This window comes from Rhodococcus sp. HNM0563 (genome assembly GCF_012726195.1).
Classification (GTDB): domain Bacteria; phylum Actinomycetota; class Actinomycetes; order Mycobacteriales; family Mycobacteriaceae; genus Rhodococcus.
The window spans coordinates 512,303-569,973 of the sequence record NZ_JAASAF010000003.1; the positions used below are offsets into that span (position 1 = coordinate 512,303).

53 protein-coding genes and 1 tRNA gene (1 of these 54 cut by a window edge) are annotated in these 57,671 nt (G+C 66.1%); 19 read left to right on the top strand and 35 right to left on the bottom strand.

What is annotated here, in order from left to right; translation table 11 throughout:
* Positions 1-7 precede the first annotated feature (7 nt).
* The 3 genes from HCA61_RS09445 (at position 8) to HCA61_RS09455 (ending at position 2,109) form a co-directional block, all read left to right on the top strand.
* Entirely contained in the window at positions 8-589 is a 582-nt protein-coding gene (locus tag HCA61_RS09445; RefSeq protein ID WP_169687870.1) for a DUF4126 domain-containing protein, read from the top strand.
* A gap of 38 nt (positions 590-627) precedes the next feature.
* Positions 628-1,599 (top strand): alpha/beta hydrolase, encoded by a 972-nt coding sequence (locus HCA61_RS09450; RefSeq protein WP_169687871.1) that lies wholly within the window; start codon positions 628-630, stop codon positions 1,597-1,599.
* A gap of 273 nt (positions 1,600-1,872) precedes the next feature.
* A complete protein-coding gene (locus HCA61_RS09455) occupies positions 1,873-2,109 on the top strand; it encodes a hypothetical protein (protein ID WP_169687872.1) in 237 nt (78 codons plus the stop codon).
* Between the two features lie 55 nt (positions 2,110-2,164).
* Here HCA61_RS09455 and purH read toward each other — a convergent pair whose 3' ends face one another.
* The 4 genes from purH to HCA61_RS09475 are packed head-to-tail and all read right to left on the bottom strand — an operon-like array spanning position 2,165 to position 7,035.
* The gene (gene purH / locus HCA61_RS09460) at positions 2,165-3,736 is read right to left on the bottom strand and encodes a bifunctional phosphoribosylaminoimidazolecarboxamide formyltransferase/IMP cyclohydrolase (RefSeq protein WP_169687873.1); all 1,572 of its coding nucleotides are present in this window, start codon (positions 3,734-3,736) and stop codon (positions 2,165-2,167) included.
* Positions 3,723-4,370 (bottom strand): phosphoribosylglycinamide formyltransferase, encoded by a 648-nt coding sequence (purN, locus tag HCA61_RS09465; protein WP_240959118.1) that lies wholly within the window; start codon positions 4,368-4,370, stop codon positions 3,723-3,725. The genes purH and purN overlap by 14 nt, the downstream gene beginning before the upstream one ends.
* A gap of 54 nt (positions 4,371-4,424) precedes the next feature.
* Positions 4,425-6,002, bottom strand: coding sequence for a DUF6350 family protein (locus HCA61_RS09470; protein WP_169687874.1), 1,578 nt, complete (start codon positions 6,000-6,002; stop codon positions 4,425-4,427).
* Positions 6,003-6,051: 49 nt separating this feature from the next.
* Positions 6,052-7,035, bottom strand: a complete 984-nt coding sequence (locus HCA61_RS09475; RefSeq protein ID WP_169687875.1) for a DUF5336 domain-containing protein — start codon at positions 7,033-7,035, stop codon at positions 6,052-6,054.
* Positions 7,036-7,099: 64 nt separating this feature from the next.
* Here HCA61_RS09475 and HCA61_RS09480 point away from each other — a divergent pair, with 64 nt between their 5' ends.
* Complete coding sequence (locus tag HCA61_RS09480) at positions 7,100-7,720, top strand: YigZ family protein (protein ID WP_169687876.1); 621 nt, start codon at positions 7,100-7,102, stop codon at positions 7,718-7,720.
* Between the two features lie 91 nt (positions 7,721-7,811).
* Here the strand turns inward: HCA61_RS09480 and sucD are convergent, their stop codons facing one another.
* The gene (gene sucD, locus HCA61_RS09485) at positions 7,812-8,714 is read right to left on the bottom strand and encodes a succinate--CoA ligase subunit alpha (RefSeq protein ID WP_169687877.1); all 903 of its coding nucleotides are present in this window, start codon (positions 8,712-8,714) and stop codon (positions 7,812-7,814) included.
* 15 nt (positions 8,715-8,729) lie between these two features.
* Complete coding sequence (sucC, locus tag HCA61_RS09490; protein ID WP_169687878.1) at positions 8,730-9,899, bottom strand: ADP-forming succinate--CoA ligase subunit beta; 1,170 nt, start codon at positions 9,897-9,899, stop codon at positions 8,730-8,732.
* Positions 9,900-10,387: 488 nt separating this feature from the next.
* Here sucC and HCA61_RS09495 point away from each other — a divergent pair, with 488 nt between their 5' ends.
* Positions 10,388-11,344, top strand: a complete 957-nt coding sequence (locus HCA61_RS09495) for a M23 family metallopeptidase (protein ID WP_169687879.1) — start codon at positions 10,388-10,390, stop codon at positions 11,342-11,344.
* Between the two features lie 87 nt (positions 11,345-11,431).
* Here the strand turns inward: HCA61_RS09495 and pcrA are convergent, their stop codons facing one another.
* On the bottom strand, positions 11,432-13,798 hold the full coding sequence (gene pcrA / locus HCA61_RS09500) for a DNA helicase PcrA (RefSeq protein WP_169687880.1): 2,367 nt from the start codon (positions 13,796-13,798) through the stop codon (positions 11,432-11,434).
* A 209-nt stretch (positions 13,799-14,007) separates the two neighbouring features.
* On the opposite strand from pcrA, the gene HCA61_RS09505 reads away from it, so the two are divergent.
* Entirely contained in the window at positions 14,008-14,331 is a 324-nt protein-coding gene (locus tag HCA61_RS09505; RefSeq protein WP_169687881.1) for a chorismate mutase, read from the top strand.
* A 40-nt stretch (positions 14,332-14,371) separates the two neighbouring features.
* On the opposite strand, the gene HCA61_RS09510 is transcribed toward HCA61_RS09505, so the two are convergent.
* On the bottom strand, positions 14,372-15,823 hold the full coding sequence (locus tag HCA61_RS09510; protein WP_169687882.1) for an NAD-dependent succinate-semialdehyde dehydrogenase: 1,452 nt from the start codon (positions 15,821-15,823) through the stop codon (positions 14,372-14,374).
* Positions 15,824-15,898: 75 nt separating this feature from the next.
* Here HCA61_RS09510 and pgi point away from each other — a divergent pair, with 75 nt between their 5' ends.
* Positions 15,899-17,533, top strand: a complete 1,635-nt coding sequence (pgi, locus tag HCA61_RS09515; protein WP_169687883.1) for a glucose-6-phosphate isomerase — start codon at positions 15,899-15,901, stop codon at positions 17,531-17,533.
* Between the two features lie 6 nt (positions 17,534-17,539).
* Here pgi and HCA61_RS09520 read toward each other — a convergent pair whose 3' ends face one another.
* The 9 genes from HCA61_RS09520 to HCA61_RS09560 all read right to left on the bottom strand — a co-directional run bounded on the left by HCA61_RS09520 (position 17,540) and on the right by HCA61_RS09560 (position 26,544).
* Positions 17,540-18,328, bottom strand: coding sequence for an FAD:protein FMN transferase (locus HCA61_RS09520; protein WP_169687884.1), 789 nt, complete (start codon positions 18,326-18,328; stop codon positions 17,540-17,542).
* A 95-nt stretch (positions 18,329-18,423) separates the two neighbouring features.
* On the bottom strand, positions 18,424-20,046 hold the full coding sequence (locus HCA61_RS09525; RefSeq protein WP_169687885.1) for an acyl-CoA dehydrogenase family protein: 1,623 nt from the start codon (positions 20,044-20,046) through the stop codon (positions 18,424-18,426).
* Positions 20,043-20,669 carry a TetR/AcrR family transcriptional regulator gene (locus HCA61_RS09530; RefSeq protein WP_169687886.1) on the bottom strand — a complete coding sequence of 209 codons (627 nt, stop codon included), beginning with the start codon at positions 20,667-20,669 and terminating at the stop codon, positions 20,043-20,045. Before HCA61_RS09530 ends, HCA61_RS09525 begins: the two co-directional genes overlap by 4 nt.
* A gap of 73 nt (positions 20,670-20,742) precedes the next feature.
* A complete protein-coding gene (locus HCA61_RS09535; protein ID WP_169687887.1) occupies positions 20,743-21,261 on the bottom strand; it encodes a sigma-70 family RNA polymerase sigma factor in 519 nt (172 codons plus the stop codon).
* 52 nt (positions 21,262-21,313) lie between these two features.
* Positions 21,314-21,634 carry a hypothetical protein gene (locus HCA61_RS09540; RefSeq protein ID WP_169687888.1) on the bottom strand — a complete coding sequence of 107 codons (321 nt, stop codon included), beginning with the start codon at positions 21,632-21,634 and terminating at the stop codon, positions 21,314-21,316.
* 22 nt (positions 21,635-21,656) lie between these two features.
* The gene (locus tag HCA61_RS09545; protein WP_169687889.1) at positions 21,657-22,031 is read right to left on the bottom strand and encodes a hypothetical protein; all 375 of its coding nucleotides are present in this window, start codon (positions 22,029-22,031) and stop codon (positions 21,657-21,659) included.
* 96 nt (positions 22,032-22,127) lie between these two features.
* Positions 22,128-23,207, bottom strand: coding sequence for an Hsp70 family protein (locus HCA61_RS09550; RefSeq protein ID WP_169687890.1), 1,080 nt, complete (start codon positions 23,205-23,207; stop codon positions 22,128-22,130).
* A gap of 59 nt (positions 23,208-23,266) precedes the next feature.
* Positions 23,267-24,703 (bottom strand): GTPase, encoded by a 1,437-nt coding sequence (locus HCA61_RS09555; protein ID WP_169687891.1) that lies wholly within the window; start codon positions 24,701-24,703, stop codon positions 23,267-23,269.
* Positions 24,703-26,544, bottom strand: a complete 1,842-nt coding sequence (locus HCA61_RS09560; RefSeq protein ID WP_346777527.1) for a dynamin family protein — start codon at positions 26,542-26,544, stop codon at positions 24,703-24,705. The genes HCA61_RS09555 and HCA61_RS09560 overlap by 1 nt, the downstream gene beginning before the upstream one ends.
* A 119-nt stretch (positions 26,545-26,663) precedes the next feature.
* Here HCA61_RS09560 and HCA61_RS09565 point away from each other — a divergent pair, with 119 nt between their 5' ends.
* The gene (locus HCA61_RS09565; protein WP_169687893.1) at positions 26,664-28,178 is read left to right on the top strand and encodes a carboxylesterase/lipase family protein; all 1,515 of its coding nucleotides are present in this window, start codon (positions 26,664-26,666) and stop codon (positions 28,176-28,178) included.
* Between the two features lie 42 nt (positions 28,179-28,220).
* Here HCA61_RS09565 and HCA61_RS09570 read toward each other — a convergent pair whose 3' ends face one another.
* Genes HCA61_RS09570 through HCA61_RS09580 form a run of 3 tightly spaced genes read right to left on the bottom strand, consistent with a single transcriptional unit; the run spans position 28,221 to position 29,870 of the window.
* Complete coding sequence (locus HCA61_RS09570) at positions 28,221-28,547, bottom strand: cupin domain-containing protein (protein WP_169687894.1); 327 nt, start codon at positions 28,545-28,547, stop codon at positions 28,221-28,223.
* A 34-nt stretch (positions 28,548-28,581) separates the two neighbouring features.
* Positions 28,582-29,073, bottom strand: a complete 492-nt coding sequence (locus HCA61_RS09575; protein ID WP_169687895.1) for a dihydrofolate reductase — start codon at positions 29,071-29,073, stop codon at positions 28,582-28,584.
* Entirely contained in the window at positions 29,070-29,870 is an 801-nt protein-coding gene (locus HCA61_RS09580; protein ID WP_169687896.1) for a thymidylate synthase, read from the bottom strand. The genes HCA61_RS09575 and HCA61_RS09580 overlap by 4 nt, the downstream gene beginning before the upstream one ends.
* Before the next feature lie 88 nt (positions 29,871-29,958).
* Here HCA61_RS09580 and HCA61_RS09585 point away from each other — a divergent pair, with 88 nt between their 5' ends.
* Genes HCA61_RS09585 through HCA61_RS09600 form a run of 4 tightly spaced genes read left to right on the top strand, consistent with a single transcriptional unit; the run spans position 29,959 to position 34,244 of the window.
* Complete coding sequence (locus HCA61_RS09585) at positions 29,959-30,825, top strand: Fpg/Nei family DNA glycosylase (RefSeq protein WP_169687897.1); 867 nt, start codon at positions 29,959-29,961, stop codon at positions 30,823-30,825.
* 11 nt (positions 30,826-30,836) lie between these two features.
* The gene (locus tag HCA61_RS09590; protein WP_346777528.1) at positions 30,837-31,913 is read left to right on the top strand and encodes a tellurite resistance/C4-dicarboxylate transporter family protein; all 1,077 of its coding nucleotides are present in this window, start codon (positions 30,837-30,839) and stop codon (positions 31,911-31,913) included.
* 19 nt (positions 31,914-31,932) lie between these two features.
* Positions 31,933-32,577 carry an alpha/beta family hydrolase gene (locus HCA61_RS09595; protein ID WP_346777529.1) on the top strand — a complete coding sequence of 215 codons (645 nt, stop codon included), beginning with the start codon at positions 31,933-31,935 and terminating at the stop codon, positions 32,575-32,577.
* Positions 32,578-32,582: 5 nt separating this feature from the next.
* The gene (locus tag HCA61_RS09600) at positions 32,583-34,244 is read left to right on the top strand and encodes a GAF domain-containing protein (RefSeq protein ID WP_169688014.1); all 1,662 of its coding nucleotides are present in this window, start codon (positions 32,583-32,585) and stop codon (positions 34,242-34,244) included.
* Positions 34,245-34,266: 22 nt separating this feature from the next.
* On the opposite strand, the gene HCA61_RS09605 is transcribed toward HCA61_RS09600, so the two are convergent.
* Positions 34,267-34,914: a response regulator transcription factor gene (locus tag HCA61_RS09605; RefSeq protein ID WP_169687899.1), complete on the bottom strand. Its 648-nt coding sequence runs from the start codon at positions 34,912-34,914 to the stop codon at positions 34,267-34,269.
* A 187-nt stretch (positions 34,915-35,101) separates the two neighbouring features.
* Between HCA61_RS09605 and HCA61_RS09610 the strand changes: the two genes are divergently transcribed.
* Both HCA61_RS09610 and HCA61_RS09615 read left to right on the top strand, forming a co-directional pair.
* Entirely contained in the window at positions 35,102-36,025 is a 924-nt protein-coding gene (locus HCA61_RS09610) for a nitroreductase family protein (RefSeq protein WP_169687900.1), read from the top strand.
* 26 nt (positions 36,026-36,051) lie between these two features.
* On the top strand, positions 36,052-36,321 hold the full coding sequence (locus tag HCA61_RS09615; protein WP_169687901.1) for a hypothetical protein: 270 nt from the start codon (positions 36,052-36,054) through the stop codon (positions 36,319-36,321).
* A gap of 44 nt (positions 36,322-36,365) precedes the next feature.
* On the opposite strand, the gene HCA61_RS09620 is transcribed toward HCA61_RS09615, so the two are convergent.
* From HCA61_RS09620 to HCA61_RS09640, 5 genes are all read right to left on the bottom strand, one after another.
* On the bottom strand, positions 36,366-38,519 hold the full coding sequence (locus tag HCA61_RS09620; RefSeq protein WP_169687902.1) for a hypothetical protein: 2,154 nt from the start codon (positions 38,517-38,519) through the stop codon (positions 36,366-36,368).
* 184 nt (positions 38,520-38,703) lie between these two features.
* Positions 38,704-39,129 carry a hypothetical protein gene (locus tag HCA61_RS09625; RefSeq protein WP_169687903.1) on the bottom strand — a complete coding sequence of 142 codons (426 nt, stop codon included), beginning with the start codon at positions 39,127-39,129 and terminating at the stop codon, positions 38,704-38,706.
* 850 nt (positions 39,130-39,979) lie between these two features.
* Entirely contained in the window at positions 39,980-40,888 is a 909-nt protein-coding gene (locus HCA61_RS09630) for a universal stress protein (protein WP_169687904.1), read from the bottom strand.
* 45 nt (positions 40,889-40,933) lie between these two features.
* Positions 40,934-41,974 carry an LLM class F420-dependent oxidoreductase gene (locus tag HCA61_RS09635; protein ID WP_169687905.1) on the bottom strand — a complete coding sequence of 347 codons (1,041 nt, stop codon included), beginning with the start codon at positions 41,972-41,974 and terminating at the stop codon, positions 40,934-40,936.
* Between the two features lie 65 nt (positions 41,975-42,039).
* Positions 42,040-42,951, bottom strand: coding sequence for a universal stress protein (locus HCA61_RS09640; RefSeq protein ID WP_169687906.1), 912 nt, complete (start codon positions 42,949-42,951; stop codon positions 42,040-42,042).
* A gap of 145 nt (positions 42,952-43,096) precedes the next feature.
* Here HCA61_RS09640 and HCA61_RS09645 point away from each other — a divergent pair, with 145 nt between their 5' ends.
* The 3 genes from HCA61_RS09645 (at position 43,097) to HCA61_RS09655 (ending at position 47,167) form a co-directional block, all read left to right on the top strand.
* A complete protein-coding gene (locus tag HCA61_RS09645) occupies positions 43,097-43,537 on the top strand; it encodes an Rrf2 family transcriptional regulator (protein ID WP_169687907.1) in 441 nt (146 codons plus the stop codon).
* A gap of 18 nt (positions 43,538-43,555) precedes the next feature.
* The gene (locus tag HCA61_RS09650) at positions 43,556-44,782 is read left to right on the top strand and encodes a globin domain-containing protein (RefSeq protein ID WP_169687908.1); all 1,227 of its coding nucleotides are present in this window, start codon (positions 43,556-43,558) and stop codon (positions 44,780-44,782) included.
* A gap of 78 nt (positions 44,783-44,860) precedes the next feature.
* On the top strand, positions 44,861-47,167 hold the full coding sequence (locus HCA61_RS09655) for a M28 family peptidase (RefSeq protein ID WP_169687909.1): 2,307 nt from the start codon (positions 44,861-44,863) through the stop codon (positions 47,165-47,167).
* A gap of 78 nt (positions 47,168-47,245) precedes the next feature.
* Here HCA61_RS09655 and HCA61_RS09660 read toward each other — a convergent pair whose 3' ends face one another.
* Together HCA61_RS09660 and HCA61_RS09665 are read right to left on the bottom strand one after the other, a co-directional pair.
* Positions 47,246-48,757 (bottom strand): glutamate-cysteine ligase family protein, encoded by a 1,512-nt coding sequence (locus tag HCA61_RS09660; protein ID WP_169687910.1) that lies wholly within the window; start codon positions 48,755-48,757, stop codon positions 47,246-47,248.
* Positions 48,758-48,957: 200 nt separating this feature from the next.
* A complete protein-coding gene (locus HCA61_RS09665; protein ID WP_169687911.1) occupies positions 48,958-49,770 on the bottom strand; it encodes a M23 family metallopeptidase in 813 nt (270 codons plus the stop codon).
* A gap of 240 nt (positions 49,771-50,010) precedes the next feature.
* On the opposite strand from HCA61_RS09665, the gene HCA61_RS09670 reads away from it, so the two are divergent.
* Positions 50,011-50,083, top strand: a tRNA-Arg gene (locus tag HCA61_RS09670).
* Positions 50,084-50,114: 31 nt separating this feature from the next.
* On the opposite strand, the gene HCA61_RS09675 is transcribed toward HCA61_RS09670, so the two are convergent.
* Positions 50,115-51,008 (bottom strand): siderophore-interacting protein, encoded by an 894-nt coding sequence (locus HCA61_RS09675; RefSeq protein ID WP_169687912.1) that lies wholly within the window; start codon positions 51,006-51,008, stop codon positions 50,115-50,117.
* A gap of 193 nt (positions 51,009-51,201) precedes the next feature.
* On the opposite strand from HCA61_RS09675, the gene HCA61_RS09680 reads away from it, so the two are divergent.
* Positions 51,202-51,660, top strand: a complete 459-nt coding sequence (locus tag HCA61_RS09680) for a hypothetical protein (protein WP_169687913.1) — start codon at positions 51,202-51,204, stop codon at positions 51,658-51,660.
* Here HCA61_RS09680 and mddA read toward each other — a convergent pair.
* From mddA to HCA61_RS09710, 6 genes are all read right to left on the bottom strand, one after another.
* Positions 51,647-52,426 carry a methanethiol S-methyltransferase gene (mddA, locus tag HCA61_RS09685; protein WP_169687914.1) on the bottom strand — a complete coding sequence of 260 codons (780 nt, stop codon included), beginning with the start codon at positions 52,424-52,426 and terminating at the stop codon, positions 51,647-51,649. The two genes, HCA61_RS09680 and mddA, sit on opposite strands and share 14 nt — an antisense overlap.
* A 76-nt stretch (positions 52,427-52,502) precedes the next feature.
* Positions 52,503-52,832 (bottom strand): YnfA family protein, encoded by a 330-nt coding sequence (locus tag HCA61_RS09690; protein WP_169687915.1) that lies wholly within the window; start codon positions 52,830-52,832, stop codon positions 52,503-52,505.
* Positions 52,833-52,880: 48 nt separating this feature from the next.
* Positions 52,881-53,141 carry a LuxR C-terminal-related transcriptional regulator gene (locus tag HCA61_RS09695; RefSeq protein ID WP_169687916.1) on the bottom strand — a complete coding sequence of 87 codons (261 nt, stop codon included), beginning with the start codon at positions 53,139-53,141 and terminating at the stop codon, positions 52,881-52,883.
* Positions 53,142-53,283: 142 nt separating this feature from the next.
* Entirely contained in the window at positions 53,284-55,569 is a 2,286-nt protein-coding gene (locus tag HCA61_RS09700; protein WP_169687917.1) for an ATP-dependent DNA ligase, read from the bottom strand.
* A 52-nt stretch (positions 55,570-55,621) separates the two neighbouring features.
* On the bottom strand, positions 55,622-56,053 hold the full coding sequence (locus HCA61_RS09705) for an SRPBCC family protein (protein WP_169687918.1): 432 nt from the start codon (positions 56,051-56,053) through the stop codon (positions 55,622-55,624).
* A 90-nt stretch (positions 56,054-56,143) separates the two neighbouring features.
* Positions 56,144-57,671, bottom strand: the 3' portion of a protein-coding gene (locus HCA61_RS09710) for a cation acetate symporter (RefSeq protein WP_169687919.1). 107 nt of this gene lie beyond the right edge of the window; the window shows 1,528 of its 1,635 coding nt (coding positions 108-1,635); the start codon falls outside the window, past its right edge; its stop codon occupies positions 56,144-56,146.

A 57,671-nucleotide genomic window follows, 5' to 3' on the forward strand; every position in this document is an offset into this window, starting at 1 on the left:
GCCGCTCATGGACACCTGGCTCCTGGCGGTGCTGCTCGGACTCGGCCTTGCCGCCGCGACCGGGTTGCGCACATTCCTCCCGCTGCTGATGTTGAGCGCTGCGGTGCACTTCGAACTCTTCGGCATCGTCGTGGGCGACTCGATGTCGTGGGTCGGTTCTACCGCTGCACTGACGGCGCTCACGATCGCGACGGTCACAGAAGTGCTCGCCGATCTGATCCCGTTCGTCGACAATGCGTTGTCTCTGGCCGGTACGGTCACCCGCCCGATTGCGGGAGCACTCGTGGCATGGGCAGCGCTCAGCAACCTCGATCCGGCGTGGGCGGCGATCGCCGGGATCGTCGTCGGCGCGCCCACTGCGCTCGCGGTGAGCACGGCACAGACCGGAACGCGCGCCGTGAGTACCGCCACAACTGCGGGCGTCGGTAATCCGGTGTTGTCGGTAATCGACAGCGTGGCGTCGTTCGTGACGTCACTGATCTCGCTGGTCCTGCCGCTGCTGGTGATCCCTTTGTTGATCTTGTTCGGCTGGCTCGGATTCAAAGGATACGGCCGGATGCGACGCGCGCGGTCCGCCGGAACGGCCTGAGTGTCCACCAAGGGGTGCCCTTCTGATAGACAAATGACATGTCGGACACCGAGATCACCTTTTCCAGCGGCGATGTGACCCTGCACGGCAGCATGCGCATCCCCGTCTCGATCAAGGGAGCGGTGCCGGCGGTGCTGTTGCTCGCGGGCAGCGGCCCCACCGATCGCAACGGCGACAGTGCCCTGCTCCCGGGGAAGATCGGCACTCTCCGGCACCTCGCCGACGTCCTCGAAGACAACGGATTCGCAAGCTTGCGCTACGACAAGCTCGGCAGCGGCACCACGGGCCTCGGCCCCTACGACGTCGAGGACGTCGCCGATCTCGGGTTCTCGACATTCATCGATGCCGCTTCCGATGCCCTGGCTTTCCTCGCAGGACAACGCGGTGTGGATTCCTCGCGGATGTACGTCATCGGGCACAGCGAGGGAGCGCTGATCGCCCTGTCGCTCGCGCAGAACAACGCTCGCACCGACATCGACATCAAGGGCCTCGGCCTCCTCGAGCCGCTGGCCGTGCGCCTGCTCGACCTGCTCACCGCCCAAATCGATGCCCAGCTCGACGCGGTGGTGTCGGCGCGGCAGCTACCCGTTCAGGTCGCCGATCAACTGCGTCTCGCGCTGGCCGGTGCGGTCGAGTCGCTCCGCGCCGACGGCACCTTGAGCGACGACCTGCCCGAACCGCTCCGCAACGCCGGTCTCGTCTCGGCCAACGCGAAGGCCCTCGCAGAGGAGGACGCACTCGATCCCCGGATGCTCGCCGCGCAGATCGACGGCAATCTTCCCGTCCTCACGACCGTCTCCTCGAAAGACATCCAGGTCCGTATCGAGGATGTCGACGCACTCGATTCCGCGCTGGTGCACACGCGCTTGACGTCGCTGCGCATGCAGCGCACCAACCACGTTCTCAAGGACATCGGCGAGCAGCAGTCCACCGGCTCCGACTACGTCGCCGATCTGCCCTACTCCGAGGAATTCACCAGCGGTTTCGAGAAGTGGATCAAGTCGCTCTGACCAAAGCCCCCGGACCGCGCGGGGAATTTTGGATGTCGCTTACGCGTAATTCGTGTATGGTTTGCCGTTAACCCGATGGAACACACAAGAAAGGTACGGTCCGATGCAACGTCAGTATCAGTTCTGCAAGCGCCGCTCCGTACCGTTCGCCTACTTCCACTTCCACGTAGCCCCGCGGAAACCCCGAGAATAGAGTCCTCGACGACTCCGCTCTCGGCACCCGGGCACATCGCCCCGGGTGCCTTTTTCTTTCCCTTCCAACAGGAGAACACCATGAAATTCCGACTCAGCCCTACCGGCGAGATCCCGAAGACACTGCCCGACGATCTGACAGGCCACGCCATCACGATCGATCTCAGCCACGTCGATGCAGAAAAAGCTGCAGAAGCTGCCGATCTCATCCGCAAGCTGCTCGATCGCGGTGCCGCCCGCCTCGTCATCGCCGACGATCGCGGCGTCCTCGCCGCAGAAGCTCCCGCACAGCACACCGCCCACCCGCACGCTGCCTGAGACGGCAACTGCGAGTGGGCGGTAGCCCTGCGAGAACGACTCCGTCAACGCGACATCAGTGCGCGAAGTGGCGGGCGCCCGTCAAGTACAGGGTGATACCTGCTTCGCGAGCAGCCTCGATGACATCGTTGTCGCGCACCGAACCGCCCGGCTGCACCACAGCCTTGACGCCCGCCTCGGTCAGCACCTGAAGACCGTCCGCGAACGGGAAGAACGCGTCGGATGCTGCGACGGAACCGACGACACGGTCCCCGGCACGAGCCACCGCGAGGCGAGACGAATCGACCCGGTTGACCTGGCCCATTCCGACACCGACGGTCGCCCCGCCGGACACCAGCAGGATCGCGTTGGACTTGACGGCACGAACCGTGCGCCACGCGAATACGAGATCGCGCAGTGTCGCCTCGTCGGCCGGATCTCCGCACGCGAGCTGCCAGTTGGCCGGCGCATCTCCGTCAGCGGTGAGCGCGTCGCGCTCCTGCAGAAGCAAACCACCGGAGATCTGACGCATCTCGATCTGCGCGGTCTTCGGCGAATCCGCGCGCAGGATGCGGATGTTCTTCTTTCGGGAGAGCACCTCGACGGCACCGTCCGCGTAGGCGGGGGCGATGATCACCTCGGTGAAGATCTCGGCGACCTGCTCGGCCATCTTCACGCTCACCTCACGGTTCGCGGCGATCACGCCACCGTACGCCGACACCGGATCGCACTCGTGCGCATTGAGGTGGGCGGCGGCGATATCGTCGGCGATCGCGATGCCACACGGATTGGCATGCTTGATGATCGCGACGCACGGCTCGCTGTGGTCGTGCGCAGCGCGCCACGCAGCGTCGGCGTCCTGGTAGTTGTTGTACGACATTTCCTTGCCGTGGAACTGCTCGGCCTGCGCCAGACCCGGCTCGCCGTCCTCGGACACATACAGCGCAGCGGCCTGGTGCGGGTTCTCGCCGTAGCGCAAGACATTCGCGCGGACCCACGTCGCACCTGTCCACGCGGGGAACTGCGAGTCGCCCTCTGCGATGACCTCACCGTTCGCGTAGCCGGCGTTCATCCAGCTCGCAACCGCGACATCGTATGCAGCGGTGTGCTGGAAGGCTTGCGCCGCAAGACGCTTGCGCTGGGCCAGCGTGAACCCACCGCCCTTGACGGACTCGAGGACGTCACCGTAGCCGGCAGGATCGACGACCACCGCGACCGACGGGTGGTTCTTGGCAGCAGCACGCACCATGGACGGGCCGCCGATATCGATCTGCTCGACGCACTCGTCGGGGGTCGCGCCCGAGGCAACGGTCTGCGTGAACGGATACAGGTTGACGATCACCAGCTCGAACGCCTCGATCCCGAGATCGGCGATCTGGTCGAGGTGGTCCTGCTTGCGGGTGTCCGCGAGGATGCCTGCGTGTACGCGCGGGTGCAGCGTCTTGACGCGGCCTTCGAGGCATTCGGGGAACCCGGTGAGCTCCTCGACCCGGGTCACGGGCACGCCTGCACCGGCGATCGTCGCGGCGGTGGAGCCGGTGGACACCAGTTCGACGCCCGCGTCGTGCAGCCCACTCGCCAGCTCGACCAGTCCGCTCTTGTCGTAGACGCTGACCAGTGCGCGGCGCACAGTCTTACGTTCGGTCACTGGGGATCACGGCCTTTCGTCCATCGGATACAACTCCACGGGTCGCGACGGCGGCGACAACGTCGACCAGCAAGCGTCGTTCCACAACCTTGATGCGTTCGTGCAGGGCAGCCTCGTCGTCGTCGTCGAGGACCGGCACGGTTTCCTGCGCGAGAATCGGCCCGGTGTCGACGCCACCGTCGACGAGGTGCACGGTCGACCCCGAGACCTTCACGCCGTAGGCCAGCGCGTCGGGGACGGCGTGCGCACCGGGGAACGACGGCAGCAGAGCGGGATGCGTGTTGATGATGCGCCCACCGAATCGTTCGAGGAACGCGGCGCCGAGGATCTTCATGAAGCCCGCGGTGACGATGAGATCGGGTTCGTGTTTCGCGACGGCCTCGGTGAGGGCGCGATCCCACTCGCCGCGGTCGGCGTAGTCACGCAGGGTCGCTTTGAAGTGCGGGATGTCGGCAGCAGCGGCATGCTCTTGCGCGGCGCACTCGCGGTCTACTCCGACGGCAACGATCCGCGCGGGGTAGTCGGCGGTGAGAGTCGCGTCGATGAGCGAGCGCAGAAGACTTCCCGTGCCCGAAGCGAGGACGACGATCCGCGCGGGCGCGGTGGGCGGCAGCTGGTCACGCGAGGCAGTCAGCGCTCTACTCCTGGAACTCGAGGGGGCAGGCCGGAAAGGCGGCCGCCTCAGAGACTAGTCGCCGTCCTTCCCACGCTTTTCTTCGACCTCCTCGTGCCCGTCCGACTCGCCGTCCTCGAGGTCGACGACTTCTGCGTCGATGACGTTCGGGTCGTCGGAGTCCTCGGCTTCGCCGTCGGTATCCCGAGCTTCGAGGACTTCGTCTTCGGGGGCCTCGTCATCGGGGATCTCATCGTCGGTGGCCGGGTCCTGGGCATCTTCGGGATCGGCGGTCTCCTCGCCGTCATCCGCAGTATCCGAGCCGGGGCCCTCGATCGCCTTGACCTCGTCGTCCCAGTCGTCCCCGTCGTCGCCATCGAGGTCGTCGAACTCGCCTTCGTTGTCGTCGTACTCCTCCTCGGCGGCCTGCGCTGCCGCGAACTTGCCTTCGCGCCACATCAGCAACTGCGCGGTGATCAGCCCGAGCAGCCCGACCCACGCGAAGACCAGGACACCCGTGAGCCACCAATTGCTCCCCACGATCCCGAAGATCCCGAGCGGACCACCTGCCGCCCAGGTCAGCAGCGCGATCGCGACACCGGTCTGCGCGGCGGCCGCGAGAAGCGTCAGCGACGCGTCGGAGCTGCGCACCAGGAGGCCATCGGCCTGTGCCTGCAGGACACGGTGCGCGACGAACCGGCCCGCGAGAGCCCCGACGGTCGCGGGAACAGCAAGCATCACCGGCCAGAACGCGAGTGCAGGACCGGCGGGAATCGCGGCGAGGACGGGCAGTGCAGGCAAGTCGCCGCCGCTCGCCTCGAACAGGCTCAATCGGACGTCACCGAACTGCACGGTGCTACCGGCAAGGATCGACGAGGCACCCAAGAACACGTTGGGGAGGTAGAGAACCGACAGCACCGTCAGACCGAGGACACCGACGACACCCCCACCGCGCTCGAGGAGGTCGCCCATGGTGGTCCACGACAACGCCATGCCCACCAGCGTGAGGACACCGCCCATCGCGAACATGCTCAGGAGCGCTCGCACCGCCGGGCGCACCGACAGGACGAGCCACTCGGGGACTTCGTACCTCCCGCACACCACACGCCACGTCCGGGAACCGATCCCCAACACGGCGGCCAGGAGATACAGGCCGGTCACCCAGGCGAGGGCAGCGGCCGCGTTGGGGGTCGTCACCGGGAGCACGCCCGCGGCGTCCTGCATCACGACCAGGGCGATCACGGTCACGATCATCGGGCCCGCGAGCGTCGCGACGACGATCCGCGCCGCGTCCTGCAGCGTCAGATTCTGTTCGGTGTGGTCGATGATCGAATCCACGGCCGTGGCACTCGCCCGCGCCGCCTGCCACACGATCAGCCCTGTGGGCAGCAATGGGAGCACGCCGAGCGACGTGTCGTCGATCGTCAGGGTCACCTGGTGCAGCGCCAGCCACGTACCGGCGATCGCCGCGTAGATCCCGGTGAGATCGCTGTTCGCCACGACCATTGTGATCACCACGACGGTCGCGACGAAGGCGATCGTCACCGCAGGAACACGCGCCGCCGCTGCGATCAAGATCCGGAAGCGTTCCGAGTCGATCCCGTCGTCCTCGGAGGGTGTGTGCCGAACTGGCCTGCCTAGCGTCGAAGTCATCACCTCGATCGTTGCACCGCCTGTCGGCCAACGGCGTCAGGCGCGCCGATCACCGCTGGTCGTCGGGTGCTCGGAACACCTGAGTCGGCGCATCAGGGGTGTTCTCGGCCACAGGCGATGTACCGGACTCGGTATCGCGGGTCTGTTCGGGCCCGGTCTCCTGCGACCGGGTCGGGTCCTGCGACTGTCCGGCGCCGTGGGACTGTCCCGGATCGTGGGACTGCCCGGGATCGTGGGACTGCTCTGCCTCGCGCTGTGCCGCCACGTACGGCTGCAGGTACTCGCTGTAGGGGGCCTGCCCGGGTGTCTGTCCCGAAAAGGTGTCCTGCCGGCCCTGGTAATGCTGCATCCCCGGGTACTGGGCCTGGCCGGCCTGTTGCGCACCGAACTGTTGCTGGGCCGCGAACTGCTGAGCTCCGAACTGTTGAGTTCCAGTCCCCTGAGTCCCGATCCCCTGAGTTCCGATCCCCTGCGTGCCGAACCCCTGGGTGCCGTATCCCTGCCCGGGAGTTTGCGCGCCGAACTGGCCGGCCGGAGATTGCTGGGGTGCACCCTGCTGGAAGGGTTGCGGCTGGAAGCCCTGCCCGTACACGCCCTGCGGGGCGGATCGCTGCCCCGGCACCAGCACTCCGATACCGAAGAGCAGCGCGAACACCGCAAGCGCCGTCTGCAGGAGACCGAGGACGAGAATCGTCACGCCGCCCCAGGCGATGCCGGTGTCCTGAGGCAGGTGGAACAGCTGGAACAGCGACGTCACGAATCCGACCCCCGACGCGACGACCGCTGTAGCACGTAGATCCTGGCCGGGCAGCAAGGACAGCGCCGCGCAACCACCGCCGAACAGCAGAAACGCCAGCGGCACGACCGCAAACCCGAAGTCGAACGACGACAACGACACGAACGAGCCGAACGTGATCCTCACGTACGGGGCGAGTCCGACGATGAAATTCACGAGGCCGAGCACCGCCACGCCGATCGGTAACAGCAACGGCACAACCTTGCTCTGGACGGATGGGCCGCTGGGGTATGACATCGATCCTCCTGCAGTAGTCGGTCGCTGATCACCACCCTATGCACCCGACGCCAGAATGGTGGCCATGCCGCACACACTCGCGCTCGGATCCGACGTCGTCGTGGAAACGGAGGTGAAGCATTCGCGCTTCCTCGCCGCGCTACGGCGGGTCGACTCGACCGGCGACGCCGCCGGTTTCGTGGAGGAACAACGTCGTCTGTATCCGGATGCCCGTCACCACTGCTGGGCATTCGTCGTGGGCGACGACCAGGCCCAACGGGCGGAACGGTCGAGCGACGACGGCGAGCCCGGCGGCACAGCCGGCGTCCCGATGCTGCAGGTGCTGCACCACCGCGACCTCGTGAACATTGTCGTGGTGGTCACGCGCTGGTTCGGCGGTATCAAACTCGGCGCTGGAGGTCTGGTGCGCGCTTACTCCGGGGCGGTGTCGACGGCGCTGGACACCGCCGCGCTCGTCGAACGACAAAAACGTGAGCGGTTCACCTTCGATGTCGGGCATGCCGACGCCGGGCGACTCGAAGCAGAACTGCGGGGGCGCGGCGTGGCGGTGCTCGACGTCGTCTACACCGACCGGGTGGAGTTCACGGTGGCGGGCGATGCGGCCGAGCTCGAAGGCCTGGTGGCCTCGCTGACCTCGGGTGCAGGCGAGCTCGAACCGGCGGGCACCGAGTGGATCGACCGGTAGGAACGGCGAGTGGTCGAAACGAGCACGCGGCGCCCTCCCGGCCGTGTGGTCCGGGTGGGCGCCGCGGTGAATCTGCTCAGGCGCTACAAGCTCAGAGCGATGCGAGGATCTCGCGCGCGAGTGCAGCGGTCTCGGACGGCGTCTTGCCGACCTTGACGCCTGCAGCTTCGAGAGCGTCCTTCTTGGCCTGCGCCGTGCCCGACGAGCCGGAGACGATTGCGCCTGCGTGGCCCATCGTCTTGCCTTCGGGAGCGGTGAAGCCCGCAACGTAGCCGACGACCGGCTTCGTGACGTTGGCCTTGATGTAGTCGGCTGCGCGCTCTTCGGCGTCGCCACCGATCTCGCCGATCATCACGATGACCTTGGTCTGGGGATCCTTCTCGAACGCCTCGATGGCGTCGATGTGGGTGGTGCCGATGACCGGGTCGCCGCCGATGCCGATGGCGGTCGAGAAGCCGTACTCACGGAGCTCGAACATCATCTGGTAGGTCAGGGTGCCGGACTTCGAAACCAGGCCGACCGGGCCGCTGCCTGCGATGTTTGCCGGGGTGATGCCGACGAGCGCCTCACCGGGGGTGATGATGCCGGGGCAGTTGGGGCCGATGATCCGGGTCTTGTTGCCCTTCTCGACGTTGTAGGCCCACGCGTACGCGGAGTCCTGCACCGGGATGCCCTCGGTGATGACGACGAGCAGCGGGATCTCGGCGTCGATGGCCTCGACGATGGCGTCCTTGGAGAAGGCTGGGGGAACGAACGCGATCGAGACGTCCGCGCCGGTCTCCTTCATGGCCTCCGCGACGGTGCCGAAGACGGGCAGCTCGACGGCGTTGCCGTCCTTGTCCGTGTGCGAGACCGTGGTGCCTGCCTTGCGGGCGTTCACGCCACCGACGACCTGGGTGCCTGCCTTGAGCATCAACGCGGTGTGCTTGGTGCCCTCGCCGCCGGTGATGCCCTGGACGATGACCTTGGAATCCTTGGTCAGGAAGATTGCCATTGTTCTGTGTGTCCCTTACTTCGCGGCGAAGGCGAGCTCGGCAGCCTTGTCGGCAGCCTCGTCCATTGTTGCGACGACCGTGACCAGCGGGTGAGCGGCCTCGGCGAGGATGCGCCGACCCTCGTCGACGTTGTTGCCGTCCAGGCGCACGACGAGCGGCTTGTTGGCCTCGTCGCCCAGAGTCTTCAGCGCACCGACGATGCCGTTGGCGACCGCGTCACACGCGGTGATGCCACCGAAGACGTTCACGAACACGCTCTTGACCTGCGCGTCGTTCAGAATGACGTCGAGTCCGGCAGCCATGACTGCAGCGGAGGCACCGCCACCGATGTCGAGGAAGTTGGCCGGCTTGACATTGCCGTGCTTCTCGCCTGCGTAGGCGACGACGTCCAGGGTCGACATGACCAGGCCTGCGCCGTTGCCGATGATTCCGACCTCGCCGTCGAGCTTGACGTAGTTGAGGTCGTTCTCCTTGGCCTTGAGCTCGAGCGGATCCGTCGCGTCCTTGTCCTCGAACTCGGCGTGGCCGGGCTGACGGAAGTCGGCGTTCGCGTCCAGGGTGACCTTGCCGTCGAGGGCGAGGATCTGGTCGTCGGGCGTACGGACGAGGGGGTTGACCTCGACGAGGAGAGCGTCTTCCTTGATGAAGACCTCCCACAGCTTCTGGATGGTCACAGCCGCGGCGTCGAGGACCTCGGCGGGCAGGTGGCCCTTCTCTGCGATCTCGCGCGCGAATGCGAGGTCGACGCCCTTGACGGCGTCGACGGCGATCTTCGCCAGGCGGTCGGGCTTCGTGGCGGCGACCTCTTCGATCTCCATGCCACCCTCGACCGAGCACATCGCCAGGTAGGTGCGGTTGGTGCGGTCGAGCAGGAAGGAGATGTAGTACTCCTCCGCAATCTCGCTCGCCTCTGCAACCAGCAGCTTCTTGACGATATGACCCTTGATGTCGAGGCCGAGAATGTTCTCGGCGTGGGTCTGCGCGTCGTCTGCGGTCGCGGAGTACTTCACGCCGCCGGCCTTACCACGGCCACCGACCTTGACCTGCGCCTTGACCATCACGGGCTTGCCGATTTCCTCGGCGATCTCGCGGGCACCGGCGACGGTGTCGGTCACACGGCCGGCCGATGTCGGCACGTCATGCTTGGCGAAGAGTTCCTTCGCCTGGTATTCGAAGAGATCCATCTGCTCACCGTCTCGTCTGCGTTCTCGCCCGCTCGGGGGTATTGAGCGGGCCGATTTCGGACTCTAGTTTCTCGGACGACCTACGAAACGACTGCGCCCGCACTCTGTGGCACACATCACGGGTTCCGCAGGCCTCGCACTACCTCACGGGGGTTACCTCCGGGAAGGCAGTTGTACGACAACCGAGAGGACCACCCGAACCAGAATGACAGGTGGCCGAGACCGCATGGCGACCGGCACCCGGAGCGGGTTCAGGTGATCGCGCGCACAGGCCTGAAGGACACCCGGCGATCACGTTCGCGATCTCCGCACCCGCCGAAGGTTTGAATTCGTGACCTGGGGGGAATGACCGGATCCGCCCAGGTCCAACCTGTGATGCCGGTCACATAAGCGCCCGCTTCGGGCCTACGGCTTGCCACCTACGCGACCGTTTCGTTACCGTCACCTCCAGCTCGAGTAACGATGAGGTCACGACGAAGGAGGACGGCATGCGTCCAGGCAGCCAGATCACCGGCAGCCCCGCTCGCCGCTCCACCACCCCCGACGACGCCTGGGACCCCTGGAGTTCGTCGGATACCCAGCACTTCGTCGATACCGACTTCCGCAACACCGGTAAGGCACAACCCACCTACTACGGCAGCGAGCCGGTCGAGAACGTCAACTCCCCCGCGCCGCGTACGGGTGCCCACCGCATCCCCACTCCCCCTACCGCACTCAAGGGTCGCGCAGCGGTCTTCGCGGTCGCCGCCGGTGCCGTCGTCGCCGCAGGACAGGCCGCGACCAGCACTTCCGGTTCGAGCCCCGAGACCTCCGAGATCGCACTCGCCGCCGACACCTCGAACGCGAACACCCTCACCGCGACGGCCGTGCCGCAGGCAGCCCAGTTCGCCTCCGATTCCGCGAGCAACGGCGCAGCGCCGTCACAGGCACCCCAGGTTCTCAACATCGCAGATCCCAACGATCTGTCTCAGTTCTCCAACCTGCTCGCCAAGGGCCAGCGTTTCAGCGAGGAACGGGCAGCGCGCGAAGAAGCCGCCCGCCGTCCCCTGTTCGCCCTGCCTGCCATCGGCGCGTTCACCTCGAATTTCGGAGCTCGCTGGGGCACCCTGCACGCGGGTGTCGACATCGCAGGCCCGATCGGCACCCCGATCCTCGCGGTCGCCGACGGCGAGGTCATCGACTCCGGTCCGGCTTCGGGCTTCGGCATGTGGATCCGCCTGCTCCACGCGGACGGCACCGTCACCGTGTACGGGCATATCAACGACTCGCTCGTCACCGTCGGCCAGAAAGTCATGGCGGGCGATCAGATCGCCACCATGGGCAACCGCGGATTCTCCACCGGCCCCCACCTGCACTTCGAGGTTCACCTGAACGGCGTCGACAAGATCGACCCCATTCCGTGGCTCGCGACACGAGGCATCGCCCTCGGCCAGAACGTCGACTGAGCAGAGCACTCTCCGGCGCTTTCGGACTGCGCCACGGCGTCGCCACTCCGCGTGAGTACCCCGCCGGCCGCGGCGCCGCAATTTTTCTCAGAGCTTGGTCATCGGCACACCGCCGACCAGCATCAGCCGCACCTTACCTGCGCTTCCGAAATCGATGACCACCGTCGCGGTGGGCCCGGACCCCTTGGTTTCGAGCACCGTCCCCAGGCCGTACTTGTCGTGGGTAACGCGGTCGCCCACGGCAAGCACCAGATGATTGTTGCGCCCGCGTGCCGCTCCGAAACTCGGAGTCGCCGAACGTGATTCGCCGGCGGAGAAGCGAGACCCGGTGCCCGACCCGATGGACTGTCCACGCGCCGGACCCGGATCGGCCCGACGCCAATCGATGAGCTCCTGCGGAACCTCTTGCAAGAAACGCGATTCCGGGTTGGTGACCGGCTGCCCCCATGCCGAGCGCAGTATCGCGCGCGACAGGTAGAGGCGACGCCGCGCGCGGGTGATACCCACGTACGCGAGGCGTCGCTCCTCGGACAGTTCGGCCGGGTCGCCGAGCGCACGCATGTGCGGGAATTGGCCGTCTTCCCAGCCGGTTACGAACACCACTGGGAACTCCAGCCCCTTCGCGGTGTGCAGTGTCATGAGCGTGACGACGCCGGCGTCGTTGTCGGGAAGCTGATCTGCATCCGCGACCAGCGACACCTTCTCGAGGAATGCGGCCAGCGAGCCGGGCGCGGGTTCGCCCTCCTCGAGTTCAGGATCGACCACCCCGGCGGCGTTGCGGGCATCCGAGCTGAACTCCCTTGCCACGCTGACAAGTTCATGCATGTTGTCGAGGCGAGTGCCGTCCTGGGGATCATCGCTGGCGGTAAGTTCGGCGCGGTAACCGCTGCGTTCGATGATCGCCTCGACGACGTCGCCGATGTCGACCGCGTCATTTCCGTCGGCGTCGGTCTCGCTCAACATCGTTCGCAGGTCGTCGAGCATATCGACGAAGCCCGCAATTGCCTTCTGCGCGCGCGTGTTCAACAGCGCGACATTGCCCTCCGCGGCATCGAGCAGCGCCTGCCCGAAACTCACGCCGTACCGTTCTGCGTGCACGGCGACGCACGCCTCGGCACGATCGCCGATGCCGCGGCGCGGGGTGTTGAGGATACGGCGCAGGCTCACCGTGTCGTGGGGGTTGTCGAGCGCCTTGAGGTACGCGACCGCGTCGCGCACTTCCTTGCGCTCGTAGAACCGCACTCCCCCGACCACCTTGTAGGGCACACCGTGACGGATGAACACGTCTTCGAAAGGCCGGGAAGCATTGTTGGTGCGGTAGAACACGGCGATATCGGAGTACTTGACCTCGCCGGTGTCGACCAGCCGGTCGATCTCGGAGGCGACGAACCGGGCTTCGTCGTGCTCGTTGTCGGCCACGTAGCCGGTGATCGCCTCACCCGTTCCCGCGTCGGTCCACAGTCGCTTCTCCCGTCGGCCCGTGTTGCGGGAGATGACGGCGTTCGCGGCGGACAGGATGTTCTGTGTCGAGCGGTAGTTCTGCTCCAGAAGAATGGTGCGAGCCTGGGGATAGTCGCGCTCGAACTCCTCGATGTTGCGGATCGTCGCGCCTCGGAACGCGTAGATCGACTGATCGGCGTCGCCCACCACGCACAACTCGCTCGGTGCGACATCGCCCGGTTCGTCGGGGTCGCCGACCAAAGTACGCACGAGCACGTATTGCGCGTGGTTGGTGTCCTGGTATTCGTCTACGAGAACGTGACGGAAGCGACGGCGGTAATACTCGGTGACCTGCGGATGAGCTTGCAGAAGTGCGACCGTCTCACCGATGAGGTCGTCGAAGTCGAATGCGTTGGCCGCGCGCAACCGCCTCTGATACTGCGCGTACACACTCGCAACGATCTTCGGGAGCGGAGCGGGATCGGATCCTGCGGTCGCAGCGGCTTCCTCAGGACCTATCAGCTCGTTCTTCAGGTTCGAGATCTGGGTGGCGAGCAGCCTGGCGGAGTACTTCTTGGTGTCGAGCTCGAGATCCTTGGCGATCATCGTCAGCAGACGACGGGAATCGTCGGAGTCGTAGATCGTGAAGTTGGAGTTCATGCCGGTCAGCAACGCGGATTGCGCGCGCAGGATCCGCACGCAGCTCGAATGGAACGTCGAGACCCACATCGAATGCGCGCGCGGCCCGACGAGCCCCGCCACACGCTCGCGCATCTCGGCCGCGGCCTTGTTGGTGAAGGTGATGGCGAGCACCTGCCCGGGGGTGACACCGCGCTCGGCCAGCAGATATGCGATACGGCGGGTGAGCACAGCGGTTTTGCCCGAACCCGCTCCCGCGACGATGAGCAGCGGAGCCCCTTCGTGGGTGACCGCTTCCCGCTGTTGCGGGTTGAGGCCCTCGAGAAGGGCGTCGGAAGCGGGGAGCGAATGGGCGAGCGCTGCAGGAGTGTTCATCGTCTTCTAAAACTACCGGACGGGTCGGACATCGAATCCGACTTGGCCGCTCGGTGTACGGGTGGCAAACTGGACGCTATGTCATGTGTCCTTCGTTCGGCCGAGCTGCGCGCACACGGTCGGTTCCGCGTCTCGACCACCGACGTTTCCCGATCCGGGTAACAGACCCCGATTCTCGGACGATTTCAGAGCTGACTCGAGGAGACGACATGAGTACGAACATCGACGCTTCGCTGACCGGCGGTACCGCCACTCCGAACGGTGCCGCCGCCGACCCCGTGCCCACCTCCGAGGCCGAGATCGACAAGCTCCGCCAGGAGATCGACCGCCTCGACGCGGAGATTCTGGCCGCAGTCAAGCGTCGCGCCGAGGTGTCCCGTCTGATCGGTCGCACTCGCATGGCTTCCGGTGGCACCAGGCTCGTCCACAGCCGCGAGATGAAAGTACTCGAGCGTTTCAGCGAGCTGGGTCAGGAAGGCCACACGCTGGCGATGCTGCTGCTGCGCCTCGGCCGGGGACGCCTCGGCCACTAGCAGGCGCCCCGAGCCGTCGGTCACTTCAAGGCCCCGTCGGTCACTGCAGGGCGATGTACTTCGTGTCGAGGTACTCCTCGATCCCTTCACTGCCGCCTTCCCGACCGAGTCCTGAGTCCTTGACGCCACCGAACGGCGCCGCGACGTCGGAGACCACTCCCCGATTGACGCCCAGGATGCCCGACTCGATCGCATCCGACAGGCGCAACGCTCGGTCGAGGTCGTTGGTGAAGACGTACGCCGCCAATCCGTACTCCGTGGCGTTCGCCGCGGCGATCGCTTCGTCCTCGGTGTCGAATCCGCTGATCGCGGCGACCGGCCCGAACACTTCCTCGCGCAGGATGCGGGCGCGCTGCGGTACGTCGTCGATCACCGTCGCGGGATAGAACCAACCCGGACCGTCCGGCACCTGTCCGCCGAGGCGTATGCGCGCGCCGGCCGAGATGGCATCGTCGACGAGTTCGACGACGGTGTTCCGCTGGGCTTCGTTGATCAGGGGCCCGAGTGTCGTGTCCGGGTGGGTGCCCGGGCCCATGCGGTATGCCGACATCCGTTCGGCCAGCTTGGTGACGAATTCTTCCTTCACGGAGTTCGCGACGTGGAATCGGTTCGCTGCCGTGCAGGCCTCGCCGCCGTTGCGCAGTTTCGCGGCCACTGCGCCCTCGACGGCGGCGTCGAGGTCGGCGTCGTCGAACACCAGGAACGGCGCGTTGCCGCCGAGTTCGAGTGATGTGCGAAGCAGTGAGCGGCCTGCGGTTTCGGCGAGCGCGCGACCCACCCCGGTCGATCCGGTGAAGGTGAGCTTCCTCAGCCGTGTGTCTTCCAGGAGCGGCCCGGTGACGGCGCTCGCGTGGGATGTCGGGAGCACGGACAGCACGCCCTCGGGCAGTCCTGCTTCGGCGAAGATCTCTGCGAGCAGCAGCAGCGTCAGTGGGGTCTCGGAAGCGGGTTTGACGAGCATGGTGCATCCGGCAGCGAAGGCGGGACCGATCTTGCGGGTGCCCATCGCGAGTGGGAAGTTCCACGGGGTGATCGCGAGGCACGGACCCACCGGCTGCTTGGTGACGAGGATGCGTCCGGTCCCGGCCGGCGCCTGGGTGTAGCGGCCGGGGATGCGGACGGCTTCCTCGGAGAACCACCGCAGGAACTCGGCGCCGTAGGCGACTTCGGATCGGCTCTCGGGTAGTGCTTTGCCCATCTCGAGCGACATGAGGTGCGCGAAGTCGTCGGCGCGGGCGGTGACCTTCTCGAACGCACTCCGCAGGATCTCGCCGCGCTGCCGCGGAGGGGTCGCCGCCCAGTCGGGCCCTGCGGCCACCGCCGCATCGAGGGCTGCGGCGGCGTCGCCGGGCGAGGCATCCGCCACCCGGGTCAGTTCGTCTCCGGTGGCGGGGTCGCGGACGGCGAAGGTGTTGCCGCCCTCGGCGGGTATCCAACGGCCGCCGAGAAACAGGTCTGTGGGAACGGAACGGATCAACTCTGCGGTGTCCATTTCCTCATAATGCTTGATAGGACACGGCCCGTCAGCAACCCGGCAGTAACCGCTGGTGAGGGCTAGTCTTCTGACATGATCGACATCACCGCCACGGTCGAATGGCAGGAACTCGCTGCGCATCGGGCGGAGGTGGAGTCGATACACCTGCGGGACCTCTTCGAGCAGGACCCTCAGCGTGCCACGCGAATGTCCACCACCGCGGGCGATCTGTCGATCGACTACAGCAAGCACCGGATCACCGACCGGACCCTCGAGTTGTTGCTCGGGCTGGTGCGGGTAGCGCGGGTCGAAGACCGACGGGACGCGATGTTCGCCGGGGAGCGCATCAACGTCACCGAAGACCGCTCCGTCCTGCACACCGCCCTGCGACTCCCCCGCGATTCGTCGCTGGTCGTCGACGGTGAGGACGTGACCGCACAGGTCCACGAGGTACTGACCGCGATGGGTGAGTTCACCGATCGAGTGCGTTCGGGCGGGTGGCGTGGCGCGACGGGCGAAAAGATCGCGACGGTCGTCAACATCGGTATCGGCGGCTCCGACCTCGGGCCGGTGATGGTCACCCGCGCGATGCGCCACTACGCCGACGGCCCCGAGGTGCGGTTCGTGTCGAATGTGGACCCCGCTGATCTGACGGCGGTGCTCACCGGCCTCGATCCCGCATCGACGCTGTTCGTGGTGGCATCGAAGACCTTCTCGACACTCGAAACCCTGTCGAACGCCACGGCCGCGCGACGCTGGCTGGTCGCCGCGCTCGGAGACGAGGCGGTGGCGTCGCATTTCGTGGCCGTCTCGACGCATCGTGAACGGGTCGTCGAGTTCGGGATCGATCCCGCGAACATGTTCGGGTTCTGGGACTGGGTCGGGGGCCGATACTCGGTGGATTCGGCGATCGGGCTGTGCGTGATGTGCGCGATCGGCCGCGATCGGTTCGCTGAGTTCCTCGCCGGCTTCCACACGATGGACACTCATTTCCGCACGGCGCCGCCACAGGAGAACGCTCCGATCCTGCTCGGGATTCTGGGGGTGTGGTACACGAGTTTCCTCGGCGCCCAGTCGCGGGCCGTGCTTCCGTATGCCAATGACCTGGTGCGGTTTCCGGCATACCTACAGCAGCTGACGATGGAGTCGAACGGCAAGTCGGTGCGTATCGACGGGTCTGCCGTCGACTACGCGACCGGTGAGATCTTCTGGGGCGAACCGGGCACGAACGGGCAACACGCGTTCTATCAGCTACTTCATCAGGGCACCCACCTGGTGCCCGCCGACTTCATCGGGTTCGCGCGGGCACTGGTGGACCTCCCGGGCCGCGACGGCACCGGATCGATGCAGGCGACGCTGATGGCGAACATGCTTGCGCAATCGAAGGTGCTGGCGTTCGGGAAATCTGCCGAACAGATCCGCGCCGAAGGCACCGCGGACGAGCTGATAGCGCACAAGGTGATGCCCGGAAATCGGCCGTCCACGACGATCCTCGCACCGCAGTTGTCGCCGTCCACACTCGGCCAGCTCATCGCGCTGTACGAGCACCAGGTGTTCGTACAGGGGGTGGTGTGGGGTATCGATTCGTTCGACCAGTGGGGCGTCGAGTTGGGGAAGGTACAGGCCACGGCACTACAACCTGCGTTGGAGAGCGAAGACACGATCTCCGCGGGCGACGCGTCCACCGACGCCCTGATCCGGACGTATCACCGCATGCGGAAGAGCTGACCGAGCTCACGCCGCACGCGGATCCGACCACGTCGACGTCGTGTGGACCCGGCCTCTCGAATCGATGAGGCGGCCCGCCAGTTCGTACTGCTCGAGCCACGATATCGCCCCGATCCCCCGATGCAGGGCCGTCGCCGCGGCAGCATCGGCCCACACTGCGTCCGCTGCGATGACGGTGATCGTGCCCCATCGTTGCTCGCCGGCGGCCGACGTCCGCGAACTCATCGCGGCTCCCGTCGGCAGCTCGACGATGCCGTGGCCGGGCAGCGACACCTGCCACCCGCCGGCGGGGCAGTGCCCCGCGGTCGCGATCGTGGCGCCCATCTGCACCAGCACCCCGCATTCGAGCACGGTCGCGACCGACGTTGCTGCCCTGTCGGTGACGTCGGCGTGCGCGGTGGCGGTGATGTCGAGGCTCGCACCCCACGGTGCGAGCACGGTCTCGTCGTCGAGCTGCACGTCGAGATAGCGCGGGATCGGATGGATCGGAGGCACGGATTTCTCGTCGAGTATCGCGTCGTCGCCCGCGACAGGATCGACCGCGCCGTCGGTCATCCGCGCAGCCCACAGTGCAGACCTCAGGAGCGCCGCCAGCCTCGGGCTCACCCGCACCGGTGTGCCCTGCGCCAGGTTCACCGTATGAATCTCCGCGTCGCCGCGTCGGAGGTCGCATGCGGCCGCGGACTCTTCGATCACCGACCGCACGAGCTCTTCGGCTTCACCGAGTGCTGCGCATTCGGTCACCGCCACCGCGACGTCTTCCCCCCACCCCCGCCACTGTGTGCTGCTGATCATGACGGGCACCACCCGCAATCGTTTCTGGGACGTTGACCTCCAGTATGCCTTGAATATTCGCGCCGGTCAGGTGCCGAAACAGATCCCGGCCGTGGTCAGATTCGAGACAGAATGCCTTCGGTGTCGACCCCTGTGGGCAGAGTGCCCAGTGCGATTCCCCAATCGGAATCGAGCCGGCTCGCGCAGAACGCATCGGCCACCGCGGGGTGCCCGTGCCGCACCAGTTGAGCTGCCTGCAACACCAGCGCCATGAGTTCGACGATGCGTCGGGCCCGGTATTCGATGTTCTCGAAATCGGCGAGTTCTTTGCCGACGCGCGCGATCGCGTCGTCGAGCCGGCTGTCGGCGCCCTCGGCCAACCGGACTTCGGAGAAGAATGCTTCGACGCTGTCGGGTTGCTTGACCATCGCGCGGAGTGCGTCGAGGGCTGCGACGTTGCCCGAACCCTCCCAGATGGACATCAGCGGCGCCTCCCGGTAGAGCCGCGGCATGCCCGATTCCTCGGCGTAGCCGTTACCGCCGAGGCATTCGAGGGCTTCGGCGCTGTGCGCGGGGGCGCGCTTGCATACCCAGTACTTGGTGACCGCCAGCGCGATCCGGCGCAGCGCCGCTTCCTGTTCGTCACCACCCGCGCGGTCGGTCGCTCCGGCAAGCCGCATCATCATGGTGGTGGCCGCCTCGGATTCGACGACGAGATCGGCGAGGACGTTGCGCATGAGCGGCTGATCGATGAGCAACGCGCCGAACGCCTTACGATGACGGGCGTGGTGCACGGCGCGTAGCGTGGCCGCCCGCATTCCGGTCGACGAGCCGATGACGCAATCGAGCCTGGTCATGTTCACCATCTCGATGATCGTGTTGACGCCGCGACCCTCCGGCCCCACGAGCCACCCGATCGCGCCCTGGTATTCGATCTCGGACGACGCGTTGGACTTGTTGCCGAGCTTGTCCTTCAGGCGCTGGATATGGATGCGGTTGCGCGTGCCGTCGGGCAGCACCCGCGGCAGCAGAAAACACGACGAGCCGGTCTCCGTGTTGGCCAGGGTCAGGAACACGTCGGACATCGGAGCCGAGGTGAACCACTTGTGGCCGACGATCGTGTAGCTGCCGTCGGCGTTGGGTGTCGCCGTCGTGGTGTTGGCACGGACGTCGGAGCCGCCCTGTTTCTCGGTCATGGACATGCCTGCGATCAGGCCGCGCTTGGACGTCGGTTCGCGCAGGCCGAAGTCGTAGTGGGGTGCCGCGAGGAGCGGCTCGTAGATCGCTGCGAGCTCCGGGTTGTGCCGCAACGCGGGAATCGCGGCGTAGGTCATGGAGATCGGGCACATGTGCCCGGCGTCGGCCTGCCCCCACACATAGAATTTGGCGGCGCGGGCGACGTGCGCACCCGGGCGAGGATCCCTCCACGGTGCGCCGTGCAGGCCGTGCTCGACGGCGACGGTCATCAGGTCGTGCCAGTGCGGATGGAATTCGACTTCGTCGATCCGGTTTCCGTAGCGGTCGTGAGTATGCAGAACGGGCGGATACTCATTGGCGAGCCTGCCCCATTCCTGTGCCTCGACACCACCGGCGAGCACGCCGAGTTCACGGACCTCGTCTTCGGCCCAGGATGCGCCCTCGCGGCGCAGCCCTTCCAGCAGCGCTCGGTCGTCGGCGGCGTGAAAGGGCACGAGATCGGGTACCTGATTGAACACTTCGTGTGTGGCCGGGAATGTCATGACGGAACTCCTTCGTGCCGGTCCAGGGCCGGGTCGCATCCTGCCGCGCGCAGACCGAGGGTGACGAGATCGGGAATGGTGGTGGCGGCCGCCTCACCGACGCTGAGGGGGCCGGTGAGGACTTCACCGACGGCCCCGACGAGGGCTGCGGCCACGAGCCCGGGGTTCTGCGGGGGTAGTTCGCCGGTGGTGACACCGAGTCGGATCGCGTCGGCGAACGCGGCGGCGAACGCACGACGGAAGAGGAGTCGCTCGGCGTCGACAGCTGCGTCGACGGGTTCGGCGAGCAGGGCGTATGCCAGGGTGGGTTTCCGCAATGCGCGGGAGGCGAACGTCTCGATGACTCGCGCGATACGTTCGGCGGCCGTTCCGGTGGTGGCGACGGCGTTGACCGCGTCGACCTCGCGACCACACTGTTCGCGGAAGACGCGGACCATGAGATCGGATTTGTCCGTGAAATGCCGGTAGACGGTGCCGGTGGCGACTCCGGCTCGCTCGGCGACGGCCGCGATGGACAACCCCTGGTACCCGTGTTCGGTCAACAACGAAACCGCCGCGGACGCGATGGCGTCGCGTTGGGCGTCGAGTCGTTGCTGCACTGCTGGGGTACGCCGATAGGCCACACCAAGCATTGAACTTGGGTTCACCCCTTGAGTCAAGGCCCTCGAGTCAAGGAGCATCGCGCATCGGCGACGGTCATGCCGTGGGAGCGAGTGCCTCCACGAGTCGGGTGCGCGCACGGTTGATCCGGCTCTTGACGGTCTGCACCCCGATCCCCTGATGCTCAGCGATTTCGGCATAGCTGAGCTGCGCGTATTCACGGAGCACGACCGCGGCGCGGTATTCGTCCGGCAGGTCTGCGAGCGCGCGGCGCACCGCGTCGACGTCGACGACGCGGTCGGCCACCGGCGACTCGGAACTCACACCCAGATCGATCTCGTCGACCATCACCTCGCGGCGACGACGCACGGTCGCCAGAGCCGCGTTCGCCGCTATGCGATGCAGCCACGTGCTGAACTTGGCGGTGCCCCGGAACTTGTCGAGGTTCTGCCATGCCGCAGTCAATGCGTCCTGCAGCGCGTCTTCTGCGTCGTACCGGTTGCCGGTGATCTGGAGGCACACTGCCCAGGTGCGGGTTCGATAGGCACCCACCAGCTCACCGAACGCTGCGGTGTCGCCGGCTCGGCACTGCGCGATCAGCTCGTCGTCGTCCATACATACCCCCATGTCGTGGCGGTAGATTACCGCCCCCGACTTCGGCCGAGGATCACCATCCCAGGTCGAGCCCGTCGAGTCCACCGGAGACCGGCTCGTCCAGGTCGGTTCCGGAGTCGCTGTACACATCGGAGGTCTCGTCTTCCGGGCCGGAATCGGTGCCACCCAGAACGATGTCGTCATCGTCGAGAACGATGTCGTCGCCGGCCGCTACAGATGCGTCGTCGGGCACGAGCCCGGAGGGGGCGATCGCCGCATCGGGATCCACCGCCGCCCCCACCGCACCGTCCCACACGTCGTCGGGCACCGGCTCGAGGGCACTGTCAGGTGACAGTCCCAAAGCCTCCCACAGGGAAACATCCGAGTCGCTCATCGCGTCCCCTTCCCGGAGTCGGTCACATCAGGCCGGTCGAATCGGTGGACTCCGCCGATCCCGTGTCGGATTCGAGTGTGTATACCTCGTCGGCGTATCCGTCCTGGTCGTAGTCGACGCCCATCACGTCGGCCACACCATCGCCATCGACGTCGACCATCACGGTGTCGACGATACCGTCGCCGTCCATGTCGAAGTCACCTTCGTCGATCACTCCGTCCTCGTTGTGATCGAACAGTGCACCATCGATACGCCCGTCACCGTCGAGGTCGACGTACAGGGTGTCGGCAACTCCGTCGCCGTCACGGTCGACCGCGCCCTCGCCGAGTGCCGGGTTCGGGACCGGGCCCTGCTCCGAATTGGATCCCGGTCCGACACCGTAAGGATTCTCTGCCATCTAGTCCTCGATTCTCGCTGCTCATCTGCTTACGACAATGAGATGCAGCGACAACCACAAATGTTCCCGGCCGACGAACATCGGCCGAACCGGAAACTACGACCAGCCCCCGTCGACGACCGTCGACTCCGTGCTCACCGGGGCAGTCCCGTCCCCGCGAGCCGAGGAATTCTCCGGCAGCCCCCGCACAGCGGCAACCGCGACTCCCGCCACGATCAGGGCGCTTGCCACCACGATCCCCACGGGCCGGATCCAGCCGATCGCGCGGGCGCGCAGGCTCTGCCTGCTGTTCTCGGCCAAGATCAGCGCCCCCTCCGCCACCACGGCGGGATCGCTCGGTGCCGCGAGAGGGCCGAGGTGCGCCAGCCTGTTACGTAACAGGGGTATTCGCGCAGACCCTCCGGTCACGCACAGAACGTCGAGATCTCCCACTCCGAACCCGGCATCGGTCAGGGTGCCCCACATGGTCTCGACCACACGGTCGATGTGCGGTGTGATCGCAGCGTCGAACTCTTCGCGAGTCAGAGTCGCGGCGTGTTCGCTACCGTCGAGCGTCACAGCGATCGTGGCCGTTTGCTCGGATGTCAATGCTTCCTTCGCGCGTCGCGCCTGCTCGTCGAACTCCCGATGCACACCCAGCGACGCCTGCTGTAGTTGCGCGGCGAACCCCGGCTCGCGCGTGGTGAACACGCCTTCTGCCCACCTGCGTACGGCCGCGTCGAGGGTCCGGCCGCCGAGCGTGTCGTCGCCTCGGGCTGCCACCACCTCGAATCCCCCGGCCTCGGTCACGACAACCACGGCCGTATCCAGCGAGGTGCCACCGAAGTCGCAGACCGCGTACACCGACCCACCTCGTAGCGTCCGGCCCTGGGTGCAGTATTCGACGGTGGCCCGAGCCTCGGAGACCGTCATGATCGTGCGCGCATCGATGCCCGCTCGCGCCCCGGCGTCGGCGAGCGTCCGGATCTGCTGCTCCGACCAGGCGTCCGGATGCGTGAGAACCACGACTTTCGGACGTTGCCCGTGATGTGCGGCGAGGGTCCGCTCGTACACCACCTCGATGGGCCGGACCGCATCATCGACGACCATCGGCTCGACGGTACCGCGTATCGGATTGGTATGCGCAGCAACCGTATTCGACGCACCGAAGTCGATCGACAGCATCCAGCCGGACAACGAACCCCCTCTACGAACACACCGTTTCGTCCGACATCATGCCCCATCCGATTCCGAAATCAACTGTGGGTCCGCCAGATGGTGGTATAAGCCCGCGTGAGCACCGTCAGAGCTGCATCCTCGGCCGCGGTGGACGCGGTCAACGTGCGCTGCTGGACCGCTGCGAGCCGCTGCGCCGCTGCGTCACGGATGGCGCCCGCAGGCGCCGAGGCAGGCAGACGCAACCGCTCGGCGAACGTCCGGCCGCGCAGCAGGTCTACCAGTTCCGCAACCAGCGCCGCGGACGGATCTGCCCGCAACAGTGCCCGAAGCGCTCGCAACAACAACACCGGCGTCAGCGCCGGATCGTTCTCCAGCGCGTACGCGATCGACCGAATGTGATCGCGAGCGGGATGACTGTACGCGAGCGAATCGATCTCCCGCAGGATCCGGCCCGCACGTTGCAGCACCGCATATTCACGCAGGGACGTGTGCAGTACCTCGCGGAGACGACCGACACCGGATCGTTCGGACAGCCAGGTCCCCAACGCATGTGCACCCCCCGTCGCCACCTGACGTCCGTGCACGAGTCCGTACTCGCCCACCAGGTCGAGCAGTCGCTCGACGGTGGATGGGTCCACCGGCATGGGATCGCCCACGTCGATGATGTCGAACAGCTCCCGGCCGGGCGGCCCTGCCAGCGAACGCAACGCCCGCGCATCGGTCTCGGTGAGTCGGCCCGTATGGCTGGTCTCCGCAAGCAGACCCGCAACGGGGATCACCGAGCCGACCAGTCCGGGTAGTTGCGCCGCCAGCACGGCCGCGTGGTCCGCGGCGTGTGGGATCGGGTCACGTCGACCCAGCGCTCCCTCCCCGAAACCGTCAGCGCGAGAGAGCACACCGAGCGTCGTCAGCGGCGTGAACCCGAGCTGATGCAGGAAATCGACCTCGTCGGCACGCGGTGCGGAATCGAAGAGGAAGATCGCCGCATCTGCATCCACCGACGCCGTACGGGTCTGCTCGTATCCGTCGATCAGCGCACGCCGGGTCGTGGCGGCATTGTCGACCGTCAGCGTCGCGAGCCCCGGAGTGTCGATCAGCGTGATGTCCGACAACGACTGGGACGGGAGAAACCGCTGCACATAGGCGATTTCAGTGGGCGGGAAAGCGGGTTCGACCGTCCCCCCGAAACTCAACGGCTGCGGGACGACACTGCCGTCGAGTTTGACCACCTCGGCCCGCGACGGCGCGCCGTTGCTGTAGACGGTGACGACGTTGGTCGCCTCGAGAGCCGCGGTCTCGGCCAGCGGGGCACCGATCAATGCATTGACCAGTGTCGACTTACCGGCCTTGAGGCGACCGACGACGACGATCCGCGGCGGTGAGAAGAGGATCGCACCGATTCGCGACGCGTGCGACGGCAGATCGCCGCCCAAATTCGCCAGAGAGTGCAGTGCCGATTCGATCCGAGCGTGCACCGGATCGACGGCTCGCTGGGGGCTCCCGCCCTGAGGCATCAACTCTGCACTCCCGAAGTCTGTGGTCCTGCCAGCAGTTTCTCGATCGCCTCGATCCGGTTGAGCACGATCTTCCGGTTCTTCTTCAACCGCTCCAAGGTCTTCTCACGTGTCGCGGCATCGAGCCTGGCAGTTTCCTGCGCTTCCTTCAATTGACTCTGCAGATCCTCGATACGACTCTTCAGGTCGTCGCGGTGGCGCAGCACGATCTCCGGCCGCCCCACCGACAACGCCGACTCGAGCATGCGGGAGGTGCCTGTCCGGGTTGCGGCCAACGTCTCCCGCAACCAGTTGAGGAGGTTGGTCTTTCCAGTGCGCATCGCCTTGTAACCGAGGTTGACGGCCACCCACACCACCCCGGCCACGGCACCCACACCGATGACCGCGCCGAGCATCGACGTGCCGATCATGCCCATCGTCAGGACGCTCGGATCGAGCAGGCCCTGCCGTTTCGAACCGACCTCGGCCGAGCTGACGGTGCCGGTCTGCATGGCGGCCCACACAAGTTCGCGGATTTCCGACCACTGCGGTGAGTTCTGGCCGAACAGTTCCGCGACGATCACTTCGATGCGTTCGAGGAACACCTGCGCGGCCGATTCCATCGCAGCGAGCAGATCGGTCTGCATGTCGGCGGTGAAACTCTGTGCGCTACGCCGCATCACCTCGAGCGACGACTTGTTGACCCGGGTAGTCCACTGTTGCTTGATCCGGTCGAGTTCCTCATCGAGATGGGTGAGCGCGGCCTGGCGGGCCAGAGTCAGATCCCGGGCGAGGTATTGCTCCCACTGCTGCGACCTGTTCTTCAGATCCTGCAGGCGGTCGCGTTCGGCGGTGAGATCAGCGGTTGCAGTGGCGCTGTCCTCGATCACCGCGATGTCCGAAGCGACCCGTTCCTCGACGCGACGAAGCCCTTCGAGGAGGGTGCGGAGCGCGTCGGCCTGGGGAAGTTCTGCCCTCGCGTCGAGCAAGGCATCGATCTGTGCGCGCAGTTCGACGATCCCCGACGCCCGTTCGGCCCGATCTCGCGCGGGCCCGGGCGCCATCTGAGCGGCGAGTGCCGCACGCAGGCTCGACACGCCCAGCACCGGTATCTGCCGATTCAGGTGGCGTTCGATCAAGGCGCGGTTCTCGCCGACTATGGGGCGCCAGCGTCGCAGGTTCTTGTCGGTCTTGGTGACTACCACGACCACCGATTCGACGGACGCGGACGCATCGCGCAGGAAGGTCATCTCGGGTTCGGTCAGCGGGGTGGAGGCGTCGCAGACCATCACCAGCACCGACGCTTGTCGCGCCGACTGGGTTGCGAGCGCAGTGTGGGAGGCGACGAGCCCGCCGGAGCCCGGGGTGTCCACGACGACGGCTCCGCCGAGGACGGGCCGGTGGGTCGCGACGACCGCGCCGGTCGGCAGGTCCTCGATCGTGGGGTCGGATACACGCGCACCATTGCTGGTGATCCAGTCCGGAAGTTCGGCCCGCGAGATCGGCACACTTCGATCTGCGTAGAGAAGTTCAGCGGATCCCGGCGGGTACCGGTCGTCGGGCGGCACGAACCGCACCGCTGCGGACGTGGTGGTCTCGACGGCGGACGGTGACGCATCGAGTTCCCCGACGAGAGCGTTGACCAGCGCGCTCTTACCGCGCTGCACCTCTCCCACCACCACCACGGTGCGGCGCTGCACGGGTGCCTTCGATTTGGCCAAGGCGAGCTCGGCCGTGGCATTGCGTCCGTACGCGCGCAGCACCTTCACCGACGCCTCGACCAGTACATCTACGTCGACAACCTCGGGACGAGTCGTCTCTGCAGCGGATTGCGCGGGCTGCGTGGTCTGGGTTCCGGTCACCAGCACCTCCTCTCCTGCACCGGGTGCGACAGTATCGGACACCGGAAAACCGGGCGTTACCGGACATAGAGGCACGACGCTCATACTGGTGTGACGGGCCGTCACGTACAGTGCGCACCATGACGTCCGAGACACTCGTCACAATCCCGGACGGCGCGGTCCGCGGCATCCGCACCGGCGACCTCCTCGCCTGGCGGGGTATCCCCTACGCCGCGCCGCCGGTCGGCCCGTTGCGGTTGCGTGCGCCGCAGCCCGTCGAGCCGTGGTCGGGCGTCCTCGACGCGACTCGCTTCGGGAACGCCGCGAGTCAGCATCCGCGCGGCCTGGTCACCGGTGCAGGCACCCGGGTCGCCGCCGGCGAAGACTGTCTGACGCTCAACGTGCTCGCCCCGTCGGGCCGCGTCCACACGCCCCGGCCGGTGATGGTGTTCATCCACGGTGGCGCCTTCACCATGGGCACCAGCGCGTTGTCCGTGTACAGCGGCGATTCCCTCGTGCGCGACGGCGACATCGTGTACGTCTCACTCAACTATCGTCTCGGCGCGCTCGGCTATCTCGACTTCACCGAGTACTCCGACGCCTCTCGCCCCTTCGATTCCAATCTCGGTCTCCGCGACCAAGTGGCCGCGCTCGAATGGGTCCAACGCAACATCGCCGCGTTCGGTGGCGACCCGCAGAACGTGACCATCTTCGGTGAGTCCGCGGGCGGCACGTCGGTCACCACTTTGCTCGCGACCCCTGCCGCGCACGGACTGTTCGCCCGCGCGATCGCGCAGAGCCCCGCGCCGGGGCTGGTCAACACCGCCGATCGCACTCGCGAGTGGGGTCGGCGCTTCATCGAATTGCTCGGCGCCGACGCCGCCACCGCGGCGAAGGCACTGTCGGACGCATCCCCGGCAGAACTGGGGCGCGCCGGCTCACGCCTCGGGGCCTCGGTCATGCGTGCGACGCCGGGGTTGCACCCGTTCGGTCCGGTCGTCGACGGGAAGTACCTGCCGGTGGCACCACTCGAGGCGTACGAAGCGGGCACCGTGCACCCGGTCCCCTTGATCATCGGAACGAACGACCGCGAGGGCGCGCTCTTCCCGCGGTTCCTCGATGCACTCCCCACCGATCCGCAACGGATCGAGCGGATGTTCGCGGGCACCGACCCCGACGCCCACGATCGCATCACCGCGGTGTATCCCGGGTATCCCTCCGAACGTGCCGCCATCGACCTCGGCGGCGACACCACCTTCTGGTATCCGTCGGTGCAGATCGCGCAGGCCCATGCACGACACGCACCGACGTTCGCCTACCGCTACGACTTCGCTCCCCGCCTGCTTCGATGGACGGGTTTCGACGCCACGCACGCCGTCGAACTGCTCGCCGTATTCGGACAAGCCGACGAACTGCTGGGCAGGCTGCTCACCTCGGTGGGTGGCCGTCGTGATCTGCGGACGGTCTCCGCCGCAGTACAGCGCCAGTGGCTGCAGTTCGCGCGACACGGCGAACCGTTGCCGTCGTGGCCTCGTTACGACGAGACCGACCGCGCGACCGTGGTGTTCGACGTGCCGACCCGCGTGGAGCATGACCCTCGCAGTGAGCGCAGACTCGCGTGGGAAGGCTATCGCGGTTATTCCCCTGCGCTGTAGGCACTTCTGCGCTGTAGGCACTTCGCTCGTCTCGAGCGTGGCTCACATGGACACGGTGAGCAGGAACGCAACGTCTTCGAGCGCTTCGACGCTGTGCCGCTCCGGCGGGATGATCAGCAGATCCCCCGGCGAGCCCTTCCACGAATTCTCCCCTGCGATCAACTGCAACTGACCGGTGAGGATCTGCAGGGTCGCCTCGCCGGGACTGTCGTGCTCGCGCAGTTCCCGTCCGGCCTGAAGCGCGACGACGGTCTGCCGCAGGCTCCTTGCGTGTCCGCCGAACACGGTGTGCGAGCTGCGTCCGCTACTCGAGGTAGCGGCAAGTTTCAGTTGCTGTCGGGCCAGCGCGGTGAGCGAGAGCTTGTCCATGGTTCGCAGTATGGCGCACCGGAAGACGCGACACTCAGCTTCGGATGTACCTGATCCAGCGGAATCGCGTTCCGGAGGTGGACGTCGTCCATTCGCCGATGTCGGCGGGGGTCCACTCCGGTCCGATCGCCGGCGCGACCGCGTCGCCGTCGACTTCGAGATCGACCTCCGTGACGAGCAGATGCGTCGCGTGATCCATCGCCTGCGCGTAGATCTGACCGCCGCCCATCACGACGATCTCGCCGTCACCGGCCAGTTCCAGTGCGTCCTCGACACTCGACGCGGTGAGGGCACCGTCGACCGACCACTCGGGGTTGCGCGTGACCACCACATTGCGGCGGCCGGGCAATGGCCGGAACCGTTCCGGCAGCGAATCCCAGGTGAGCCGGCCCATCACGACGGGCTTGCCCATCGTCGCCTTCCTGAAGAACGCCATGTCCTCCGGTACGTGCCACGGGATGGCGCCGTCGCGGCCGATCACACCGCCGGGGGTCTGCGCCCAGATCAGCGTGACATGGTCGCTCACACCGCCACCGGCGCCTTGATCGCGGGGTGGTGCCGGTAGCCGACGATCTCGACGTCTTCGAAGCGGTAGTCGAAGATCGAATCGCGCGGTGCCAGCCTCAGCGTCGGGTACCCGTACGCCTCGCGGGTGAGCTGTTCGGTGACCTGCTCGATGTGGTTGTCGTAGATGTGGCAGTCGCCGCCGGTCCAGATGAACTCGCCGACGTCGAGTCCGGTCTGCTGCGCCACCATGTGGGTGAGCAGTGCATAGCTGGCGATGTTGAACGGCACACCGAGGAACATGTCGGCGCTGCGCTGGTACAGCTGACAGCTGAGCTTGCCATCGGCGACGTAGAACTGGAAGAACGCGTGGCACGGCATCAGCGCCATGTCGTCGAGATCCGCGACGTTCCACGCCGACACGATCATGCGACGCGAATCGGGGTTGTTCCGGATCGTGTCGATCACACCGGAGATCTGGTCGATGTGCCTGCCGTCGGGTGTCGGCCACGACCGCCACTGGACCCCGTAGACAGGCCCGAGCTCGCCCTCGTCGGTCGCCCATTCATCCCAGATGGTGACCCCGTGTTCCTGCAGCCACTTCACGTTCGAGTCGCCGCGCAAGAACCACAGCAACTCGTAGACGATCGATTTGAGGTGGACCTTCTTCGTCGTGATCAGCGGAAAGCCCTGCGCGAGATCGAAGCGCATCTGATGCCCGAACAGGCTGCGTGTGCCGGTGCCCGTGCGGTCGGACTTCGGCGTCCCGGTGTCCAGGACGAGGCGCAGCAGATCTTCATACTGAGTCGGGGCAGTCACGGTTGGCAGTCTAGGCGGCTGCGCCACCCGTGCGCGTTGCTGGTCGTCGGAGCCACCAAGACCGCGCACGAGCCGTAGCCTGAGAGGCATGCCGGAGCTCCCCGAAGTGGAAGCACTCGCCGTGTTCCTGCGTGAACACGCTGTCGGGTCCGTGGTCGGTCGCATCGACATCGCGGCACTCAGCGTGCTGCAGACCGCCGACCCCCCGATCACCGCGCTGCAAGGCCGCGACATCACCGGGGCCCGTCGCTTCGGCAAGTTCCTCGTCGTCGACTGCGGCGACCTGTCGCTGATCACGCACCTGTCACGCGCCGGATGGATGCGGTGGCTCGACGAGCCGTCGCAGACACCGCCGAAGCTCGGCAAGGGGCCGCTGGCGTTGCGCGTGCACCTGTTCCGCCCCGACGCCTCCACCCCCGCGTTCGATCTCACCGAGGCAGGCACCAAGAAACGCCTCGCGGTGTGGGTCGTCCGCGACCCCGCCCAGGTCCGGGGTATCGCACGACTCGGACCGGACGCCCTCGACGTGACCGCCGACGAGTTCGGCGAACTCCTCGGGGGCAGTACCGCGCGGCTGAAAACGCTCCTCGTCGACCAGTCGGTGCTCGCGGGGATCGGCAATGCATATTCCGACGAGATCCTGCATGTAGCCCGGTTGTCTCCGTTCGCCACCGCGTCGCGTCTCACCGACGAACAGGTCGCCGCGCTCTACGACGCTGTGCGCACGGTCCTCACCGACGCTGTCGACCGGTCGGTGGGTCAGGACGCCGCCCGCCTCAAAGGAGAGAAGCGCTCGGGTCTGCGTGTGCACGCCCGGGCGGGGTTGCCGTGCGCGGTGTGCGGCGACACCGTGCGCGAGGTGTCGTATTCCGAACGGTCCTTCCAGTACTGCCCTACGTGTCAGACCGGGGGGAAGGTCCTCGCTGATCGCAGGATGTCCAGGCTGCTGAAGTAAGGTTTGCCGACGTGGATCTCTCGACCCGGTCGAGCGCGGCGGTCCGGTCGCTCGCACCCGGCTACTTCGCACTCGTCATGTCCAGCGGCATCATCTCGATCGGACTCCACCTCAGAGGATTCGACGTCTTGTCGTTGACGTTGCTGATCATCGCGGCAGTGACGTACGTAGCGCTGGTCGTGCTCTCCACCTGGCGACTCGTGTCGTTCCGGAGTTCCCTGCGCTCGGACATGGCAGATTCCTCCCGCGCATTCGGGTTCTTCACCTTCATCGCAGGTAGCAACGTGCTGGGTGTGCGCCTGATATTGCAGGGCTGGCATTCGACCGCGGCGATCCTGCTCCTCGTGGCCGCTGTGACCTGGCTCGTCCTCGGATACGTCATTCCGTGGACCGCCGTCCTCGGCACCACGGAACGTCCAGTGCTCGCCAAGGCGAACGGCACCTGGTTCATTTGGGTGGTGGCGAGCGAATCGGTCGCCATCGCCGCCGCCGCATTGCAACCGGTCTACGCGGATCTGGACCGCCTGTTGGCCGCGGTCGCGGTGTTCGCGTGGGCGGTGGGCCTGTTCCTGTATGCCGCGGCCGGGATCTTCGTGGCCGCGCGGATGCTGCAATATCCGCTGCGACCCACCGACCTGACCGCACCGTACTGGGTGGCGATGGGGGCGTGCTCGATCACGGTCGTGGCCGGAGCGCAGATCGTCGAGATGGCCGATGCGCCCATGGTCGATGCCACCCGGGGCCTGATCGCGGGCCTTGCCGTGGTGATCTGGGCATTCGCCACGTGGTTGTTCCCGCCGCTGATCGCAGCGGGTTGGTGGCGGCACCGCGTCCACAAGGTGCCACTGAGGTACGACTCGTCGCTGTGGTCGATCGTGTTCCCACTCGGCATGTATGCCGTCGCGGGGATCTACCTCGGCCGTGCCGACGAATTGCCGCTCGTCGGCGCCGTCGGTGCGGCCGAACTGTGGGTCGCGATGGCGGCGTGGTTGCTCGTGTTCACGGCCATGCTGCGCCACCTGTGGACCACTCTCGCGCGCCCGCGCGGCATCCCCGCACCGGTTCCTTCCGATCGGAATGCGCCATGAGCCCGGTTACGGTGGTCTGGTGAGCGTCGAACTCCTTGACACCGGCACCGTGCACGGCTGCCTGCATCTCCCCGATGGGGAGCCGCGTGGCGCGATAGCTCTCACCCACGGCGCAGGCAGTAACCGCGACGCGAAGATCCTGCAGGTGATGTGCGACCGATTCGCCGAGCAGGGCCTCCTCGCGCTGCGCTACGACCTGCCGTTCCGGCGACGCAAACCGAAGGGTCCTCCACAACCGGCCCGCGCCGCGGAGGACCGGTCCGGCGTCGCCGACGCCGCCGCTGCGCTACGCGAACGGCACACCGGACCGATCTTGATCGGCGGTGTCTCCTATGGGGGCCGGCAGACATCCATGCTCCTGGCCGACCAACCCGAGGTCGCCGACGCACTCGTACTGTTGTCCTACCCGTTGCATCCCCCGGGCAAGCCCGAGAAAGCCCGAACCGAGCATCTACCCGGCATCACGGTGCCGACGGTGTTCGTGCACGGCGCCCGCGACCCGTTCGGCGCCCTCGACGAGATACGCGCCGCCGCAGCACTGGTGACCGGACCGACGGCGCTTCTCGAGGTGCCTGCCGCCGGTCACGATCTGAGCCGTGCGAAGACGGACCCGTCCGACGCGGCGGTCACCGCGGTACTCGACCTACTGAGAGACTCCCTGTGAATGACATGCCGGATGCGGTCACCGAAGCGCCGATCGACACCCTCCTGACCGAACTGCGTGACCGTCTCGACGACACCGCCACAGCACCGGAGATTCTGCGCAGCCTGCTCGAGGCGGTGCTCGTGGTCGGGTCGGGGCTCGAACTCGACTCCATGTTGCAACGCATCGTCCAGTCCGCGGTGTCGCTGCTCGATGCCCGGTACGGCGCACTCGGTGTGCGCGCCGCCGACGGTGGCCTGTCGGAGTTCGTCTACGAAGGCATCAGCACCGCGCAGCGCAGCAGAATGGGCCACCTGCCGGAGGGCCGCGGCATCCTCGGTTTGCTGATCAACGATCCTCGCCCGGTACGGCTGGCCGACCTGTCGAAGCATCCGGCGTCGATCGGGTTCCCGCCCAACCACCCACCGATGAAGTCCTTCCTGGGCACTCCGATCATGATCCGCGGCAAAGTGTTCGGCAGCATCTACCTGACCGAGAAGCTGGGCGAGCCGGAGTTCACCGAAGAAGATGCGGTGATCCTGAAAGTGCTGGCGACGTCCGCCGGTATAGCCGTCGACAACGCGCGGCTGTTCGAAGATTCACTGACCCGCGAACGGTGGCTCGCGGCAATGGCCTCGATCAACGCTCGGCTACTCGTGGGCGGCTCGGTCGACGAAACGCTCGGTCTACTCACCGGACAGGTCCGCGAACTGGCCCGCGGCGCAGGAGCTTTCGTCGTCCTCGTCGACGGCTCACGCGGAACCCTTCGCGCTGCGTCACCGACCGCACCCGCGGCCGACACGGTGCGCATCGACCTGACCGACACACCGGTGTTGCATGCACTCAAAACCCGGCAGGCGGTCCTCACTGATTCACTGGCCGGACTGCCGTCCGCCGGACACGGCAACGAGGGCAACGCGATCGTGTTCCCGCTGTCGGCGACCTCCACCATCACCGGCGTGCTGATCGTCACCCAGGAGGCCGGATCGGATCCGTGGGACGACGAAGAGATCGCACAACTGGACTCGATGGCGAATCTTGCAGCAGTGGCACTGGAATTCGCCGAGCAGCAACGCAAGAAGCGATTGCTCGACGTCCTCGCAGATCGCGACCGAATCGCGCAAGACCTACACGACAACGTGATTCAGCGACTCTTCGCCACCGGAATGAGCCTGCAGAGCGTCATGACCCCCGGCGCGGACCCCGGCCGGGTCACCGACGTGATCCACCACGCCGTCGAACAACTCGACCGGACGGTGCGCGAGATCCGCACGACCATCTTCGATCTGCATACGACGGGGGCTGCGGTCGGCACGAGCCTTCGCCGGAGGCTGCTCGACGTCGTCGGTGATCTCAGCATTCACTCGGCAGTTGCGCCCAATGTCCAATTCATCGGCCCGATAGACACTTTGGTGCCCGACCGCATCCACCCCCACGCCGAAGCCGTGCTGCGGGAGGGACTGAGCAATGCACTGCGACACTCCCAATCGGAGAACATCACGGTGTCGGTGACCGCCGACGACGACTTCCGGATCGAGATCGTCGACGATGGCACCGGCCTCCCCGACGCACCGCGGCGAAGCGGCCTGGCCAACCTCGAACGCCGGGCCACACAATGCGGCGGGAAGTGCATCATCGGACCCGGCGACGTCAGCGGAACGCGGGTGTTGTGGAGCGCGCCGCTCTGAATCGCACTGCACCCGAGCAGGTTCAGGACTTTCCCTGCTCCTTGCCCTTGCGCAATTCGGTTGCCAGGACCGCGGCCTGCGTGCGGCGCTGCATCCCGAGCTTCGCGAGCAACCGCGACACGTAGTTCTTCACCGTCTTCTCAGCGAGGAACAACCGTTCGGCGATCTCACGGTTCGTCATGCCTTCGCCGATCAGCTCGAAGACAGCCTTCTCCTGATCGGACAACTCCGCCAGCGGGTCGGCGTTCCGCGAAGCGCGAATCCGATTCATCAGCGCGGCGGTGGCGCGACTGTCGAGCAGAGAGCCGCCCTCCCCCACCGTTCGGACCGCCGATACGAGGTCGGTGCCGAGGATCTGCTTGAGCACGAATCCCGACGCACCGGCCATGATCGCGTCGAACAGCGCCTCGTCGTCGGAGTACGAGGTGAGCATCAATGCGCGTAGCTCGGGCATCCGGGTACGCAACTCCCGGCACAGTTCGACACCGTTGCCGTCGGGAAGGCGAACGTCCAGCACTGCGACGTCGGCGCCGCTCCCCGGGATCCGGGCCAGCGCCTCACCCACGGACGCGGCCTCACCCACGACAGTGAAGTCGGGGACGCTGCTGAGCAGATCCACCAGTCCACGCCTGACGATCTCGTGGTCGTCGACGAGAAATATGCGGGGCATCGCACGCACCTTTCGTTCAGCTCGATGGTGCCATGGTTGCAGCCTTCCACGACGGTGTTCTTCCCAGGGCCGTTCGACGTCACTTTCGGGACCTTCGCCCCGTGCATCGTCCCGCACTCGTGGGAGACGCTCGTAGTACACCGGGACATGTGTCGCGCTCGGTGACGACCGGATGAGGAGGGTAGCGATGACCGTCGACTCCGAAACCTGGTCGCAGAGTGACACTGAGATCATTGCGCGAGCCGTCATCGAAGCGCCGTCGGTGCACGACACCCAACCGTGGAACCTGACGCTTCCCGGCTCCGCCGCGGAGCTGGAGGAACGTCTCGAGTTCGCGGAGCCCGGTGCGGACCCCCTCCGGCCCGACCGGCTCATCTCGTGCGGCACCGCCGTGGCCCATCTCGAGCTCGCAATGCGCGTCCTCGGCAGGCAGGTCCGCACAGACCTCTGTCCCTTCCCCGATCGGCCGGCCATCATCGCGCGGATCGAGACGCTCCGGAGTGCCGTTCCGGACAGCTCCGACCTCCGGCTGTATGCGGCAATCTCCCGGCGCAAGAGTCACCGTGACGCTTTCGCCGACATCCCGGTGCCCGCCGAGACCATCGGCGACATCGTCGCCGCAGGCACCCAGGTACCCGGTGTCGGGATCCGCCTGTTGGCGTCCGATGAGGCCCCGGCTCTCGCCGACATGCTCACCTACTCGGCCGAGGCCAAGCGACGCAATCCCCACTATCAACGCGAGATGTTCTCGTGGACGTCGCATTGGCAGCCGGAAGGCAACGCCGAGGTCGTCGAGGACTGGGACGCCACGCTGGACGAGCACGGCGCCGCGGGCAAAGCCATGATCACCACCGAGGTGCCCGAGACGTCGGCCCTGGCAGCGGCAATCGATCGCGAAACCGTATTGCTGTTCAACGCCGCGTCCGCCGACCCGATCGACCTGGTCCGGATCGGGATGGCCACCGAACGCGCGTGGCTGGCGGCCGTCGACAGCCGGCTCTCGGCGTCGGTTCTCACTCATCCGCTCCGAATCGAAGACTCGGCCGAGCGACTCCGTGCACGATTGGGAATGGCCACACCGCCTCAGCTGATCATGCGGATCGGCTACTGACAGCCCGCGAGGAAGGATCCCCGAAGGTGACTCGAGAACTCACCGCCGTCGAACTCGAAGTGCCGTCGAACGCCGAGTTGTTCCAGACCGTACTGGACATGGCGCAGGCAGCGAAAGCCGGCAACACCTCGGGGTGGCTGGCTGCCCGCTACGGCGGTCTTCCACTCGAGGATCTCGCCTACACCTGTACAGAGATGCTGGGCATCCTCATCGAGAACAACGCGATCCGGGAGGGTGTGCACCCGGCCGACATGTGGCGACGCCTGCGCGCAGATGGCGTCGACGAGTTCGGCTGATCAGGCTGATCACACTGCCGCTTCACACTCACGTGGTCGGCGTTTCACGCTTCTCCCGGGCCGACCACCCGCATCCCCTCCGGTGGCACCTCCTGAACGATGAACTCGTCATCAGCATCGGCCACGATCGACACATAGAACACCGGCCGACCATCGATATGCACGTAGCAGCCGATATTGAAACCCACGAGACGTGGGATCCGCTCGAGGGTAGGTACGCCGCCGGTGATTTCGCTGTCGGGATGCAGCCGTGCCGCTTCGGCAAGAACAGCTCGCTGCACGACGTCTCGGTCGATCAGGTCGTCGTCATCGGTGAGCGTCGAGAACGAGACCGGTTCAGTGCAGACGAACGGCACCTCGAACCTCATCGGTTGCCGCACACCGTCCTGGGGTGCCGGGGGCACGTAGGGTGCGTTCGTGATCCGGTATGCCGCGATCGGGCGATGTGAGACGCGGTCGATCACGAATTTCCAGTAGCCGTTGTGCGTCGGCACGGTGCCGCGCAGTGCCGGCCCCCCAGCCGAAGTCGCCTCCAGAAACTCGTCGTACCCGAGAACTTCGGCGCGCTCTCCGTGTTCGGTGTCGCGGGTGTGAGCATGCACCTCCGCCAGGTCGGCTTCGAACAATGCCACCGGATAGCGGTATTTCCGACCGGCGATCTGGGCATGGAACTCGCGGAGCACGTCGGTTTCGAGATCGTCCGCAATCCACTGCGAGAGCTCGCGGGTGGTCACCTCCTCGACGGGACGCGGCGGTTCCGGGAAACCACGAAACACCCCGTCCTCGTCGACACTGTCCGCGAAGGATTCGAAGTCCAGGTTCGCAATCGACAGGTTGTTCTCCACACCCCACATCTCCGAGGGGATGACGCGGAAGGTTCTTCCGCGAGGCCGGTCCGGTTCGTCGGGTCCGGTGTAGACGGCGACGATAGGCATCTCCGGGCTCCTCACCGTCTCGGTGTCGGCGAGAAACGCGTAGTACGTCGGCGACTCGCCTATTGCTTCGAGAAGCCCGTCGACGGTCAACCCGTCGTATTCCGGGTTGTCGATGCACGTGAGGTAGGCGGCGAATTCGGTGCCGTCTCCCTGCGGCATCGGAGCCATGGCAGCGACGGCAATGTCGCGCCAGGCGGCGTCGTCGGTGAAGTCGGTACGGATGAGCAGTGACTCGTCTTCGAGATGTTCGGTGAGAACCCGTCCTGCACCGAGGGTGGCGAGCACCTCCGCTTCGCGGCGATCGTGCTCCTCGGTGGCGAGTTCGGCGGTGATCTCAGCGGGGTCGCGATCCGGTGGATCGACCGGCACGATCGAATCCACGATCCGAGCACAGTCGTCCCGGCTGATGTCCTGGTGGCTGCGAATCTCGTACGTCCAGTCGCCGATGGAATGACGGTAGCGTTCCGGCGTCGAATCGTTCGGCCATTCGACCTTCGGTTCGCCGATCGCGCTCACCCATCGACGCAACGTGAACTGTGGTGCGTGCCCGCTGATCGACACGCTCAATTCGCCGGTGCGGGCATCACCGGATCGAGACTGTGCGTTTATTGTCATCGGCAGCCACGTCGGAAGCGCCTGAGGAATACCCGCCAGCGCGCGCTGACGTTCCTCCTGCTCCCTGTTCGATCTCGCGAAGTCATCCTCGGCTGGGCGTGACGGCCCTGCCCACGAGAACAATGTGGTCTCGAATACGTCGTCGAGACTGGGTTTTTCGAGTTCCATCCAATCATCACCACACTGCCATCGCAGTGCGACACCGAGTTCTGCGTCGAACACGTAGGTGACCGTTTCGTTCGCGTGCTGGTCGAAGGCGCTCACCTCCCAGCCGTCACGGCCACGAACCCGGACCGCCTTGGGCGCACTCGGTCCGACAAATCGTTGATTGTCGAACCCTCGAGTTGCCAGAGGAGGAAACACGCCGTAGGCGCGTAGCAGAAGAGCCGGCGACGCACCCATGATTGCGTAGCCAGTGGTGGGAGACTTGACGGTGTGCACCATAGTGCCGTCTCCGTCACTGGACCACCTGTCGGTGTCGTTCTCGATGAAAGTGGGCTCACCGGACTCGTTCTCGTAACGCCACGTGTTCTCAGGCGCGTGCCACACGCGGCTCCACGATCCGTCGGGCCGGTGGACAGTTCCGTGAACGGTGCGTCCCATCGTGCCGTAGTTCGAGCCTCGGACCTGTTCCCACGTCGGCGTCATGATCGGAACGTACCCGACGGTTCCGACTCCGGTTGAAGTCTGAGCTGTGCTCGATCGGCATGCGACTCTCAACGGTGGGCGGCGCAGCGGTCATATCGACAGTGGCGGTCCCTGCGCAGGGGTTGTTTGTGGTGGCTCTGGGCGTCACCATCGACCGCAACTGTTGTCCTCGCTGAGGCCCCAACTACGGGTAGCCGGACACACGGCGCTGGCGGAGGGTGATCGCCTGACCTCGAATTGCCAAGAGAACAGCGAGAAACGCGATCGGCAGGTAGAAACCGTATACACCCAGCAACGACGGTATGGACGACATCGCCTCTGAAAAGCCGAGCACCGACGCCACCACCAGCAATCCGGCGACCGTCCACGCCGCAGAGATGCGCGGCACCGCTACCGGAAGCAAGCACGCCATTGCCGGCAAAACCAAAACGATCACCATGCTGTTACCGAAATAGCTCCAGATCGATTCGTTGCACTCAGAAGGACTGATGGCGGACAGCCCAATCTCGCAGTCGGTGATCTGGAGTATCGGATTCGACGCCGCAAAGGCGCCCCAAGCAGCCGTAATCATGGCCAGCAGTACCCACGCCCAGCGCGGCACGGTCGTCATGAGTCGATCATGTCATTGCTGCTTCGGCGTACTCAGCGGAAGCGATGAGTAGACGGCTTCATCTCGCCCTGTTCGCGACACCGCGATCCAGAAGACACAACGCTGCGTCCGGAACCGCCCGGCAAGACTCCGAGCGAACCGAACAATCGTTCGAGGTTGACCCCGATCACGCCACGTGAGATCATCCCTCCACCGGCCTGAATACAGGTCGACCCCGGCAGGTGCGCTAACACCGAACCGGGGTCTGGGCACACGACAGATTGGACTGTCATGCACCGTACGGTGGATTCTATCCACACGCCCTTCGGAGGCGTAAATCAGCAACGAGCCGCGAGCGCATTCCTTCGCGCCGGCCGACACATCACCTGGTCACCAGGTTCTTCACTGACGTCGTAATCTTCGAGCCCCTCGATCACTGCCGATTCGGCAGTGGCTATCGAGGGGCTCGAGGTGTTCGTCTGCTTCCGCGTGCGCAAGGGCCGCTTCGGTAACCACGGCACGTCGAGAGGCATCGTCGCTCATCTCCCAGAGTCCGACGTCAGTGCATCGACGCTGCGTACCGGGGTGCCATTCCCCGGCACGAAACCGACTGGGCGCCAGTACCCTTCGTCTCCACAGCTGGCGGTGGAGCACCCGATCGCGCGGGTCGACACAACCGACCGGGTCCAGTACACGCCACACGTCACCTCCGACGTGGGGCCAGAAGTGCTGGCCGAGACGGTCTATCGGGGTATGGCGACCGGGCAGCGTTGGGGAAGGGGCCGAAGGCAAGCTCAGGGACCCGTAGGGTCTCCGATCGGTTCGGCAGAGCCGCCCGCAGGGCGTCCGATTCCCGGACGCCCTGCCGCGTCTACTCCTCGCCCGTCTCCGACCTCGCCACCAACACCGGACAATCCGCGGTCTGGATCAACGCGTTGCTCGTAGATCCCAGCAGCAGGCCCTTGAACCCACCCCGCCCGCGCGACCCCACCACGAGAAGCTGTGCGCTCTCGGCGTATTCACTGAGCACCCGCACGGGACGATCGCGCGCGACCACCCGCTCGACTACGACGTCGGGATAGCGTTCCTGGTATCCGGCGAGGCGTTCGGCAAGCACGATCTCCTCGCCTGTCTGGATGCGACTCCAATGCGGATCCTCGGGCACTGCGCCCAGCGACGGCTGCACACTGACATCGCTCCACACATTGACCGCGACGAGGGTCGTCTGCCGCGCGACGGCCTCCTCGAACGCACACTCGACGGCGGCCCGGCACGACTCCGACCCGTCCACACCGACCACGACGGGACCTTCGACCGGGGGCGCCCCATCGAGAGTGCGGCCGCGCACGATCACCACGGGAGCATGGGAGTGGGCGGCGACGGATGTCGACACCGAGCCCGCGAGCAGACCTTTGACCTCGCCGAGCCCACGCGATCCGACGACGAGTCGGTCGGCGTGTGACGACAGTTCGACCAGCGTGGGCGCGACCTTGCCCTCGATCTGCTCGGTGCTGATCTCCACCGAGCCGTTGCTGTCGTCGACGACCTTCCGCGCGAGCACCCCCGCATTGGCGAGGCGGTCGCGGGCAGTGGTCTTCATCTCCTCGTGGAAACTTTGCGCGAGGTAGGGCTCCGAGTAGTAGAAAGCCGGAACGTGGACGACCGTGACGATGCGCAGTGGCACCGATCGGGCACTTGCCGCGCGGGCAGCCCAGATCACCGCACCCGAGGCTGCGTCGGACCCGTCGACCGCAACTATGATCGGCTTGATCTCGCTCATATCCGGAACCTTTCTCCGTGATGGTGACGCTGACCCGCCGGCGGGTCAGCTGCAGATATTCCGCATCTGTTCGATCAGACGGACCCGCCCTGCGGTGTCGCCGGCGAGCGGGGTGACGTTCAGTGTCGTCGCGCCGGCTTCTTCGAACGCTGCGACACGCTCACGCACATAACCTTCGGGACCGATCAGCGAGACGGCGCGCACAAGATCCTCGGGCACGGCCGCCGCTGCCTGCTCCTTCTTGCCGTCGAGGTAGAGGTTCTGAATGAGCGCGGCTTCCTTCTCGAAGCCGTAGCGGACGGCGAGATCGTTGTAGAAGTTCTTGCCCTTGGCTCCCATACCGCCGATGTAGAGGGCGAGCATCGGCCGGACCCAGTCGATCATGTGGTCGACGTCGTCGCCGATCGCGAGCGCGACCTGGACGTAGGTCTGCAGTTCACCCAGTGCGGGATCGCGTTTTGCCTTGCCCTTGGCCAGCGCATCGCCCCACACTTCGGAGACCTTCTCCGGGTAGTAGAAGATGGGCTCCCACCCCTCGGCGATCTCGGCGGTCAGCTCGACGTTCTTCGGGCCGATCGACGCGATGACAACCGGGATTCGTTCGCGCACAGGCTGGTTGATGATCTTCAGTGGCTTGCCGAGGCCGGTTCCCTTGTCTTCGGGAAGCGGGAGCTGATAGTACTTGCCCTGGTACTCGACCTTCTCGCGCCGCCAGACCTTGCGGCAGATCTCGACGATCTCACGGGTGCGGCCCAGCGGCGCGTGATACGGCACACCGTGGAATCCTTCGATGACCTGCGGACCCGATGCCCCGATGCCCATGACGAAGCGACCGTCGGACACGTAGTCGAGGCCGGCTGCGGTCATCGCGGTCAGCGTGGGCGTGCGCGTGTAGAGCTGGAAGATGCCGGACGCGAGCTCGACGCGCGACGTCTTCGCCGCGATGTAACCGATCTGGCTCACTGCGTCGAACGAATAGGCTTCCGGGACGAAGACGATGTCGAGGCCGGCCCGCTCGAGGTCGGCGACCTCGGCGACGGTCTCGGCGAATCCGCCGCTGTAGTTCAAACCCATTCCGATTCGCATGTACACACCTCAACTCTGCAGCGTGCGGGGCACGCCTGTGGACCGTGCCCCGAACACTACCGCCGTCAGTCTTCGTCCGGACGGACGACCATGACCGGGCAGTGCGCCGCACGCAGAAGTGAGTTGCTGGTGGAACCGAGGACGAGTCCTTTGAATCCGCCGCGACCCCGGCTGCCGACCACGACGAGTTGCGCATGCTCGCTCCACGCCTGCAGATGGGTGCGTGGTCCGTCGACGTAGATCTTGCGGACGACGGTGACGTCGGGATAACGCTCGCCGTAGCCCGCCAGGCGCTCACCGAGCAGCACACGCTCGACGTCCTCGAGCGCCTCGGGCTCGAATTCGAGCGGCATGGTCTCGAGGGCTCCGACCTTCAGATCGCTCCAGATGTGCACAGCAACCAGGTCGACGTCGCGGAACGAGGCCTCCTCGAACGCGGCGGCGAGCGCATTCTCGCTCAGCGGACTTCCGTCGATTCCGACCACGACGGGACGGTAGTCGGGTTCGGATGGTGCGTCCTCACCGCGCACGACGACGACAGGGCAGGTGGCGTGGCCGATGACCGCAACGGGTGTCGAACCGAGAAACATTTCGCCGAGGCGTCCGCCGCCGGATTCCCCGAGCACGAGCATCCGGGTTTCCCGCGACAATCGGACCAGCCATTTCGCGGTGCCCGTGAGGGCCACCGCGGCGGTGATCTCGAGGCCGGGAGCGCTCTGGCGCGCAATCCGCTCGGCCTCGCCGAGCACAGCCTTGGCGTCCTCCTCCGCCCACTCGAAGACGCGTGATGTCTGAACGAAGGGGGTCGCTGCCCAGCCGGTGGTGGCGAAATCGACCGCATGAACGAGGTGCAGAGACAGTCCTCGTTGCGCCGCGGTGGCCGCGGCCCAGCGGACCGCTCGAGTGGACGCGGGCGATCCGTCCACACCGACAGTCACATTGTTGTGGTCCCGAGGTGTTTCACCGTGAGGTTTCACAAGATCGAGACTAGCTCCTAAGGATGTGGTGTGGAATGGACTTTCGTCCCTGCAACCGGAGAAGTAAGTGAGACAACGCGACTCCCCACGCGATCTGCGTCACACTAAATTGTCATTCTGGATGCAAATTAACTAGCGTGAGGGCATGCAACTCACCCAGTTCACCGATCTCGGACTGAGAGTTGTCATGCACCTGGCCGCGTCCTCCGCGGACAGCGTGCCGAGAACGAAACTCGTTGCCGAACAACTGCATCTGTCGTACGCACATACGACGAAAGTGGTCGCCAGACTGAATGAGCTCGGCGTCGTCACCACCCGCCGCGGACGTGGCGGAGGGCTGGCCATCACCGAACTCGGTCGCACCGCCAGTATCGGATGGCTGGCGCGGCAACTCGAAGGAGACGAGGAAGTGGTCGACTGCGAGGGAGCGAACCCGTGCCCCCTCCGTCACGGCTGCAAACTCAGGAAGGCACTGCGCGACGCGCAGGAGGCCTTCTACGCCACGCTCGACGACGTCACCGTCGCCGACCTGGCGACATCGAAGATCGAACCGATTCTGTTGACCCTCACTCAGCCCACCCCCTGACAGGAAATGGAGTTCACCATGACTCTCTCGCCCGAATCCAAGGAAGTCATCGCCGCTACGTTGCCGGCCGTCGGTGCCGCCATCGGCGATATCACTCCCCTCTTCTACAAGAAGATGTTCGCGGCGCACCCCGAACTCGAGCGCAACCTGTTCAACCGGGGCAACCAGAAGCAGGGTGAGCAGCAGAAGGCACTCGCCGGATCGATCGCAGCCTTCGCCACCCTTCAGCTCGATCCCGACCCCGCACGCGTCGAGTCCATCCTCTCCCGTATCGCGCACAAGCACGCCTCTCTCGGCATCAAGCCCGACGAATACTGGATCGTGCACAAGCACCTGTTCGAAGCGATCGTCGAAGTCCTCGGTGCCGCAGTCACTCCCGAGGTCGCGCAGGCGTGGGACGAGTTGTACTGGCTGATGGCGAACACCCTCATCGCACTCGAGGCCGACCTCTACAAGGCCGCGGGCGTCGAGGTCGGGGAGGTGTGGCGCACCGTGCGTGTCGCCGAGCGCGTCTACCAGTCCGCCGACACCGTCTCGTTCGTCCTCACCTCACTCGACGGCGCCGCCCTGCCCACCTTCCGCCCGGGACAGTATCTTTCGGTCGGCGTCGAGCTGCCCGACGGTGCTCGCCAGATTCGCCAGTACAGCCTGTCCAACGCGCCGTCTCGCGGCGACTGGCGGATCACCGTCAAGCGCGTCGCCGCATCCACCGCGCCCGACGGCACCGCCATCCCCGCCGGTGAGGTCTCCAACTTCCTGTTCGAGAACTGCTTCGAAGGCGACGAACTCCAGGTGACCACGCCGTTCGGCGACCTCGTGCTCACCGATGAAGACGCCCCCCTGTTCCTCGCCTCCGCGGGCATCGGCTGCACCCCGATGATCGGCATGCTCTCGCACCTCGCCGAGGTCGGCGACCAGCGCCCGATCTCGGTACTCCACGCCGACCGCTCGGCAGCCAACCACGCACATCGGCACGAACTCTCGACCCTCGTCGAGAAGATCCCGTCGGCCGGTGTCTACCGCTGGTACGAGGACCTCGGTGCGCGTCAACCGATCGAGACGATCCGCGTGGGACGGGCCGACATCACGGATCTCCCCCTCGACCCGAAGACCCACGCCTACCTGTGTGGACCGCTCCCGTTCATGCTGTCGCTGCGCGAGGCCCTCATCGAGCGCAACGTGCCTGCCGAGAACATCCACTACGAGGTATTCGGACCTGACAGCTGGGCGCCCGCAGGAGCCTGACGACAGCTGATCGATCAACGGGCAGCGCTCCGGCTTGTCGGCCGGGGCTCTGCCCGTTTTGACCGCTACGCTCGATCCATGGACACCGCCTCGCCCGAGGCTGCTCGGGCACTACCCCGACGGTCGAGCGTGCTCGCGCTTCTTGCGCTACTCGTCGTCGGGCTCGCGGCGGTGCTGCTGACTTCTTCCCCGACGCCGCTCACCACCGACGCGCCCGCCGATGTGTTCAGCGCTGGACGCGCGACCACCCACATCGAGGCGGTCGCCGCCGAGCCCCGAACTCTGGGCTCTCCCGCACACAGCGCGGCGCGCGAGTACCTCGTCGGGGAACTCGAGGCGCTCGGCTGGCGCACCTCCGTCAAGAGCGGCGTGGGCTGGTATTCACCCACCGACGGAGCAACGCAGCGCGGCGCCCGAGTACACAACATCGTCGCGCTCTTCCCAGGAACCGACCCCACCGGGACGGTGGTGCTCGCCGCCCACTACGACACCGTGCGTGGTTCACCCGGCGCCGCCGATGACGGTATCGGTATCGGTACCGTCCTCGAATCCGCGCGCGCGATCACGGCCGGTCCCGCACCGCGTAACGACGTCATCGTCCTGCTCACCGACGGCGAGGAAGACGGTCTCCTCGGCTCCCAGATGTTCACGCAGACGCGCTCACCGTCGCTCGGCCCCACCGTCGTTCTCAACCATGAGGCACGCGGCAACGCAGGGATACCCGTCACCTTCCGCATCACGGACCCCAACGGAACCCTCGTCGAGACACTGGCCCATGCACCCGGCGCCAACGCCGATTCGTTCACCCAATTCGGGTTCGAAGTGCTCCCCAACGACACTGATTTCAAGCATTTCGCCGCGGCCGGCTTCCACGCCTACGACACCGCGATCGCGAGGGGCTCGGCGTATTACCACAGCCCCCTCGACACCCCGGACCGGCTGAGTCACGAGTCGCTGCAACAGATGGGTGATGCCACCCTCACTGTCGCCCGCGAACTCGTCGAGTCCGACCTCACCGCGCTCGACTCCGGGGGCGAGGACGTCGTGACCGCGGCGCCCTGGGGATTGATCCACTATCCACGCTGGGTGGAGTTCGTGCTGACGGGACTCCTCGTCGCCGCGGTCGGTTGGCTGGTCGCTGCGCGGATTCGACGGGGTGAAGCCACGTACTGGACTGTCGCCGCCGCCACCGGAGTCTCGGCAGTCGCGGTGGGGGTCGCGGCACTCGCCGCCTGGCTTCCGTGGTTCATCGCGATGCGCCTCGCCCCCGGGATGGCCTCCCCCGTGACGAGCGAACCCTATCGTCCTGACGTCTACCAACTTGCCGCCGTGGTCGCGGCAGCGGGCGTGCTCGTGACGACCTATCTGTGGGCCCGAACGCGCCTACCGGCCGCATCCCTCGTTGTGGGGGCGTTCGTCCTGATCGCCTTCACCTCGGTGATCGCATTGCCGTATGTCGGTGTCGCATCGGTGCTGGTTCTGCCCGCACTGCCCGCACTCGCAGGAATACAGATCGCTCGCTTTCTCACCGATCGTCCACCGCTTCCGACCCTCTCGGTGGCGGTCGGGGCCGTCCCTGCCGCGCTGCTCCTCGTCCCTGCCGTGGTGGTGTCGTTCGATGCGGGCCTCATGTTCGGAGCGCCGCTCGCAGGCGTCTTCGTCGCGGTGTTGTTCTCCCTGACCCTCGTGCTCTGGGAAGCGGTGCTCCCGTCGTCCGCGACACGGGTCGGGCGCATCTCCGTGACGCAGACGGCCGGAACCGCAGCCATCGCGTCGGTACTCGTGTGTGTACTCGTCGCGGGCTATCTCAACCGCGACGGCGCGACCGATCCGCGACAGGAACACCTGTGGTACGCACTCGACAGCGACCGCGACACCGCAATCTGGGCGTCTCCGGACTCCCCACGCTCGGAGTGGAGCCGGGAACTGCTCGTCGACCCGGCGAGCCCCCTGACCGCGGAATTTCCCTGGCGGGACGAGCCGATGGCGCATGGTCCGGCGCCCGTAGCACCTCTTCAGGCACCCGAGATGGAGGTCCTCGACGACACTGCTGCAGGCGGTGCCCGGGAGCTTCGGCTTCGCCTGTCGTCCCCCAGGGGCGCGAACGCCGTCGGACTGTGGGTCGACAGCACAACGGCCACTGTCCACGGCGCAACCGTCGACGGGCACCGAGCGGAACCGGCCGACGACTTCGGATTCCGATTCTGGGCTGCGGGGCCGGAAGGGGTCGAGGTCACCCTCACCCTGAGCGTCCTCGAAGATCGAGTGGGACTGCGCCTGATCGATCTGTCGGACGATCTGAGCGTCGTCCCCGGCTACGAACCACCGACGGATCGAGTGGTGATGGCGCCGACGGTCGTCGTCAGCCGGTCGTTGCGGATCTGATCGACTCGCGACGCCACGAGATGACGATCGGCACACCGACGATCGACACACCACGGCCGGACGCGCTAAAGCCCGCGCCTACGCATCCCACTCGTGTACGGGTCTGCCGTCGGTCATCGCCGCGACGTAATCGCGGAGCATCCCCGACAACGCGATGCGACGATCTTCGCCCGCCGCTTCACGTCGCGCGACATGCTCACGTTGCCATGCCGCCCCAGTTTGCCGATTCAAGCACCGGCCCTCGATGATCCCGAGGTAGCGGTCGCGCGCGCGGGCGGAGAGCCCGAACGATTCCAGCCCACGATCCGCCAGCGGCAGCAACCGGCGCAGGACGAGCTCGTCGGCACCGACCCAGCCCAGTTTCGGCCAGTACAGGCGAGATTCGAGTCCGAATTTGGCACCGATGATCAGGTTTTCCTCGGCCGCGTCGAATGTCATCCGCCGCCACAGCGGGTCCTCGTCCTCGACGAGCGCTCGCAGCAATCCGTAGTAGAACGCCGCGTTCGCCATCGTGTCGAGGACGGTCGGCCCGGCAGGCAGGACCCGATTCTCGATCCGCAGGTGGGCCTGACCGTCGCTGACGTCGTAGACAGGCCGGTTCCACCGATAGATGGTGCCGTTGTGCATCTGAAGCTCACGCAGTTGCGGAATCAGGCCAGCATCGAGTTCCGCGGCGGGGTCGGAGTCGGTGATCTCCGGTAGCAGCGCAGTGAAATAGCGGGAGTTCTCCTCGAACAGGTCGATCGGGGACTCGATCCAGCGTTCCCCGAACCACACTCGTGGACGCACGCCCTGGTTCTTCAACTCGAGGGGGCGGGTGTCTGTGGCCTGGGCGAACAGGGGGATCCGGCTCTCGTGCCACAGCGCCTTACCTGCCAGGAACGGCGAATTCGCTGCGAGCGCCACCTGCACCCCCGCCAGACACTGCGCTGCGTTCCAATGCGGTGCGAAATCCTCGGGTGCCACCCTCAGGTGCAGTTGCAGCGAAGTGCAGGCCGCTTCGGGCACCACCGAGTTGGTATCGGCGCGCAAGCGTTCCACCTCACCCGTACCGGGGAGCGGCACACCGTCGAGGTCGAGTTCGATGTCCTCACCTCGTGCTGCGAAGATCTGCTCGTTGAGTGCCTCGTAGCGCGGATTGGCGGTGATCCGGTCTCGGCCGAGATGGTCGAGTTCGAGGGTCGGCAGCATCCCGATCATCACGAGCTGGGCATCGAACTGGTGCATCCGCTCGTCCGCGCGCCGAAGCGAGTGACGAAGGGATTGTTCGATTTCGATCGTGGCGTCGCCGGACAGCGGCCCCGGTTCGACGTTCATCTCGACGTTGAACTGGCCGAGTTCGGTCTGGAAGACCGCATGGTCGTCGATCGCCTGGAGCACTTCCAGGTTGGACATTGCCGGAGCCATGTCGTCCTGGACGAGATTGAACTCGATCTCCATGCCGAGCTGCGGCTCGGGCGAAGAATGCGCATCGGCGAACGCACCGTCGCGGAGCATACGTTCGAGCGCGCTCATGCACTCGCGGACCTTGTGCCGGAACTGTCGGCGGTCTGCGCCGGTGAACGAACGAGCAGAAATCTCTGTGCCCACGTGTTCTCCCCGGTCTGTGCCGACAGATCTCGATGCAGGCACCCTACCCAGATCTGATGCCTCTGCCTCCTGCGTAGCAGGCGGTGAAGATGAAACTACCGCACGACCACCCGAAACACCGGAGCATGTGTGCGTCCGTGAACGCAAACGCACCCGGCCGCAAGGCCGGGTGCGTTTCGAAGTGTCGCGGGGAGCGGCGGTCAGACTGCGCGGTAGCCGCTCCAGTCGGCGACAACGCCACGGTCGCTGAGCCAGGTGTTGGGGTTGGTCTTGTTGCCTGCCTCGTCCCACACCTCGAAGTGCAGGTGCGGCCCGGTCGACCAGCCACGGTTGCCGACGGTGGCGATCTGCTGACCCGCGCTGACGCGCTGGCCCGCGGAGACCTGGTAGGTGTCGACGTGACCGTAGACAGCGGTGGTGCCGTCGTCGTTGAGTACGCGAACCCACTGGCCGTAGCCGGATGCGGCGCCTGCGTCGAGGACCGTGCCGTCGGCGGCCGACTGGATCGGAGTGCCGATAGGGGCGGCGATATCGATTCCGCCATGGTGCGAGCCCCAGCGCGCACCCCAGTCGGATGTGAGCGTGCCCGACACCGGCTGCACCGTGTTCGGCTTGATCGGGTTGAGGTTGTCGAGCCAATTGCCGCCACCGGTGAACTGGTCGACGAGACCCTGGACCTCGACGGGCAGCTGCGGGGCGCCCTGCTCGGCGGGAGTGGTGATGCCGGGAATCGCGGGAAGCTCGATGCCCTCGGGCAGCTCGAACGGAAGCTGCGGGGCGGGAGCCGCCTGGACGGGGCCGTGATCGTGGCCGGGGTGAGCGGCAGCGGTGCCTGCAGTGAACTGTGCGCCGATGGCCATGAACGCGCCGGTGGCGCACGCCACGGTGGCTGCCTTGGCCGGAGCCGACGGGCCCGTCGGCTCGATGCGATGACGCCCACGCTGAGTCGATCCGACCGTCAGATCGATCTCGAATTCCGATGCATCTTCGCGTGTCCGCTGGTGCCGTGCCACAGTCGCTGTCCCGTTCGTAGTCCCGATTTCGGCCGGTGCGTAACACCCCGGTCGTTCCTGGCGATTCAAGGTAACAAAACGATATACGTCCGGTCCAGCGTTACCTCTTCGCGATCCCACAGTGCGGGAATCGAACCAACCGGTCGGTAACAAACAGCGAATTTCCGGCTCTCTTCGCACAGCGCGGGAGCGACCGCTACACTCACAGCGCGCCGCGATTCGGCCCCCGAATCGGCGCGCGCCTTCGTAGCTCAGGGGATAGAGCAACCCTCTCCTAAAGGGTAGGTCGCAGGTTCGAATCCTGCCGAGGGCACACGCTCGACGTATGCGCTGGCCAGCCGGGTCTACAGGCCGACTTTCTCCAGCGCGGCCTCGTAGACATCCATCGCTTCCTCCACCGACTTCCCCTCGGCAAGCGCGGTGGAATACACCGAGCGAAGCTCGTCACCCTGCTCCTCGAACTTCGCCGTCCATCGCTCGGAGTCCTCACGCCAATAGCCGACGATGTCGTACTGGTCGCGCGACCAGCCGAGCGAACGCAGATGCTTCTTGGCGGCGCGGATATCGGCGGCCTCGCCCGCGAACCAGCAGTACCCATCGGCAGGCAGGTCGAGCTCGGCGAGCGCCGCGGACAGCCGCGTGCGCGACACTCCGTTTCCGCTGCCGACGAGTTCGACGATCTCGGTGTTCTCCCGCGAGGGCAGGTATTCGAGCTCGCTGCGGTCGAGGACCTCGGCGACGACGGTCACGTGCACCGAAGGATCGGTCTGCTCGAGGACTCGCGCCAGTGCAGGCAGTGCGGCGAGGTCGCCGGCGAGAACGTGGCGGGTCGCCGCGGACGGCGGTTCGTGCCACGAGCGCGGGCCCGCCATCAGCACACGCCAGCCGGGTTCCGCTGCGCGCAGCCACTCGATCGCGGGGCCGTGATCATGCACCGCGAAGTCGACCACCATCTCGCGGGATTCCGCGTCGTACGAGCGCACGGTGTAGTTGCGATGTCCGGCGCTGCGCTCCTCGTCGACAATCTCCCAGCCGCCCAGGGCATTCGGATTCTCGCTCGGTCGCGCGTGCAGTTCCTCCGCGTCGTGCGAGAGGTAGAACGCCACGGCCTCGTCTGCTGCAGCCAGCGGGCGGTAGCCGTTCCCGGTCCCCTCCCCGATCTCGAGGCGAGCGCGCAACAGATGTTCCGCGACCTGTTCACGCGCGACCAGCGTGGCTACGAAATTCTCCCACTTCATTAGGCCAGGCTAACCGATCACTATCCGTCGATCATGTGACTGCGCTAACACCATCGGGTCCGAAACCATCCCCTGCCGATCGCAAGATCGATAGAATCGCGGCAGTCGATCGGTCGCGGGACGCGCCACGCACGAAGCACACGCTGTGGTCGGCACTCGGACACGACATTCCCCCACCCGAGGAGCCCGCAGCATGCCTGCAGTGCGATTCATCCGTCGAGCACTCACCTTCGCAGCCCCCGTCGCAGCCGCGGTTCTCTTCGCCGGTGTTGCCACAGCTGCTCCGACGCAACCGCTGGGTACAGCGATCACCATCGGCTGCCTCAACCAAGGCAGCCTCGCGTCACTCACATCGGTGGCAGCCCACCCCGGTCCCGACGACGAACACGGGATCACCGCAGGCCACGTGCAGTTCGCAACCACGCAAGCGCTGTGGCCGATACCGGCCGCCGGTCAGGTGACGGTCGCATGGCTCAACCGCGACAACGGACGCACCGGCATCGTCGACCTCACCGGGGAATACCCGAATCTGTCTGCGACCGTCGACACCGGACCGGGCGAGGTGCTGACCACCGTATTCGGATCGGTGAGCCTCGCCAGCGGTCCGCTGTGCAATTCGACCCCGGCCACCGGCGCTGTCACCGTCGGCTGAACCACTTCCACGGCAGGATCATCGGTACGCGAGTCCGATAGGAGCGATATCGCTCGCCGAACGTCACGATGAGGTCGTGCTCTTCGAACCTGATCGCGACGAGGATGTATGCCGTCGTCACCGCCGCGAAGAGCAGATGCCCGACCGACATGGTCGGCGCAACCCAGAACGCGACGAGGAAACCCAGATAGAGCGGATGCCGCACCGACCGGTACAGCAGCGGTATCCGGAAGGCGTTCGCCGCGGGCAGTTGTCCGCGTTGGCTACGGATGACCTGTCTCAATCCGAACAGGTCGAAATGGTCGATGGCGAACGTCGACACGAGCACGAGACCGAACCCTGCGAGCGAGATCGCATAGAGCAGTACTCGTAGCGGACTGCTGTCGATGCCCCAAATCGGGTGTGGGAGTGGACGCCACTGCCACATCACGAGTGCCAACGCCGCCGAGGCGAGCAGGACGTAGGTGGATCGTTCCGCGGGCTCCGGCACGATCCGGGTCCAGCGTCTCTTGAACCAGGGTCTGGCCATCACCGAATGCTGCACTGCGAACAGCGAGAGCAGCACCAGGTCGATCACGATGGCGATTCCGGCCGGGGCACGAGGCCCCTGATCGATGTTCCGGGGTACCACCAGTCGTTCGACCCATCCGATCGAGTACAGGAACACCGCGAGGAATATGAGATACGCGCAGACCCCGTATGCAGTGACGAGCAGCCGGGAAGCCGGGGTGTGGGTGCGAGGATCCGAGTTGGTTGTCGTAGTCATGCGCTCAGTGTCGGGATGACAGCCAGCGCTCAGAAGGTCCCCTGAGGTGGCGAATCCTCCACCCTTGTACTCTCCGTCACCTCGGGGCGTACATGATCACGGCGACACCTGCGAGACACACCAGCGCCCCCGCGATGTCCCAGCGATCAGGACGGAAGCCGTCCATCACGACACCCCACAGCAGGGAGCCCGCGACGAAGACCCCGCCGTATGCGGCGAGGATGCGGCCGAAATTGGCATCCGGTTGCAGCGTCGCGACGAACCCGTACGCCCCGAGGGCGATCACACCCAGACCCACCCAGATCCAACCACGGTGCTCGCGCACGCCCTGCCAGACCAGCCACGCCCCACCGATCTCGAACAAGGCGGCAACTGCGAACAGGACGAGGGATTTGAGGACGGTCATGCTCGAACAGACTACGGATCGGACCGGCCTGGCCCTGCGGTGCCGTGTTCACAACTCGTCGATGGATACGACACCGTCTTGGAGTGCGCGCACGAGCAGCGACGTCTTGGTGGTCGCGGGGCGCCCCACACGCAGGTACTTGTCGCGGATGCGGGCGATGTGAGTACTCACGGTGGCTGCGGTCACGAACAAGCGGGCGGCTGCCTCGGACTTGGAATCACACAGCAGCCACTCCCGAAGTATCTCGGTTTCACGAGCCGAGAGCTGCGGTGAGGAGTAGGTGCGGGAGGGCTCGAGCACACTCGTCATGTCGGGATTCCTTCGTCGATCGATCTGACTACCGGCGGCCCCCCGACAAAGCCTCCGAGTCCGGTATGAGAAGAACATACGATTTTACACCGACAACCACCAGCCGAATGGACTCATTCGCCCTCATCGTCGCCGGCACATTTCATTCCCGGCGCACGTCGTGCGGGTCCAGATCACTACGCAGGCCACGCCAGCTCGGGTGACGAAGTCGGCCACCTTCGGTCCACGCCGCGAACCGCACCTCCCCCACCAGGTCGGGTTCCACCCACACTGCGTCACGCTGATCGACGGCGGGCAGCTCGTCCACGAACGGGCTCTCCTCCCGCCGTCTCCCCCGCAACGACGAGGTCAACTCCGCGAGAGTCCGGTCGTCGAACCCCGTACCGACCCTCCCCGCATAGACGAGCCCGCTGTCGGCGGGGATGCCGAGAAGCAACGAGCCGAACGACCCCGCGCGGTTCCCCTGTCCCGCCCGGTAACCGCCGATCACCACCGACTGGGTGAGCCAGTTCTTCGCCTTCACCCACGCCGCGCTCCGCTTTCCCGGCAGATACACCGAGTCGCGGCGCTTGGCGACAACGCCTTCCCATCCGCGCTCGAGGCTCGTGGCAAGCGCGGCGGCGCCGTCCCCGGTCAACTGGTCCGGCACTGCCAGTCTTCCCGCCGCCGCGGCAAGCGCATCGAGCACGCGGCGTCGATCGTCGTAGGTCTTACCCACGAGCGTGACGCCGTCGAGATACAGGAGGTCGAACACCCGGTACTCCGCGCTCGCCCCACGCTGCAACTGCTCGAAGCTCGTGATGCCCGACGCGTCCACGGCGACGATCTCTCCGTCGAGGACGGCAGCGTGACCGTCCAGCACGTGCCCGAGCTCTCCGAGCGCCGGGAATTCTCCGGTCACATCCCGTCCCGAGCGGGCACGCACCCGGACGGTTCCGTTGCGTACCTCGACGACAGCGCGGTATCCGTCCCATTTCCCTTCGAACGCCCACGCCGCACCCTCGAGCTCTTCCACGTCACCCGCGGTCGCGAGCATCGGACGTAGACCGACCGGAAACTCCTCCATCCGCCCAGAACCCGACTGTTGCTTCATCCGGTGGGCGAGCCATTGGTCCTTCTCGGTGCGGATGAACGCATATCGGCCCTCGACCTTCTCTCCGTGCAACCGCACGATCACCTCGTCGTCGCGCCATTTCTCGGTGTCGTAGGTGCCGGTGTCCCACACCGTCATCGTCCCGGCGCCGTACTCACCGGACGGTATGGTGCCGTGGAAATCGAGGTACTCGAGTGGATGATCCTCCGTCCGGACAGCGAGATGGTTGCGGCCGGCATCTTCCGGCAGGTTCTTCGGCACCGCCCATGACGCGAGCACACCGTCTCGTTCCAGTCGCAGGTCGTAATGCAGACGGCGGGCATGGTGTTCCTGGATGACGAACCGGTCGTCGTTGCCAGTGGCGGTGATCGCGGACGGGACCGGCTCGGGAGTGCGCGCGGCGTTGCGTTTACGCCGGTAGTCGGCGAGCGCGTCGTTCGCCGTGTTGTCGTCGGTGCCGAGCCGGAGGTCGCCGGGAGCCGGATCCAAGCCCTCGAGAAGATCACCGTGTTCGACGATCCGCTCGAGCACTTCGTCGAATGTGAGCTGCCGCAGATCCGGGTCGTCGAGTTCGGCCCAGCTCCGCGGCGCAGCCACCCACGGTTCGTCGCGGCCACGCAGCGAGTACGGCGCGACCGTCGTCTTGGCCGCATTGTTCTGGCTCCAGTCCACGAAGACCTTGCCGCCGCGCACCGCCTTCGCCATGGTCGCCGTGACGAGATCCGGGTGCAGCGTCGCAAGATTCGTCGCGACCTGCCTGGCGACGGTCGATGCCCCACCTGACGCGAGTTGCCGGTCCAGCGGGACATACAGGTGCAGGCCCTTACTGCCACTCGTGACGGGATAGGTCTGCCACCCGAGTTCGGCGACCATGTCGCGGACGTGCCGTGCGACCTGTGCACACTGCGCGAGCCCCGCTCCGGGGCCGGGGTCGAGGTCGAACACGAGCCGGGTCGCGGGGCCGGGTGCAGATCCGGCGAATCGCCACTGCGGGACGTGCAATTCGAGTGCGGCTTGCTGCCCGAGCCACGCCATGCCGGCCACCGAGTCGAACACCGGATAGGTGACCGACCGTTGCTTGTGGTGCACCGTGCGACGGTCGAGCCACGACGGCGCGTGCGGCGCAAGGTTCTTCTCGAAGAACGCCGGTTCGTCGACGCCGTTGGGCCAGCGCTTACGAGTGCCGGGGCGATCCACGACGTGCGCCAGCATGACTTCGGCGACGGCGACGTAGTAGTCGATCACCTCGCCCTTGGTGGTGCCGGTGCGCGGATAGAGCACCTTGTCGAGGTTCGTCAGCGTGATGCGACGATCCCCGATCGTGCGGGTCGGCATCACCTCATTGTGCCAACCTCATTTCGAGTCCATCCTGCTTCGAGCGAACGACTCAGCCGTACAACTCCGCGAACTTGCGCAGTGAGGCGTCGAGATCGCCATGCAGCGCACGCGCCACACCCGACCCAACCGGGCCGAACAGCGGCGCTCCCCCGAGCTCGATCTTCATCGTCAGTCGCGATCTCGACCCCGTGCCGGTCACCGCGAGACGCATCTTGAACTTCGTGCCGCCCTTGCCCGATCCGCGCAGCACCACGTGGTGCGGGGCGTCGAGTTCCTCGACTTTCCACTCCACCCGGTTGCGCATGCCCTTGACCGAAACCACGGACTGCAGTGCCACACCGGCTGCGAGTGTGTCGGGAAGTTCGCCGCGCCAACCGTCGTGGATGCTCAGCCAATCACCGAATGCGTCCAGATCGGATGCCTTCTCCCACGCGGACTGAGGATCGAGCGGAAGGTCGGTCGCGACTTCGAGTTTTGCCATGCCCGCAGCGTAGAGGAACAGCCGAACGTCACCTTCGGTCAGTTGAACTGACCGAAGGTGACGTTCGGCTTCAGGGGTGTGGGCGTGGGGTCAGTGAGACACGGCCTTCTCGACACCGACACCGGTGAGCGAGCGGACCTCCATCTCTGCCTGCTTGAACGGATCCTCCGGCTTGTTGCGGCCGATGTAGGTGCCGACGATACCGAGAGCGAAGGCGAGCGGGATGGACACGATGCCCGGGTTGGACAGCGGGAACCACGAGAAGTCGGCATTCGGGAACATCGACGACGGGCTGCCGGACACTGCCGGGGAGAACACGATCAGCAGCAGGCAGCTGATGAGACCGCCGTAGATGCTGAACAGCGCACCCGTGGTGTTGAACTTCTTCCAGAACAGCGAGTACAGCAGCGTCGGCAGGTTCGCCGAGGCGGCGACAGCGAAAGCCAGCGCGACCAGGAAGGCGATGTTCTGCCCCATGGCGAGGATGCCGAGCACGATCGAGACCAGACCGATCACGACGACCGTGATGCGCGAGACCCGCACCTGCTCGTCCTCGGTGGCCTTACCGTGCTTGAGCACGCTCGCGTAGATGTCGTGCGCGAACGATGCGGATGCCGTGATCGCCAGGCCTGCGACGACCGCGAGGATCGTGGCGAACGCGACCGCGGAGATCACCGCAAGGAAGATGGTGCCGCCCAATTCGTACGCGAGCAGCGGAGCCGCAGCGTTCTCCTTGCCCGGAGCATTCAGGATGACGTCGGGCCCCACCATCTTCGCGGCGCCGTAGCCGAGCACCAGGGTGAACAGGTAGAAGGCACCGATGAGCGAGATCGCCCACGTGACCGAGCGTCGTGCTTCCTTGGCGGTCGGCACGGTGTAGAAGCGCATCAGCACGTGCGGCAGACCCGCAGTGCCGAGCACCAGCGCAATGCCGAGGGAGATGAAGTCGATCCGGGTCATGCCGCTGATGCCGTACTTCGCACCCGGCGCGAGGATGTCGCGGCCGGCGACCGCTTCGTCCGCAGAGTTCGATGCCATGGCCTGAGCGTCGGCGAGCAGCTGCGAGAAGTTGCCGCGCACCGCGAGCAGCACGAGCACGAACATGATGCCCGCACCCGCGACCAGCAGCACCGCCTTGACCATCTGGACGTACGTGGTGCCCTTCATGCCACCGACGAGCACGTACACGATCATGAGCACCCCGACGACAGCGACGACGATCGCCTGGCCGGCCTTGTCCTGGATGTCGAGGAGCAGTGCGACGAGTCCACCGGCACCGGCCATCTGGGCGAGCAGGTAGAACAGTGACACCGCGAGCGTCGACAGCGCCGCAGCCATCCGCACCGGTCGCTGCTTGAGCCGGAAACTCAGAACGTCGGCCATCGTGAATCGCCCGGTGTTGCGGAGCAATTCGGCGACGAGCAGCAGCGCGACGAGCCACGCGACGAGGAAGCCGATGGAGTACAGGAAGCCGTCGTACCCGTAGACGGCGATGGCGCCTGCGATACCGAGGAACGACGCAGCCGACAGATAGTCGCCCGCGATGGCGAAACCGTTCTGGGGACCGGAGAACTGACCGCCACCGGTGTAGAAGTCCGAGGCCTTCTTCGTGGTGCGG

Bases quoted from the DNA above. Each gene is read 5' to 3' on its own strand.
- HCA61_RS09445 (WP_169687870.1), top strand. From the start codon at position 8: ATGGACACCTGGCTCCTGGCGGTGCTGCTCGGACTCGGCCTTGCCGCC.
- HCA61_RS09450 (WP_169687871.1), top strand. From the start codon at position 628: ATGTCGGACACCGAGATCACCTTTTCCAGCGGCGATGTGACCCTGCAC.
- HCA61_RS09455 (WP_169687872.1), top strand. From the start codon at position 1,873: ATGAAATTCCGACTCAGCCCTACCGGCGAGATCCCGAAGACACTGCCC.
- HCA61_RS09470 (WP_169687874.1), bottom strand. From the start codon at position 6,002: ATGACTTCGACGCTAGGCAGGCCAGTTCGGCACACACCCTCCGAGGAC.
- HCA61_RS09475 (WP_169687875.1), bottom strand. From the start codon at position 7,035: ATGTCATACCCCAGCGGCCCATCCGTCCAGAGCAAGGTTGTGCCGTTG.
- HCA61_RS09480 (WP_169687876.1), top strand. From the start codon at position 7,100: ATGCCGCACACACTCGCGCTCGGATCCGACGTCGTCGTGGAAACGGAG.
- sucD (WP_169687877.1), bottom strand. From the start codon at position 8,714: ATGGCAATCTTCCTGACCAAGGATTCCAAGGTCATCGTCCAGGGCATC.
- sucC (WP_169687878.1), bottom strand. From the start codon at position 9,899: ATGGATCTCTTCGAATACCAGGCGAAGGAACTCTTCGCCAAGCATGAC.
- HCA61_RS09495 (WP_169687879.1), top strand. From the start codon at position 10,388: ATGCGTCCAGGCAGCCAGATCACCGGCAGCCCCGCTCGCCGCTCCACC.
- pcrA (WP_169687880.1), bottom strand. From the start codon at position 13,798: ATGAACACTCCTGCAGCGCTCGCCCATTCGCTCCCCGCTTCCGACGCC.
- HCA61_RS09505 (WP_169687881.1), top strand. From the start codon at position 14,008: ATGAGTACGAACATCGACGCTTCGCTGACCGGCGGTACCGCCACTCCG.
- HCA61_RS09510 (WP_169687882.1), bottom strand. From the start codon at position 15,823: ATGGACACCGCAGAGTTGATCCGTTCCGTTCCCACAGACCTGTTTCTC.
- pgi (WP_169687883.1), top strand. From the start codon at position 15,899: ATGATCGACATCACCGCCACGGTCGAATGGCAGGAACTCGCTGCGCAT.
- HCA61_RS09520 (WP_169687884.1), bottom strand. From the start codon at position 18,328: ATGATCAGCAGCACACAGTGGCGGGGGTGGGGGGAAGACGTCGCGGTG.
- HCA61_RS09525 (WP_169687885.1), bottom strand. From the start codon at position 20,046: ATGACATTCCCGGCCACACACGAAGTGTTCAATCAGGTACCCGATCTC.
- HCA61_RS09535 (WP_169687887.1), bottom strand. From the start codon at position 21,261: ATGGACGACGACGAGCTGATCGCGCAGTGCCGAGCCGGCGACACCGCA.
- HCA61_RS09540 (WP_169687888.1), bottom strand. From the start codon at position 21,634: ATGAGCGACTCGGATGTTTCCCTGTGGGAGGCTTTGGGACTGTCACCT.
- HCA61_RS09545 (WP_169687889.1), bottom strand. From the start codon at position 22,031: ATGGCAGAGAATCCTTACGGTGTCGGACCGGGATCCAATTCGGAGCAG.
- HCA61_RS09555 (WP_169687891.1), bottom strand. From the start codon at position 24,703: ATGCCTCAGGGCGGGAGCCCCCAGCGAGCCGTCGATCCGGTGCACGCT.
- HCA61_RS09565 (WP_169687893.1), top strand. From the start codon at position 26,664: ATGACGTCCGAGACACTCGTCACAATCCCGGACGGCGCGGTCCGCGGC.
- HCA61_RS09570 (WP_169687894.1), bottom strand. From the start codon at position 28,547: ATGGACAAGCTCTCGCTCACCGCGCTGGCCCGACAGCAACTGAAACTT.
- HCA61_RS09585 (WP_169687897.1), top strand. From the start codon at position 29,959: ATGCCGGAGCTCCCCGAAGTGGAAGCACTCGCCGTGTTCCTGCGTGAA.
- HCA61_RS09600 (WP_169688014.1), top strand. From the start codon at position 32,583: ATGCCGGATGCGGTCACCGAAGCGCCGATCGACACCCTCCTGACCGAA.
- HCA61_RS09605 (WP_169687899.1), bottom strand. From the start codon at position 34,914: ATGCCCCGCATATTTCTCGTCGACGACCACGAGATCGTCAGGCGTGGA.
- HCA61_RS09610 (WP_169687900.1), top strand. From the start codon at position 35,102: ATGACCGTCGACTCCGAAACCTGGTCGCAGAGTGACACTGAGATCATT.
- HCA61_RS09620 (WP_169687902.1), bottom strand. From the start codon at position 38,519: ATGACGCCGACGTGGGAACAGGTCCGAGGCTCGAACTACGGCACGATG.
- HCA61_RS09625 (WP_169687903.1), bottom strand. From the start codon at position 39,129: ATGACGACCGTGCCGCGCTGGGCGTGGGTACTGCTGGCCATGATTACG.
- HCA61_RS09630 (WP_169687904.1), bottom strand. From the start codon at position 40,888: ATGAGCGAGATCAAGCCGATCATAGTTGCGGTCGACGGGTCCGACGCA.
- HCA61_RS09635 (WP_169687905.1), bottom strand. From the start codon at position 41,974: ATGCGAATCGGAATGGGTTTGAACTACAGCGGCGGATTCGCCGAGACC.
- HCA61_RS09645 (WP_169687907.1), top strand. From the start codon at position 43,097: ATGCAACTCACCCAGTTCACCGATCTCGGACTGAGAGTTGTCATGCAC.
- HCA61_RS09650 (WP_169687908.1), top strand. From the start codon at position 43,556: ATGACTCTCTCGCCCGAATCCAAGGAAGTCATCGCCGCTACGTTGCCG.
- HCA61_RS09655 (WP_169687909.1), top strand. From the start codon at position 44,861: ATGGACACCGCCTCGCCCGAGGCTGCTCGGGCACTACCCCGACGGTCG.
- HCA61_RS09675 (WP_169687912.1), bottom strand. From the start codon at position 51,008: ATGAAGTGGGAGAATTTCGTAGCCACGCTGGTCGCGCGTGAACAGGTC.
- HCA61_RS09680 (WP_169687913.1), top strand. From the start codon at position 51,202: ATGCCTGCAGTGCGATTCATCCGTCGAGCACTCACCTTCGCAGCCCCC.
- mddA (WP_169687914.1), bottom strand. From the start codon at position 52,426: ATGACTACGACAACCAACTCGGATCCTCGCACCCACACCCCGGCTTCC.
- HCA61_RS09690 (WP_169687915.1), bottom strand. From the start codon at position 52,832: ATGACCGTCCTCAAATCCCTCGTCCTGTTCGCAGTTGCCGCCTTGTTC.
- HCA61_RS09695 (WP_169687916.1), bottom strand. From the start codon at position 53,141: ATGACGAGTGTGCTCGAGCCCTCCCGCACCTACTCCTCACCGCAGCTC.
- HCA61_RS09700 (WP_169687917.1), bottom strand. From the start codon at position 55,569: ATGCCGACCCGCACGATCGGGGATCGTCGCATCACGCTGACGAACCTC.
- HCA61_RS09705 (WP_169687918.1), bottom strand. From the start codon at position 56,053: ATGGCAAAACTCGAAGTCGCGACCGACCTTCCGCTCGATCCTCAGTCC.